A 56,907-nucleotide genomic window follows, 5' to 3' on the forward strand; every position below is an offset into this window, starting at 1 on the left:
GCGAAACGCACCTCAACCGCGTCGCCATTCACGCTGGCATCGGTGATATGCGTATCCGCCGGGATGTCGCGCAGGGCGACCAGGCGCTGTCCGTTGCCCGGCGCGCGTGTGTCTTCGTCCCACGCATTGTCGCGCAGCCACATGGCGTGGAAGCGGAGGGGGTCATCGGGGGTGGTCAGGGTCAGAATCTGCCCCGTGGGATCAATTTTTGCAGCAAGCATGGTGTGTCCGCTTATTGGGTGAATATCCGTGACATGGTGGCGCGTTTGATGGATAAGCACAATTTAGATGAAACGCACCTGAGACCCCGAAACCGTTATGCCACATACCCCAGTTTCAAACCTGCCGCTGGATTGGGTCCGCGCGTTCGAAGCCGCGGGGCGCACCGGAAGTTTCACTGCCGCCGCGGCGGAAACAGGACTGACTCAAGCGGCGATCAGTCAGAGGATCGGCAATCTTGAGGCACGTTTGGGTGCGACCCTGTTCATCCGTCAGCCGCGCGGCGTCATTCTGTCGGTCGAGGGGGAGGCGTGGCTTCCTTACGTCACGCACGCTCTGGCGACGTTGCGGCAAAGTTCCGAGGAGCTGTTCGGCATTCAGCGGCGGCGGGTGACGGTCTGGGCCAGCGCGTCGGTGCTGGCGCTGTGGATCGCACCGCGTCTTGCCGGGCTGTCGCTGGGTGACGAAGTCGAACTGAGCTTCAAGACGCTGGTTCTGGCGTCCGAGGATGGGCCGGGGGCGGCGGGCATCCGGATCCGCTATGGCAATGGGGATTGGGACATGACGCGGCGCGCGCGGCTGTATGACGAGGTGTTGGCCCCCGTCGCCGCGCCCTCCTTGCTGGACACAGAAGGGCAGGGGGGGTGGCAGGGCCTGCCACGTCTGGGTCTGTCGGGGCCGCGGGCGGGGTGGCACGATTGGGCGCGGGCCACGGGTGACGCGCCGACGCCGGTGCCCTTGCTGCGGTTCGATACGTTCACCGCCGCACTGTCGGCGGCGGAGGCCGGGGCGGGGGTGCTTCTGGCTTCGCTGCCTTTGGTGCGGGGCGCGTTGGGGGCGGGGCGGCTTGTGCGGGTGTCGCAAGACGCGCTGCCATCGGAAAATTCCTATTGGATGGTGGCCGATGATCGCGACGTGACGCGCCGCCAGTGGGAGGCGCTGACCCGCCAGTTCTGCGCTTGACCTTACGTAAGGTAAAACCACGAGATGCGCATTTTCTTGCGGCATTCCCCGTTATGCCCCGGTAAAAGGCGCGTGGATGCGTGACGAAAGGGATGATGTTCGGGTGAAAGACACGGGCGCTGTAACACAGATTCGCTTTGATGCTGTCGATCATGTGATTGACGGGCGCGCGATTCTGTCCGGCGTCTCGGTGGACCTGAGCGCGCGGCGGATCGGGGTGATCGGGCGCAACGGGTCGGGCAAGACGACCTTTGCACGGCTGCTGGCGGGGCTGGTTGCGCCGACCTCGGGCACGGTCACGATTGACGGGATCGACCCGGCAAAGGATCGGCGTGCGGCGCTGTCGCTGGTGGGTATTCTGTTTCAGAACCCCGATCATCAGATCATTTTCCCGACGGTGATCGAGGAAGTCGCTTTTGGTTTGCGTCAACAGGGCGTGGATGATCCGGACGCCCGTGCGCAAGCTGTGCTGGATCGGTTCGGCAAGGCCCATTGGCGTGACGCGCATGTGCACAGCCTGTCACAAGGGCAGAAGCAGTTGGTCTGTCTGATGTCCATTCTGGCGATGACCCCGCGCATCCTGATACTGGACGAGCCTTTCGCGGGGCTGGATATTCCCACGCGGATGCAGCTGGCCCGGTATCTGAGCCATTATGACGGCACGCTGGTGCATGTCTCGCACGACCCGCGCGATCTGGCAGGCTATGACCATGTGCTGTGGCTGGAACGTGGCGCGGTGAAAGGGCAGGGGGCGGACGTGCTGGACGCCTTCACGGACGAGATGATGCGGCAAGGGGGGGGCGATGATATCTCTGACCTCTCCCGTTAGGACGCGCGCCCATGACTGGCCTGCCGGGGCAAAGTTGGCGGCGCTGTGTGTGGTGACGGTTCTGTTGTTCAAGGCGCAGAGCCTGTGGATTCATGCGGGGGTGTTTGCCGGGATGCTGGTACTGTATCGCCTGCCCGGCCCGGTGTTTTTCCGTGCCGGTCTGCGGGCGTTGCGGGTGCTGTGGCCCTTTGTCGTGATGCTGGCGCTGTATCATCTTGTGACCTGGACGCCCTATGCGGGTGGGGTCATCTTGCTGCGGATGGTCACGGCGGTTGGTCTGGCGACACTGGTGACGATGACCACGCAACTGTCGGACCTGATCGCGGTGGTGCGTTGGCTGGCGACGCCCTTGCGCGCCTTGGGTCTGAAAACCGCGTATTTAGAGACTGCTATTGCGCTGGTCATTCGCTTTACACCGGTGCTGTTAACCAAGGGCACCAAGCTGATCGACGCCTGGCGCGCACGATCACCGCGCCGCCCCGGTTGGCGGATTATCTTACCGTTTACGGTCCTTGCGCTGGACGATGCGGACCACATCGCCGAGGCGCTGCGCGCGCGCGGTGGTTTTGATGCCATGAAGGAGTGAGACATGGAAAAACACGTGACCCTGATTGCCCTGTTTGCCGCGCTGATCGCGGCCCTGGGTCTGATCCCGCAAATCGCGCTGCCGTTCGGTGTGCCAATCACCGCGCAAAGCCTTGGCATCATGCTGTGCGGCACGGTCTTGGGCGCGAAGCGCGGGGCGCTGGCGGTGCTGCTGTTCCTGCTGCTTGTGGCGCTGGGTCTGCCGCTTCTGGCGGGTGGCCGTGGGGGTCTGGGCGTGTTCACCAGCCCGACCGCCGGGTTCCTTGTGGGTTTCCCGATCGCGGCCTTTGTTACGGGTCTGATCACCGAGAAATGGCGCAAGGGACCGCTGGCCGTCAGCGCGGGCGTCGCGTCGGTCATCGGCGGGATTGTGGTGCTGTATTTGTTCGGGATTGGCGGCCTGTCGCTGGTGCTGGGCAAATCGGTGCCTGAGGCGACGATGCTGGTCGCGGCCTTCATCCCCGGTGACATCCTGAAAGCTGCCATTGCCGGGATGCTGACCGCCGCGCTTGCCAAGGCGCGCCCGGCGAGTGTGCTTTCGCGCGCCTGAGCGGTTACGCAAACAGACGGCCCAGCCCCATGCGTGGGTCGTCCACTCCTGCCAGCCTGAGCATGTGCCATGCCAGTGCCGCATTGCTGGCGAGGACGGGTTTGCCGGTCTGCGCCTCAATCTCGGGGATGATCTCCAGACATCTGAGCGCCGTGCAGGACATCACGATGGCGTCGCAGGGGGCGGCATTGGCCACCTGACGGCCGGCGGCAAGGATCGAGCTTGGCGTGATCCGCGACACGATCTGGTCATTGCTTTCCTCGAACGACCCGAAACCGGCGATCTGAAACCCGGCGTCGCTCAGCCGGTCGCGCATGGTTTGCGAGACCTCGGCGACATAGGGTGACAGGAAGGCCAGCCGCGTCACCCCAAGGTGCCGACCGCCTGCAATGATCGCGGTCAGCGGGTCGGTGACGGCGGCAGTGGGGCACACAGTCTGAATTGCCTTCGCGACTTTCTCGGGCCCGTTCACGGAACTGGCCGAGGTGCAGGCATAGCCGATGGCGTCAAAGGACAGAGCCGGCGGCAGAAGCCGCGTGGCGGCTGGCAGGTCCGCCAGCATTTGCGGCAGCGTGTCGGTGCGGATCTCCGGCCCCATCGGGATGCGGGTGTGATAGAGCGCGACGCCGGGGATATCCATGATCCGCCGAAACTCCTGCTCCAGCGTTTCGTCGTTTTCCAGCACGATCACGCCCAGATTGGCGCGGGTGCCGATGCCTTGGTCCGTGTCGAAGGAAAGTCTCATTCAGATCACCGGAAGCTCTGGCGCGGCGCGGGTGGTCAGAAGCTGGGCGCCTTCGGCCCGCACAACGATGTTTTCTTCATGCACCATGATCCGCCCGTCGCCGTAACCAAGCGATGGCTCAAGCGTCAGGACCATGTTTTCGGTGAGAACAGTCCTATCAAATGCAGCGTGCGAGGGCCATTCGGTCAGTTGCATCCCCAGCCCGTGGCCCAAGCGGCCCACGTCACCGGACTGGCTGTCCATCTCGGCAATCACCGATTGCATCGCGTGGAACAGATCGCGGCAGGTGGTGCTGGGGCGGGCGGCGTCGATCCCTGCCTCGGTCGCGCGCCACAGCACGTCATAGGCGCGGCGGGCGGTGTCGTCGGCCCGCCCCACCGCCCAGTTCCGGTCGAAATCGCAGAAATACCCGTCCCATGTGGCGCCGGTGTCGAGCATCAGGATATCGCCTTTCGCCAGCGGGCGCGGAGAAGGTGGCGAGATCACATCGTGATAGCCGCCCGGACCCGCGCCGCCGACCAGATAGGGCACGTCGTCTGCGCCTTGCGCCAACGCCTCGCGGCGGACGGCGCGAAACAGGGCGTCCAAGGGCAGACCCTCATGGGCGATGCCGGGAACCTTGGCGAATGTGGCCGAGCCGATGGCGCAGATATGTGCGATCTTTGCGATCTCGCGGTCGGATTTCACCATGCGCAGGCTGCGGATGAGGTCGGTCGCGTCGGTGATGCGCAGGCCGGGCAGGCCTGACAAAAGCCGCTCATAGTCGCCAAGAGGCATTCTGAGCGTGGTTTCGTGCCCCTTCATCACGCCAATCGCGGACCCTTCGCAGGCATAGGGTGTCAGAAGGTCGGTCAAAAGGCTGATCCCGTCATCCGCCGGGGCGGGGGCGGACCATGTGCGGATGTCATCGACCCATGTCGTGCGCATCAGCGCCGCGCCGATTTCCGGAATGATCGCGATGGGCTTGCCCGCGGCAGGCACGAACAGGAACCACGGGCGGGTGGGGCTTTGCCAGAACAGCGTTTGGAAGCCGGTGAAATAGCGCAGCTCCGGCTCGGTCGTCAGGAAAAGCCCCGCCAGCCCGTCGCGCGCCATCAGGGTCTGCGCACGGGCGGTGCGGGCGGCAAATTCGTCCTCGGGGAAGCCGCGGGGGGGCTCAGACATGATCCGCCCCGGCCATGATCGCGGCGAAGATCGCGGGGTCGGTCACACCCTCGGACCCGATCAGAAGCACGCGCGATTGTGCGTCCAGCCCCAGCGCCGCCGCCATGTCGGGCTGGCGCATCACTGCGATCAGGGTGGCCAGTCCTGCCACCGCGCTTTCGCCCGCTTCGATCTGCGCATCGCCACTGTCCCCGTTGGCCAGCAGGCGCATGGTGGGGGCGACGATGCTGTCGGGCATGGTGACGAAATCCTGCGCTTCTTCGCGCAGGATGGCCCAGGCCATTTCGGATGGTTCGCCACAGGACAGGCCCGCCATGATGGTTTCTTCGTGGATCGGCACGGTCGTCGGCACCCCCTTTTGGGCGCTTTCGTAAAGGCAGGCGGCGCGGTCAGGTTCGGTGATGATGACGCGCGGGGCGTCATCGCCCCAATGCTGGCGCAGATAGGCCGCGACCGACGCGGCCAGCCCGCCAACCCCGCCTTGCAGGATGACATGGGAGGGGGCGTCCTCCATCGCCTCGCAGGCTTCGCGCGTCATCACGCCATAGCCTGCCATCACGTCGCGGGGTGGGTCGGCATAGCCGTCCCACGAGGTGTCAGAGACCACGAACCAGCCGTTTTCATCAGCCTCGGTTCTGGCCAGATCGACCGAGGCGTCATAGTCGCCGTCGATCCGCACCACATCGGCCCCCAGGTCGCGCATTGCTTGTGCGCGGGTTTCGCTTACCTCGGCATGGATATAGATGCGGCAGGGTGCACCGACACGCTGGCACCCCCAAGCCAGCGACCGCCCGTGGTTGCCATCGGTGGCCGAACTGAGGGTGATCCCGGCGCAGGCCTCGGCGTAAGCGCCGCCCCGGATATCGGCAAGCGTCACCGGATGCCCCAACCGGGTGCCCAGCTCGCGTTGCAGCACGCGCAGCGCCGCGTAAGCCCCGCCAAGCGCCTTGAAACTGCCCAGACCAAAACGCGGCCCTTCGTGTTTGTAAGCGATATGCCCCACGCCGATCTGCCCGGCCAACCCGGGCAGGGACACAAGCGGCGTGGGCGCATAGCCGTCCCAGGCGGTGATTTCATCCCAGGCACGGGCAAAATCATCCGGCGTCAGCACCCGCATTGCGGCGTCGCCCCGTTTCGGAGTCACCGCGACATGGTGCAGGGCGGCTTGGGCAAACGGGTCGGTCATGGTCTGTCCTTTCGGCAACGTCCTTGCCAGACTATACGCAGTTGCCCGCATACAAAGCCCCCATTTCCGCCGTTCCGGCCGGAAAAACCGGCGTTGCAAGGGGGCGCGGCTTGATCCGTAAATTTTGCGTCAAAACTGCCCGCCAGACCGGCTTGCCCCTTGGCGCAAAAGCATATTCTCGCTAGCGTGGTTGGGCCGGATTGACCGGCAGAGGACCAACCCGGACAGGCGCGATGGATCGGAAGACAGAGTCCTCTCAGACGCAGGAAGACAGTCTGACAGGAAAAACACGCGAAGAAGCGATCGAGCGGCTGTATGACGTGGCGCTTGACCCGACGCGGTACGAGACATTGCTGGATGTCTGGGAAACCGCGATTGCGCCCCTGCGCGAAGGGGCGGATTTCAGCGCGCCGCGCCTGTTGGACGACCCCACCATCGCCAGCCATTTCGACCGCGCGGGTGCCTTTCTGGACCGGCTGGACCAAAGCAGCACGCAGACCCAGTTGAACGCGGTGCTGGCCCCTTTCGACAAGGTCGCGGCGTTTCTGTTTGACGCGCGTCACAAGGTGGCAGCGGTGAACCCGGCGGCGCGCGCGCTGTTGGGGCTGGAGGTCGGGGCCGAGCTTGGGTCGATGCTGGTCAATGTGGACGACATCGGCAGCATCCTGACCACCGCCCATTCGCTGCTGAACGGGCAGGGGGAAAACGCCGCCGTCTTGCGGCTGAGGTCACGCGGCAAGGGGCATTTCATCGTGGTGCGCCTGCAGGTGCGGCAGGTGGGATCGGGCGAGCGTTACGTGCTGGCGGCCTCGTCCGAGGTCAGTTGCCCGGCGGGCTTTTCCGACATTCTGAAACGGGCCTTCGATCTGACCACCGCCGAGGCGGATGTGGTTCAAAGCCTTGTGGAATGCTGCTCGGTCAAAGAGATCGCCGAGCAACGGGGGCGGTCGATTGACACCGTGCGGGCGCAGATCAAGTCGATCCTGTCCAAGACGGAAACCCGGTCGCAGGTCGAACTGGTGCGGCTGGCGCTGTCCTTGATGGACATGTCCAACCTGACGATCAAGGCGGACCCCGGCCCGCGGATGCTGAGCCGTGGCTACGCCAGCCTTGAGGCGCGGCCTTTCAAGACGCTGGTCACGCCGGACGGGCGGCGGCTGGATTATCTTGTGCTGGGCGCGCCCAAGGGTGTGCCGCTTTTGTATCTGCCGCTGGATTACGGGCTGGTGCGCTGGCCGGCCTCGGCCGAGGCGGAAGCGACCCGGCGCGGCATTCGCGTCATCGTGCCTGTGCGGGCGGGGTATGGGATGTCGGACATGGTGTCGAAACGGCAGGATTACGATGCGCTGGCCACGCAGGACACATTGCAGGTTCTGGACGCCGAACAGGTCACGCGCTGCCCGGTGATCAGTCTGGGATCGGACAGTTTCTATGCGATGAAGCTGGCCACCCATGACCCCGACCGGATCAGCGCGATCATCGCGGCGGCGGGTATCTTGCCGATGACCCGGCGCGAGCAATACGAACGGATGGAGAAGTGGCACCGCTTCATCCTGGCGGGCGCGAAATACACGCCGCACCTGCTGCCGTTCATGGTGAAGGCCGGGTTTTATCTGGCGCGCAGGATCGGCAAGCGGGGGTTCATCCACGCGGTCTATGGGAATTGCCCGGCCGATGTCGAAACCTTTGAAAACCCCGAGGTTTACGAGGCCATCGTCACCGGGTCGGACACCGCGCTGACCGATGATTTCGCCGCGCATGAAGCGTTTTCGCGCATGGTGCTGGGCGAACAGAAAAGCGACTGGTCGCCGATGGTCGATGCGCTGCGTGGCAAGCTGCCGGTGGTGTTCTTCAACGGCACCCAGGATCCGCAGGTGCCGGTCGCCTCGCTTGACGAGTTTCGACAGGATCACGACTGGATCGACTATCGCATCTATGACGACAGCGGGCAGCTGATTTTCTTCCGCCACTGGCAGGCGGTGTTGGACGAGGCCGAAAAGCACCTGGCGCGTTAACTTTTACCCAATGTTGGGTATGACCCCCGCCGGCGATGCCCCTAGCGTCGAAGATATTGAAACTAAGATATTTCAAGTTGCCAGACGTATTCCCAATTACAGGGAAAGTCCCGAATTGCTGCTTTGCAGGAGTTCACGGATCATTGGCCCGGTTCCATGGGCTTCGCGTTGATCTGAGAAGGGGGTGGGCGTATGGTGGCGGCACGGGGAATTTGCTGTCGGGAAACCCGTCTGCAACCCCCGTGTTTTCAACTCTTTCGGTGATGCCATCGGACCGTGGACTTCCTGCCGTGGTTCGGTGGCATTTCCTTTGACTGGATCCGGGTCGGACCTGCGGGATGGAGCGGCACCATGGGCAATTCGTTGCGACGCGGCGGATTGCCCGTTCCGCGTTGCATTTCCGCGCCTGTCCGCGCGACTTTGCGATGGGCAACAAGTTTGTGATTGAGGTTCTCGTTCAACCATGACACGCAGGGCTTGCCCGTCTTTCCCGCCAAAAACCGTCAGGAAAAACGGGCTTTCTTAACAATAGTCAAGCTGCTTGCGCGCGGCTTGGACTAGTCCGAGACTCGGATAACTGAACTGGAGGCCAATATGCGAGAAGTCATGACCAAGACCATGGCGCGTAACGTGTTCTATGGCGGCTCGTTGTTTTTCATCGTGGTCTTTTTGATCCTGTCGGCGCACTCGGTGCGATACGTGGTGACCAAATCGACCGCAAATGCGGAACTGACGGAAAGCGTAGCACGCGGCAAACATGTGTGGGAAAAGAACGCCTGCATCAACTGCCATACTTTGATGGGCGAGGGGGCGTATTTTGCACCCGAGCTGCAAAACGTGATGTCCCGGTGGGGTGTCGCCGACGACCCGGAAGCGGCCTTCGAGGTGCTGAAGGGCTGGATGGAAGCACAACCGACCGGCATCGAGGGACGGCGTCAAATGCCGCAATTCAACCTGAGCGACGAACAGATTCGCGAACTTGCAGACTTCTTCCTGTGGGTGAACCAGATCGACGCGCAGGGCTGGCCCCCGAACGAGGCGGGCTAAGGCCGGAAGAGGAGACGTGAAATGAAATATCAAACACAAAAAATTGCCTACTGGTACTTCCTGGCAGCGATGGCGGTCTTTGCCGTTCAGGTGCTGGGCGGGCTGTGGGCCGGCTGGATCTATGTCAGCCCGAACTTCCTGTCCGAGCTGATGCCGTTCAACATCGTACGCATGTTGCACACCAACGCGCTGATCGTCTGGCTGTTGCTGGGCTTCTTCGGGGCCGCATATTTCCTTGTACCGGAAGAGGCCGAGCGCGAGATGCATTCGCCGATGCTGGCCTATATCCAGCTTGGCATTCTGCTTCTGGGCACCGCGGGCGCGGTCGTGACCTATACGTTCGACCTGTTCCACGGCAACTGGCTGCTGGGCATGGAAGGGCGCGAGTTCATTGAACAGCCCGTCTGGGTCAAGGTCGGCATCGTCGTTGCCGCCCTGATCTTCCTGTACAACGTATCGCTGACGGTTCTGAAGGGTCGCAAGACCGCGATCACGAACGTGCTGCTTCTGGGCCTTTGGGGTCTGGCGCTTCTGTTCCTGTTTGCCTTCTACAACCCGGCCAACCTGTCTTTGGACAAAATGTTCTGGTGGTACATCGTGCACCTGTGGGTGGAAGGCACCTGGGAACTGGTGATGGCCTCGATCCTGGCCTTCCTGCTTCTGAAGCTGACCGGCGTGGACCGCGAGATCATCGAAAAGTGGCTTTACATCATTGTGGCCACCGCGCTGTTCTCGGGCATTCTGGGCACCGGGCACCACTACTACTGGATCGGTCTGCCGAGCTATTGGCAGTGGATCGGGTCCATCTTCTCGACGCTTGAGGTGATCCCCTTCTTCGCAATGATGAGCTTCAGCTTCGTCATGGTGTGGAAAGGCAAACGCGACCACCCGAACAAGGCGGCCCTTCTGTGGGCGCTGGGTGCCGCAACCGTCGCCTTCTTCGGCGCGGGTGTGTGGGGCTTCCTGCATACGCTGCACGGTGTGAACTATTACACCCACGGCACGCAGATCACCGCGGCCCACGGTCACCTGGCCTTCTTCGGCGCCTATGTGTCGGTGAACCTGGCGATCATCACCTATGCCATGCCGATCCTGCGCGGACGTGATCCGTACAACCAGGTTCTGAACATGGCGAGCTTCTGGCTGATGACCGGCGGTATGTCCTTCATGACCTTCGTGCTGACCTTTGCCGGCACGGTTCAGACCCACATGCAACGTGTGCTGGGCGAGAACTTCATGGAGATCCAGGAAGGCGTGCACCTGTTCTTCATCATGCGGTGGGTCTCGGGCCTGGCGGTGGTGATCGGTGCGATCCTGTTCATCTATGCACAACTGGTGCCGCGTCGCGAGATCATCGAGCCGACGGACCAGTATGAAAGCGAAGGGGCCTGATATGGCTGCCGTTGATACCAAAACGGAGGGGGCTTCGGCCCCCTTCTACTCACCCGTTTCTGACGAATGCGATGTTTTCGAAGCCGCCGAACGCCACGGGCTGCCGCTGCTTCTGAAAGGTCCGACCGGTTGCGGCAAGACCCGCTTCGTCGCCCATATGGCCGCCCGCCTGGGTCGCCCCCTCTATACCGTTGCCTGTCACGATGACCTGTCCGCGTCCGACCTTGTGGGTCGCTACCTGCTGAAAGGCGGGGAAACGGTCTGGGTCGATGGCCCGCTGACCCGCGCCGTGCGGGAAGGGGCGATCTGTTATCTGGACGAGGTGGTCGAGGCGCGCAAGGATGTGACCGTCGTTCTGCACCCGCTGACCGATGACCGTCGCATCCTGCCACTGGACAAGACCGGCGAAGAGATCGAGGCCGCCCCCGGCTTCATGCTCGTAGCCAGTTACAACCCGGGCTATCAGAACATCCTGAAAACCCTGAAACCCTCGACCCGGCAGCGTTTTCTGTCGATCGACTTCGACTTCCCGTCGCAAGATCGCGAGGTTGACATCGTGACGCGCGAAAGCGGGTTGGATGCCGAACGGGTGACATCGCTTGTCCGGCTGGCCAACAAGCTGCGCGGCCTGAAAGGGCAGGATCTGGAAGAGGGCGTTTCGACCCGTCTGGTGATCTATTGCGCCACGCTGATCGAAGATGGGATGCCCGTGGACCGTGCCATCCGCACGGCGATGATCGAACCTCTGTCCGATGACGATGACGTCAAGCAAGGGCTGATGGATCTGGTCACCGCGATCTATGGCTGATGCCACCCCCGCGACCGGCCAACGGGTCGGTCGCAGGTTTCCCAATCTGGACGACAACCTGACACCCGAGGTTCCCCATGTCCGAACGCATTTTCGACCCTTTCGAGCCGGAAGAAACCGTTGGCAAGATCTGGCACAAATATGCCAGCCGCCTGGACGCCCCCGGCCTGCATGACGACACCGCCGTGTCGCTGGCCGAGGTCGAGGGCCGCCTTGGCGTCTTTTTCCGCGGCCTTGGCGGGTCACACGCGACCGAGATCAAGCAGGCCAGCGCCGCCGCCTCGCATCACCGGCTGTCGTTCCGCCGCTCGCTGGGCACCTGGCGCGAGATGCAGGCCCGCCCCAGTTTCGATGGCGAGGCGCTGCGCCTGCCCGAAACCATCGCCGAATTTCCCGCCCGCGAGGCCAACGCGGCGCTTTACTTCTGGCTGGTCGCGTCCGTGGCCCATGCGCCCGAGCCGGTGGGCGACGGTGATCCGCTGCGTGCCGATCTGCGCGCGCTGCGTGCCTCGATCGCCATGACGCAGGCCACGCTGGCCGATTGCCCCGGCCTGCGCGGGTTTTATGAAACCCTTGTCGGCGCGTGTCGCGCGATGCGACCTGACGCCAAGCTGCCCGGTGTCGAAGCTGCGTTGGAAGCGGCGATTGATCACCTTCTGGGCGGGCCGGAGCCTGCGCGCAAACTGGCGAAAGAATTTGTGACGCTGATCCGTCAACCCGATGCGGACCTGTCGCATGTCATCGCCCCGCGCGGCTATCGCCCGTTCCGCCCGGTGCCGATGTGGCCTGACCTGCGCCCGATGGCGGCACGGATGCCGGTGGACCGTTTGGGCGAAGGGGACGAGGAACAAGGCAGCGGACCGGGGGACGAGGCCGAAGGCACCAAGGCTGCCCGCCGATCAGAAAGCGATCAGGCCGAACGGCGTGACAGCCTGATCCTGCACAAGTTCGAGGCGATCTTCTCGTGGGTCGAAAGCCTGAACATGAACCGGCGCATCGAAGATGACGACGAGGACAACGCCCGCCGCGCCGCTGAGGATCAGGACGAGCTGGCGCTGGGGCAGGTGTCGAAAAAGACCGCGACGCGGCTGAAGTTCCACCTTGATCTGTCGCCCGAAGATGCCGAGCGCGAGCGCCTGTCGGGCAAGCATCTGTATCCCGAATGGGATCACCGCACATCAAGTTATATCCCCGATCACGCCCGCGTGCTGTCTAGCATCGCGGACGAGGTCGAGGCGATCGAACATGACCCCGCCACCCACCGCCGTATCCGCGCCGTGAAACGCCAGTTCGAGGCGTTGCGCCCGAAACGGGTGATCCTGCCGCGCCAGTTGGATGGCGACGAATTGGACCTTGAGGCCGCGATTGCGGCACAGGTCGAGCTGCGCGCGACGGGTCGGTCCAGCGACAGGGTGTATCGCGCGGCGCGGGTGATGGAACGGGATCTGGCGATCTCGGTCCTGATGGATGTGTCCCGCTCGACCGAAAGCGCGATTGGCGACCGGCAGGTGATCGACGTGGAAAAAGAGGCGCTGACCGCGATGGCCTGGGGGCTGGACGCCTGCGGCGACGATTTCGCGATTCACACATTCTCGTCCCTGAAACGGGGCCGCGTCTTTGTGCAGGAATGCAAGGGGTTCGACGAAAAGATGGGCCCGCGCGTCGAGGCGCGGATCGGCGGGCTAACGCCGGCTTTCTATACGCGGTTGGGCGCGGCGATCCGTCATGCCTCGGCCGAGTTGGACGAGCGCCCCAACACCCGCCGCCTGCTTCTGGTCATCACCGATGGCAAGCCCAATGATCTGGATCATTACGAAGGCCGCCACGGGATCGAGGACAGCCGCATGGCGGTGCGCGAGGCGCGGATGAAGGGTCATGCCGTGTATGGCGTCGTCGTCGATCAGAAAGGGCAGGGCTGGGTGAACCGCATTTTCGGGGCGGATGGATTTTCCATCGTGCCGGACCCCACGCGGCTGACTGCCGCATTGCCCGAGATCTATCGCCAGATTACCGGTGGGGCATGACGGATCAAACATCGGTTTTGGATGAACTGCCCGGCGATCTGATGATCTGGGTGTTGATCGTGTCGGAGCTTCTGGTCTTCGGCGCGGGGCTTTTGGCGTTTCTGGGGATGCGCGCGATGGACCCGGCAGGCTTTGCCGCCGATCAGGCCGCGCTGAACCGCGTCGCGGGGGCGGCCAACACCATCGTGCTTGTCACCAGCGGCTATTGTGCGGCGCGGGCGGTCAATGCCTTTGACCACTCGCTGCGGGCCATGCGCCTGTGGCTGGCGGCAGCGATGGGGTTCGGCATCGTGTTTCTGGTGGTCAAATGGTATGAATACGCCGAAAAGGCCCGCCACGGGATCGGGATCGAGACCAGCGATTTCTTCACCTTCTATTACCTGCTCACCGGGTTTCACGCGCTGCATGTGGTGGCGGGGCTGATCATCTTCGCGCTTCTGATGCGCTGGGGCACGCATCGCAACCTCGAAGCGGGCGCCGCCTTCTGGCACATGGTCGATCTGGTCTGGGTCTTGCTGTTTCCCATCATCTATCTGGTGCACTGATGTCGAACACGATCCTGACCCGCGCCCTTGTGCTTCTAATCGCCCTGAGCATGGCGACCACCGCTTTCGCCGGTGTCCTGCCAGACGCCGGGGAGGTTTTCGTGCTGACTGTGCTGGTCCTGTCGGGGCTGAAATCCTTCGTGATCCTGTCCGATTATCTGGGCCTGCGCCAGGCCCCCACATTTCGCGGCGGGTTCACCGCGTTTCTGGTCGGCTTTCTTGGCCTTGCCGCTTTGCTTTATGCCTTGCCCTTCGCGATGTAGGGGCGATTGACCATGATCAAGAATGACACATCGCCATCTGATATAGTCTCCGAAGAACATGACTGGAGTTTCGATATGAAAACGCTCTATCTGGCCGTTCTGGCCGGGATCGTGGCCTCACCCGCCCTTGCCCACCACGACAAAACCCCCCTGCGCGAAGCGGTGGTGGATGGACATTCCCACGCCGTTGGCGGGGCGACCCTGTGGCTTTTGGGTGCGGTGATTGCAATGATCATCGCGCTGATCGCGGTGCAGAAATCCGTGTTCCGCAAGTGATGGCAGAGCAGCCGGAAACATCCGGGCGGTGGCCGGTCTGGGCCGTCGCGCTGGTGCTGTATCCGCTGGCGGCGGGTGCGGCGGCGGTCAACCTGTTTTTCCTGTTTCTGGTGCTGCAGGCTGTCGGTCTGCGCGCCCTGACCCCGATCGAATCGATCGTTGGTGGCATCATCCTTGGCATCCCCTTCGCCTGGATTTCCGGCAAATGGATGCACGGGCTGATCAAGCAGGCGGAAGAGGACGCCTGACGCCCGACGGCTATTTCTTGTTTCACACGCTCAGCACTTGACTTTGGTCATTCGGCAGGGCGACCCAATCCCTAAGCTGCCAGCCAAAACGCCAACACGGGGCCGGACATGGCAGAGCTTTTCAGACGAGTTTTCAGCGAAGGGTTTCGCGCCTTCTTTCTGGGCGCGGCGGTCTGGGCCATCCTGTCCGGTGTGATGTGGGAGCTGTGGCTGGGCGCGCAGGTGTCTGGCGCCACCGCAGGCCTGTCGGATCTGTCGATGGCCCCGCATCTGTGGCACGCGCATGAGATGGTGTTCGGATATGCGGGCGCGGCGGTTGCCGGGTTTTTCCTGACTGCTGTGGCCAGTGGGCGGGGCGTCATCATCGGGGCGTTGGTCGCGATGTGGCTGGCGGGGCGGGCGGTGCTTTGGCATTCCGCATCGTTGCCGCCCGTGTTGGTCGCGGTCGTCGACCTTTCGTTTCTGGCCGCTCTGGTCCTGCGCATCGCGAACCAGTTGCGCAAACGTCTGAACCCGCAACACGCGATTTTCCTTGTCTTTCTGGTCACGCTGTTGGCCGCCAATGGGCTGGTGCATCTGGAATGGGCGGGTGTCACGCATGACACAGCCAACGCAGGTTTGCGCGTCGGGCTGATGGCGCTGTGCGGGTTGATCGTCGTGCTGGGCGGGCGGGTGACACCCGGCTTTATCCGCAATGCGATGAATCGCGCGGGCCAACCGCCCGAGGCCTTGCCGCCGCACACCCCGCGTCTTGACCGGCTGGCCATCCTGACTGCGATTGCCCTGCCATGGAGCGTCATGATCCCGATGCTCGCCCCCATCATGGCGCTGGCGCTGGCCGCGATCCACGGGGCGCGACTCAGCCGTTGGCGGCCACACTGGGCGCTGCGCGATCCGCTGCTGTGGTCGCTGTTTGCGGCGCAGGGTTTGATGGTGATCGGCTTCGGTCTGTGGGCGCTGGCAGGCTGGGGCATCGGGGACGAGGTCGGCGCGCTGCATGTGCTGGGGCTGGGCGGCATTGGCGGCATGACCCTTGCGGTGATGAGTCGCGCGACGCTGGGTCATACGGGTCGCGCGCCTGTTGTGCCGCGCATCGTTGCGGTGGGTTATGGATTGATGATCCTGTCGGCCCTGACACGCTGGCTGGCCGCGGACCTTCTGTATGACTGGTATGACGCGCTGGTTCTGGTTGCCGGGGCCGCGTGGATCGGGGCGTTCGTGCTGTTTCTGGCGGGCATGATCCCGGCCTTGACCGGGCCACGTGTGGCACGCCCGGCACCACCCCCGCCGCCGCCGATGCCGCCGCATATGAAATCTTCGCCGGCTTGACGTTGGTTAAGTCGGGGGGGTTCGGGCTGTGTCACAACCACCCCATGGCCCACCCAGCGAGGTTGATCCCACATCCTCGTCCTGTTCTGCGAATACGGCCTCTGTGATCCTGTCGCCTCTGTTCTTGGGTGAGGCCGGCGGCGCAACCGATCACGTTCGGGTTTTCGAACCCATAGGCCAACCGCCCGGGCGCATCTGATGCGTTTCGAGGCCGGAGCCATCCGCAAGGGTGGCGGGCGGTTGGTCTATTTCCACACCTATCCACCGGAACGCATTTCTGCTGCCGACTTGACAAACATCATGTTGACCCGCGCCTGAGTGCGGTTCAATGGCGCAAAGGATAACTCACCCAGGGGGTTCCCCATGCATTATCAGGACTATTTCAAATCCCGCCTTGATGCGCTGCGCGACGACGGAAACTATCGTGTCTTTGCCGACCTGCAACGCAAGCGTGGTGCGTTCCCGAAGGCGCGGCATATGGCCAAGGACGGGGCGGGTGATGTGACGATCTGGTGCTCGAACGACTATCTGGGCATGGGGCAGCATCCCGATGTGCTGGCCGCGATGCACAACGCGATTGATACGGTGGGCGCAGGCGCGGGTGGCACGCGCAACATTTCCGGCACCACCCATGACCATGTGTTGCTGGAGGGGGAGCTGGCCGACCTGCACGGCAAAGAAGCCGCGCTTCTGTTCACCTCCGGCTATGTGTCGAACTGGGCGGCGCTTGGCACGCTGGCGTCACAGATCCCCGGCTGCATCGTGTTTTCCGACGCGTTGAACCATGCCTCGATGATCGAGGGCATTCGTCATTCCAAGGCGGCGCGGGTGATCTGGAAGCACAATGATCTGGCGGATCTTGAGGCCAAATTGGCCGCCGCCGACCCCGACGCGCCGAAGCTGATCGCGTTTGAAAGCGTCTATTCGATGGATGGCGACATCGCGCCGATCAAGGAGATCTGCGATCTGGCCGACAAATACAACGCCATGACCTATCTGGACGAGGTGCACGCGGTTGGCCTGTATGGCCCGCGCGGCGCGGGCGTCGCCGAGCGTGAAGGGCTGATGGATCGCCTGACGGTGATCGAAGGCACGTTGGGCAAAGCCTTTGGCGTAATGGGCGGCTATATCGCGGCATCCGCCGAGCTGTGCGATTTCGTGCGCAGCTTTGCCAGCGGGTTCATCTTTACCACCGCTTTGCCTCCTGCCGTGGCTGCGGGCGCGCGCGCCTCGGTCCAGCATTTGAAACGCTCGAATGCCGAGCGCGAGTGCCAGAAGGAGCGTGTCGCGAAGGTGCGCGCGGGGCTGGACAAGATGGGCATCCCGCATATCGACAACCCCAGCCACATCATTCCGGTGATGGTGGGCGACCCGGTGAAGTGCAAATTCATCTCGGACACGCTGATGCGCGATTACGGGATCTATATCCAGCCGATCAACTATCCCACCGTGCCGAAGGGCACCGAGCGGCTGCGCATCACCCCGTCACCCGTGCATTCGGATGCGGATATTGCGCATCTGCTGGGCGCGTTGGAAGAGCTGTGGCACCAGTGCGAGGTTGCGCGGGTTCCGCAGGCGGCGCAGTAAGTTAATCCCGAGCAATTGACTCAGATCAAGGATAGCATAGCCCCGGCCCGGCATATACCTGTGTAATTCTGTCGGGTATACCGACTCGTTAAGGGATTGCAGAGAATGCTGAAGCTCAAGGATTTGAAGATCGGTGATCGCGCGACGGTCACGGGGTTTTTCGGCGGCTCGCCCAGCTATCGCCGCAAGCTTCTGTCGATGGGGTTGACGCTGGGGGCCGAATTTTCGGTCAGCCGTCTGGCCCCGTTGGGTGACCCGGTGGAAATCCGCGTCCGGGGCTATGCCCTGAGCCTGCGCAAGCATGAAGCCGAGGCGATCAACGTCGCTCGCATCACCCCCCCGTTCGTGTCATGACACGCGTCGTTGCGATTGCCGGCAACCCGAATTGCGGCAAAACCACCCTGTTCAACGCCCTGACCGGGCGCCATCAGGAGGTCGGAAACTGGCCGGGCGTCACGGTTGAAAAGAAGCTGGGCGACCTGCACCACCATGGCACCGCGATCACGCTGGTTGACCTGCCGGGGGTCTATTCGCTGTCGGTGGCGGGTGGGGCGGCGTCGCTGGACGAACGGATCGCACGCGATTTCATCCTGTCCGAACGGCCCAACCTTGTGGTCAATGTCGTCGATGCCTCGAACCTTGAACGGAACCTGTATCTGACCGTTCAACTGGTCGAAATGGGCGTACCGGTGGTGGTTGCCCTGAACATGATGGACGTGGCCCGCGCCCGACGGCTGGTGATCGACGCAGACGCCCTATCGCGGGAACTGGGCTGCCCGGTGGTCGAGATCGTCGCGTCTGAGGCGCGCGGGCTGACCGAGTTGAAGGACCTGATGCGGACAGCCAACGGCGTGCCCTCGTTCGCCCCGAAGTTCGACGAGATGACCGAGGCCGCGCTGACCCGCCTTGAGGCAGCGCTGGCGGGCAAGATCACCCAGGGCGATCCGCGCTGGCTGGCGATCAAGCATCTTGAGGGGGACGAGCTGTGCCCGGCGATGACCGATCCCGGCGTCGCCGCATTGGCGGCGGAAGAACGCGCGCGGCTTGAAGCCGCGACCGGGCTGGACGCCGACACCGCCATTGCCTGTGCGCGTTACGATGCAGTGGCCAACCTTGTGGGCCTGTCGCTCAGCCGCGCCACGGAAGTCGCGCGCACCTTGTCAGACCGCCTTGACCGCGTGATCCTGAACCGTGCGCTTGGCATCCCGGTCTTTCTGGCCACGATGTATCTGATGTTCATGTTCACCATCAATTTCGGCGGCGCGTTCATCGACTTTTTCGACATTCTGGCGGGGGCCATCTTTGTGGATGGCACCGCAGCACTTCTGGGGGCGATCAGCGCGCCCGTATGGCTGACCACGATTATGGCGGATGGCGTCGGCGGCGGCATTCAGACCGTGGCGACGTTCATTCCCATCGTCGCTTGCCTGTTCTTCGCGCTCTCGGTGCTGGAAGACAGCGGCTATATGGCCCGCGCGGCGTTTGTCATGGACCGGTTCATGCGGATGATCGGCCTGCCGGGCAAAAGTTTTGTGCCGCTGATCGTGGCCTTTGGCTGCAATGTGCCCGCGATCATGGCGACGCGGACGCTGGACAGCGCGCGCGACCGCACGTTGACCGTGATGATGGCGCCGTTCATGTCCTGCGGGGCGCGGCTGCCGGTCTATGCGCTGTTTGCCGCCGCGTTCTTTCCGGTGGGCGGGCAGAACCTTGTCTTTGCGCTCTATCTGTTGGGGCTGCTTGCGGCGGTCGGCACCGGTTTGATGCTGAAGCTGACGATCCTGAAGGGCGAGCCGACACCTTTTGTGATGGAGCTGCCGCCCTATCACTTGCCGACGATAAACGGGTTGGCCCGGCGCACTTGGCATCGGATGCGCGATTTTCTGACCGAGGCCGGGCAGGTCATCGTCCTGATGGTCGCTGTGCTGGCCTTCCTGAATTCGTGGGGCACCGATGGCAGTTTCGGGAACGAGGACAGCGAGGCCTCGGTCCTGTCCGAGATCGGGCGCAGCCTGACCCCCGCCTTCGCCCCTTTGGGGATCGAGGAAGACAACTGGCCCGCCACCGTCGGCATCTTCACCGGCATTCTGGCGAAAGAGGCCGTGGTCGGCACGCTGAACACGCTTTACGCCACGCCGGAACCTGATGACGGCGCGCCCTATTCGCTGGTCGTGGGTGTGAAAGAGGCCAGTGCGACGATCCTGCCCAACCTGCGCGATGCGATTGGCATGGCGCCGGACCCGCTGGGGCTGGACATCGGCGACGTGTCAAACCCCGATGTGGCGGCGCAGGAGCAAGAGGTCGCGCGCTCGACCTTCGGGACGATGGCGGCGCTCTATGACGGGCAGGCGGGGGCGTTTGCCTATCTGCTGCTGATCTTGCTGTATATGCCCTGCGTGGCCGCGTTGGGGGCGATCTGGCGCGAAACCGGCTGGCAATGGGCGCTGTTCGCCAGCACGTGGACGATGGGTCTGGCCTATGGTGCGGCGGTGATGTTTTACCAGATCGCGCGGTTTGACCGGCACCCGGACAGTTCGACCATCTGGATCGTGTCGATCCTTGCCGCGCTGGCGGCGGTGTTCCTGTTCCTCAGGTGGCTGGGCAACCGCCCGACGCCCTTTGCCGTGGGGGCCGAGTGACATGGCGGTGCTTCTGGACATCCGAAACTATGTGCGCCTCCACGGACAGGCGAGCCTTCTGGACCTGTCGCACAGGTTCCACATGCAGCCTGATGCCCTGCGGGGGATGCTGGACCACTGGCAGCGCAAGGGTGTGATCCGACGGCTGGATGTGGCGGACACTTGCGGAGGCTGCGCGATCAAGACCGGGTGTGGCAGTTGCGCCTCGAACGCCGCGTTTGAGACCTATGAATGGGCGGGTGTCTAGCCCTTCCAGTCCAGCGCAATGGGTGGCGCGATGCGCAGAAGGTCGACCGCGCGGGCGGCGATCTGGTCGACCACCTGATCCAGTGTTTCCGGCAGCATATAGAAAGCGGGCACCGGCGGCAGGATGATTGCGCCCATCTCGGTGGCCTGCGTCATGTTGCGCAAGTGCGCCAGCGTCAGGGGCGCCTCGCGCGTAAGCAGGACCAGCTTGCGGCGTTCTTTCAGTTGCACGCCGGCGGCGCGGGTCAGCAGGTTGTCGTCCAGCCCGTTCGCAATCGCCGCCAAGCTGCGCATCGAACAGGGCGCGACAATCATGCCATCGACGGGCGCGGAGCCTGACGCGATGGACGCGCCAATATTGCCGCGCTCGTGATAGTTGGTTGCCATGGCGGTGATCTGGTCCAGCGCGTCTGCGCCGCATTCTTCAAGCAAAGTGCGTTCGGCGGCGGCGCTGATCACAAGGTCGATCTCGGCCCCGATGGCGACGAGATGCCGCGCGGTGGCAAGGCCAAGGGCTGCACCCGATGCGCCGGCGATGCCAAGGACGACGCGGCTCATCCGCCCAGCCCCGGTAAATGGCGCGCAAGAAGGTCGGCGGCGAAGGCGGCGTCTTCGGGGTTGGTCTGCATGACCTCGCCCCATTCGCGGTTGGTTTCCGCGCCGATCTTGTTGGTGGCGTCGATGCCGATCTTTCCAGCCAGCCCCGGTTCGGGCGAGGCGAAATCAAGGTAATCCATCGGTGTCCTTTCCAATATCGTCACGTCGCGCGACGGGTCCATCCGTGTGGCCATGGCCCATGCGATGTCATCCCAATTGCGCGGGTCGATGTCCTCATCCACGACGACGATCATCTTGGTATAGCTGAACTGCGCCAGCATCCCCCACAACGCCATCATCACCCGACGCGCCTGCCCGGGATAGCGTTTGTCGATCGCGATCACCGCCATGCGGTAAGACGCGGCGGCAGGTGGTAGCCACAAGTCGCGGATTTCCGGGATCTGCGCGCGGATCAGGGGCAGGGCGAGGCGGTTGAACACCTCGCCAATGATCGCCGGTTCATCGGGTGGGCGTCCGGTATAGGTGGACAGATAGATCGGGTCTTTGCGGTGGGTCAGCGCGCTGACCTGCATGACGGGGAAGGGATCGACCTGGTTGTAATACCCGGTGTGATCGCCGAGGGGGCCTTCGGGCGCGGTCCGGGTCGGGTGGACCCAGCCTTCGATCACCATCTCGGCATCGGCGGGCACCATCAGGGGGACGGTCTTGGCGGGCACCAGACGGGGTCGCGCACCGGAAAAGACGCCCGCGAAGCCCAGTTCCGACACGGTTTCGGGCAAGGGGAGTGCGGCGGACAAGAGCGTCGCGGGGTCCGCGCCCAAGGCGATCGCCACGGGCATCGGTTCGCCCTGCGCGGCCCAGCTTCGATGATGTGCCGCGCCGCCGCGATGGGCGAGCCAGCGCATGATGATGCGGTCGCGGTCAATGACCTGCGCGCGGTAGACGCCTGCGTTATAGCGGTTCACCTCGCCCGCATCGCTGTCAAAGGGCCGGGTCAGCACCACGGGCCATGTGATCAGCGGGCCTGCGTCACCCGGCCAATGGGTCTGGATTGGGAGGGACGAGAGGTCAATGTCCGTATGAACCTCGGCCTGCACCGGGGCGCGGCGCATGATCTTGGGGCGCGTGGCAAGCGCGGCTTTCAGCATCGGCCAGCGTGACAGCGCATCGCGCATCCCGTCGGGCGGCGTCGGCGCGCGCAAAGCGGCCAGAAACGCGCCCAGATCGTCCAGCTTGTCAGGCGTGATGCCAAGGCCCGCGGCCACACGTTCCGGCGTGCCAAACAGGTTCACCACGACCGGAATGTCAGACGCACTGCCGCCATCCAGCACAGGTGTATCAAAGCGCAAAACCGGACCGCCGCGTTCCAACACCGCGCGGTGTACGGCGGTCATCTGGTGGCGCACCGACACGGGTTCGGGCACGGCGGTCAGATCGCCGCGCGAAGCTGCCCAGTCCAGATAGGCGCGCAAGGTGGGGAAGGGGGGCAGGGTGCGGATGGTCGGCTCCTTTTCGCGTAATCTTCCGGCTATCACCCAATCCCGCGCCGGCAATTGACCTTCGTCAAGTTCTTGTCTTCTCGGACTGTTATCAAGGGGGGGCGTAAACACCCGTTTGCACGCATTCAAGAGGTGCGCCATGCATGACCACGCGGCCCAACTGCCCGTCTTTCCCCGCCTTCCGGCCTTTGCCCTGCGCGGGCTGCCGTTGACACCTATTGCGTTGGCGCTGGGGGCCTTTGCCCGGCGCATGGCGACGCGGCATCCGTCGATGTTCAAACGTTTGGGCGACTATGGCACGTTGCGATTCGTGCTGGACCCGACCGACCTGCCGGTCACGCTGCTGTTGGAGCCGCGCGCGGGCAACCCGCGCCTGCGTCTGTCGCGCAAACCGCTTGAGGGTGACGCGCGCATCGCTGGGCCTCTGTCGGGTCTCTTGGGCATGGTGCACGGGGCTTACGATGGCGACGCGCTGTTTTTCTCGCGCGATCTGGTGATTGAAGGCGACACCGCCGCCGTGCTGGCGCTGCGCAACGCCATTGATGATGCCGAACTTGATCTGGCCGCCGAGGCCGAGGCGATGTCCGGCCCCTTTGCCCCTCAGGTCAAGCGCCTGATCGACCTTGCTGAAACCAAAACCGGCGTGGCCCTGTCGCGCCACGAGGAGGACCCCCTGTGGTAATGGAAATCGTTTGCCCCGCCGGCACGCCCGCATCCCTGCGCGCGGCTGTGAAAGCGGGGGCGCACACCGTCTATTGCGGGTTTGCCGATGAAACCAACGCGCGCAATTTTCCCGGCCTGAATTTTGACCGGGACGAAATGCGCGAGGGCGTGAAGTTTGCCCATGACCACGGCGCGAAAGTGCTGGTGGCGATCAACACATATCCCCGCGCGGGGGCCGAGGCGATCTGGCACCGCGCGGTGGCGGATGCGGAGAAATCCGGTGCGGATGCTGTGATTTTGGCTGATCTGGGCCTGCTGGCCTATGCCGCAAAACACCATCCCGGCCTGCGGCGGCATTTGTCGGTGCAAGCCGCCGCTGCCAATGCGGATATGCTGAACTTCTATGCCAGCGAGTTCGGCGTGAAGCGCGTCGTGCTGCCGCGCGTTCTGTCCGTGCCCGAGATTGCCGCGATCAACGCGGAAACCGAGGTCGAGACCGAGGTGTTCGTGTTCGGCGGTCTGTGCGTGATGGCCGAGGGGCGCTGTTCGCTGTCGTCCTATGCCACCGGGTTGTCGCCCAACATGAACGGCGTCTGTTCGCCCGCGAGCCATGTAGACTATCACGATGACCACGGCGCGTTGTCGGCCAAGCTGGGCGGGTTCACCATCCACAAGGTTGGCGCGGATGAGCCTGCGCCTTACCCGACGCTGTGCAAAGGCTGTTTCAGTGCGGGCGATGCCACGGGGCATCTGTTCGAAGATCCGGTCAGTCTGAACGCCGAGAAGCTGATCCCGCAGCTGGTCAAGGCTGGCGTGACCGCGCTGAAAATCGAAGGGCGGCAGCGGTCGCGGTCTTATGTCGCGCAGGTGGTGCGCAATTTCCGTGCCGCGGTCGAGGCGCAAGCCGCCGGGCGTCCGATGCCCGAAGGGATGCTGGCGCAACTGACCGAAGGGCAGGCCGCGACGGCCGGTGCCTATAAAAAGACCTGGAGATAACCCATGCAGCTGACCGTCGGACCCAACCAGTTTTTCTGGAAAGCAGATGCGTGGAGCGATTTTTACGACCAGATGGCGAAAGCGCCCGTTGAACGTGTGGTGCTGGGCGAACTTGTGTGTTCAAAACGGTTGCCGTTTTACCAAGACCGTATTCCGGGCGCGATTGAAACGCTGCTCGCGGCGGGGAAAGAGGTCGCCGTGACCTCGCTTGCGCTGGTGACGTTGAAACGCGAACGCAAGCTGACCGCCGGCTTGATCGATGCGGGGGTTGAGGTTGAGGTGAACGACCCGACCACTTTGGCCTATCTGCCCAAGGACGTGCCGTTTTCGGTTGGGCCGCTCGTGAACGTCTATAACGAAGGCACGCTGGGCTGGCTGGCGGATCGGGGGGCCACGCGCATTTGCCTGCCGCCGGAATTGCCGTTGGAGTCCGTTACGGCGTTGGCGGCTGAGGGGGCTGCGCGCGGTGTCACGATCGAGGTTTGGGGGCACGGGCGTTTGCCGCTGGCGATCTCGGGCCGCTGCTATCACGCGCGGCTGCACAAGCGCACCAAGGACAATTGCCAGTTTGCCTGCGAAGACGATCCCGATGGGCTGACCGTGCGCACGTTGGAAGATCAGCCGTTTCTGGCCATGAACGGGGTGCAAACCCTATCCGACAGTTGCGCCAGCATGGCCAATCAGTTCGAGGTGCTGCGCGATGCCGGCGTAAAGGCGCTGCGTCTGTCGCCGCACACCGGCGATTTTTCGGGCGTTTGCCGGGCCTGGCGCGACCGGATTGACGGGCGGCTGGACGCCGCCGCATTGTCCGAAACATTGGAAACTCTGTCCGGCGGCATGCGCTTGTCGGATGGGTTTCTGACCGGCGCGCGTGGCGCGGACTGGTCGCGCGCAAAAGAAGGAGAACCCGCATGAGGATCGCCTGTATCGCTGCCAAGGGACGGGGTGAAACCGACCGCCTGATTTCCGAAGCTGCCGCAACGCTTGAGGCCGAGGGCTTCGTGTTGAACGGCATTGTCAAGGTCTTGCAGGATATGCCGAAGGGCGCGCATCACTGTGACATGGACGTGCGCGTTCTGGCGGACAATCGCACCATTCGCATCACCCAATCGCTGGGCGAAGGGTCCGAAGGCTGTCGCCTGAACCCGGCCGCGATTGCCGAGGCCGTCGCCGCCGTCGATCAGGCCAGCAGTCTGGACGCGGACGTGTTCATACTGAACAAGTTTGGACCCGAGGAGGCCGAGGGGCGTGGGTTTCGCGCCGCGATTGCCGCCGCGCTGGAACAGGATATTCCGGTTCTGGTCGGTCTTGGCGGGGGCGAGGCCAGCCGCAAGGGCTTTGCAGATTTCGTGGGCGACATGGCCGAAACCCTGCCTGCCGATCCCGATGCCATCCTGACATGGGTGCGCGGCTGAGCCGTCAGGCCGATGCGGCTTTGCGCGTATCGGTCCGTTCAGCGGCAAGGGCGGTGGCCACCATCGCATCGACGCCTTCAAGCTGGCTGATCACCGGCAGCACGCGGCCTGTGAAGCCGATCCCGCCCAGTTCCTCGTGCACGTCTTCGCGCACGTGATCGCCTTCCATCGCGAAGAAGGGCAGGCACAGGATATTGTCCGGCAGGTCTTTGGCGACCTCGGGGATGGTGGGGGATTGTTCCAGAAACCCGACGGTGATGTCAGCCCCGCCAAGGGCCTGGGCCAGCAGATCGGCGAAATCATGGGTGGCGCGGGCGGGCGCGTGGCGACCGCTGCCGGACCCGTGGGCGACAAGCAACAGCGGATCACCATCGGTCCAGCCTTCGGCGCGCAAGCCGGCGGCGGCCAGACCGGGCAGGGCCGGGTCCATGCCGAACGGGGTCATCACCGGAAAGGGCGCATCGCCCAGACGCCCGGCCAGGCAGGTGCGCACGAACCAGCCATCCGACATGAACAACGGATAGACCACCGCGCCGGCGGCCATGTTGTCCAACTGCGCCTCAAGCGCGCCGGGTTTGGCCAGCGTGGCCGACCCCAGCCGCAGATCGGGCGTGTGGGCCTGCACCTTGGTGACATAGGCGGTCAGCGCGGCCTCGGCCGGATCGGGCGACGAGGGTTGCCCGTGCGAGACGATCAGGGCGTCGATGTGATCCAAGGGCTGGCTCCTTTCAGGGTGCTGGCGCGCGGTCAGTGGCTGGTGCCTTCTTCGAAGGTGATCTTGTTCCAGACGTTATACTTGCCCGACGGTTTGCGCATCGGCAACCGCTTCACGATTTCGAGGGTTTTGGCATCGTAAACCAACACCTCGCCCTCGTCCTCCCAAACCGATACAAGCGCATGGCTGCCGTCCTTGGTGAATTCCACATGCGCGACAGTGGCACCGGGCACGGGTTGCAGGGTCTTCACGATCTCAAGCGTTTCCTTGTCGATGATGTGCATCTTGTCGCGGTTCGGCCCAAAGAACACATCGGCCCACACGTAAGGCGAGGTCTTGTGGCTGCGCATGAAGAAGCCCGGCCCTTCGGTGGTGATCCGCTTGACGGTTTCCCAGGTGTTCATGTCGATCACCGACACGGTGCCGTCTTTCAGATGCGGGGTGGCCATGACCTTGGTGTCTTTCCAGTCCCATGTGATGCCCGACCCCAAATGCGGCATCCCCGGCAAGTCCAGATCAGCCACTTTCTGGCCGATCACAAGGTCGATAACCAACCCGTCCTCGCCTTTGCGGGATGCGCCCATTATGTGTTCGTATTTCTGATCAAAGAAGAAATCGTCCAGAAAATCGGGGGTGGTGATCTTGCGGATCGGGAAATCCGTGTCCTGCTTGGTCGGCCCTTCGATGCGCCAGTCATGGGTGAAGCCTGCCGCATAAATCCCCATGTCGGGGTTCTTGCTGTAGGACACTTCCCAGATTTCCGGCACGTCTTTCAGCGCCAGAACGAAGCTGTCGCGCGGGGGCGCTTGGTACACGGCGGAGACCCGGCTGGGCGTGCCGTCTTTGCCCACGACCTCGTGCACTTCGGCCACCGACAGGTCGTCGGTGGAGAGGATGGTCAGCGTGTTGGGCAGATAGTTCGCGACCGCCAGCCATTTGCCATCGCCAGACATGGCGATGTTGCGGCTGTTCAGACCGGCGCGCACACGGCCCACCTGTTTCAGCGCATAAATGTCATATTTCTGCACCCAACCGTCACGCGACATGATGAAGACGAACTTGCCATCGGGGGTGAATTTCGGCCCGCCATGCACGGCGAAGGGGGTTTCGAACCGGTCCAGAACCTCGAACGTGTCGCCATCAAGGACCGAGATGTGATGATCGCCCGTTTCCACCGCCAGCGTGATGTTCATGGGATCGGACGGCCAGACGGGGGCATCAACAGGCGCGTAGTCCTCGTCCATCACGCGGCTTGCCATGATCTCGGCCTCGTTCCAGGGCGGGATCACGTCCAAGGGTGTTTTCAGGTATTCGGCCAGCGCGGCAATCTGCTCGTCCGTCAGGTCTTCGGAATAGCCGGGCATCTGGGTGGTGACGCGGCCATCGCGGATGACCTCGGCAATCTTGGGGCCGCGCATCCGCGCCAGCGTTTCCGGGATCAGGGCCGGGCCTTGCGCGCCAAGACGGTTCTCGGCGTGGCATTCGGCGCAATAGTCCTGATAATCCTGCGCTGCATCGGCGGCGGCCAGAAGGGGCAGGGCGGTCAGGGTGGCGGCCAGCAGGGCGGCTTTAGAAAAACTGGTGTTTCGGGTCATTGCTTTTGCCTCGGAAGGGGGTGACTTGCAGCCGGTCGGCTTCGGTCACGCCAATTTCGTCATTTGTCAGATAGCAGGCCGGGTCTTCGGCCCACGGATCGCCCGTCACCTGCAACGCGCGGATGCGGGTGTTGCCGCCGCAGACATCTTGAATTGCGCAGGCCCCGCAGCGGCCTTTCAAAGGGCGCGGGCGGGTGCGCAGGGTGGCGAGCATTGGGTCGTCGCCGGTCCACAGCTCGGAAAACGGCGTGTCTTTCACATTGCCGACGGTGTAATCGGACCAATAGGTGTCGGGGTGAACCTTGCCCAAGAAGTCGATATTGGCAACACCCATGCCGGACGAGTTGCCGCCCCATGCGACCAGATGGTCGCGCAGATGGGCGACTTTTTCGGCGTCGAAATTCTCGGCCGCCCATTGCAGGAAATAGCCCGCATCGGCGTCATTGTTGCCGGTGACAATATCCAACTGCCGCCCGCCCGAGGCGCTTTCCCAGGCCCGGTCGATCAGCAGGTCCATGCCCTTGCGGGTCATTTTGTGATGCGCGTCCTCGCCCCGGTTTTTGTCGCCGCGCCCGGCATAGACAAGGTGGGACAGGTAGAATTTATCGACCCCTTCGTCGTCACACAGCTTCAGAAGATCGGGCAGATGGTGCTGCGTGCCTTCGGTCAGGCAAAAGCGCAGGCCCACGCGCACGTCGCGCTTTTTCAACTCGCGCACACCGCGCACTGCGTCGTCGAACGCGCCATCGACACCGCGGAACCAGTCGTTGGTTTCGCCAATCCCGTCGATCGAGATGCCGACATAGTTAAACCCGATCTCGGCCACCTGATCGGCGACCTCACCGTGAATTTTGGTGCCGTTGGTGGACAGGGCCAGCACGCGGGTCAGCTTGCGGGCGCGTTTGGCCAGCGGGAACAGATACGGGCTGTCCAGCGGTTCGCCCCCTGACAGGATGATCGCGGGCACCTTGAACTGGCCCAGGTCCTCCAGCGTCTCCATCGCTTGTGCTTCCGACAATTCGCCCGGGAAATTCACGTCTGCGGACACGGTGTAACAGTGGCGGCATTTCAGGTTGCAGCGGCGCGTCAGGTTCCAGATCACCACGGGTTTCACCATCCCGTCACCCCGGCGCGGACGCACCGGCGTCGGGTTGGCGAGTTGGTGCATGTATTCGGTCAGGCGGAACATATCAGCCCCCTTTCTTGCGAAGCCGAAGCCCCGTCTTTTTCAAAATTCGGGTGGAATAGAGCGTGTCACTGCCGCGCAGTGCATCGCCCAGAAGGTCGACGATCTGTTGGCGCTTTTCCTCGACCTCTTCACGCGATGATCCGTGGACCATGGCAAACAGGTTGTAAGGCCAGTCGGGCAGGGCACGCGGGCGTTCATAGCTGTGGGTGACGAAGGGCAGCGCGCCGATTTTCGGGCCAACCTCGTTCAGCACTGCGTCGTCCACATCCCAAACCGTCATGCCATTGGCGGTCATACCCAGTTTGTAGTGGTTGGGCGCGGCGGCGATGCGGCGAATGACGCCGCTTTCCTTCATTGCGGCGAGGCGCGCGGTCAGGTCGGACTCACTCAGCCCCAGTTTTTCGGCCACTTCGGCGTAAGGGGCAGGGACCAGCGGCAGGCCGGATTGCAGCGCCTCGATGATGGCGCGGTCTGTTGCGTCGATCGTCATGCTGCCACCCTGAACCCGATGTAAAATTCCTGAAGTTTTGGAAAGCGGAACACGGGCAGGCCGGTTTCGTCCTCGATAAGGTCGGCGGTGTCTGCAATGCCTTCGGGGGTTTCGCAGGCCAGCACGAACCACATATTCAGCTTGTGCGAGCGTTCATAATTGTGCGCGACTTCGGGGTGGGCGTTGACCTTGTCGTTCACCTCTTCAAACCGATCCGCGGGCACGTTCATGGCGCAAAGGCAGAAGGCACCCCCCATGGCGGCGGCGTCAAAGAACGGGCCGAAGCGGGTCAGAACGCCGGATGCGCGCAAGGCGCGGACACGGTCCAGCAGTGCCTCTTCCGTCAGGCCAAGTTTCTCGGCCAGGGGTGCGAAGGGGCGGTGGTCCAGCGGCAGGTCGTCTTGCAGGGCGTTCACCAGCGCGCGGTCGATATCGTCAAGGGCGGTCATTCTGCGGCCTCCTTTTCTTTCGCGATCATGGCGCCGGTTTGGCGAAAGCAGCGGGTGGAGAACAGGACTTTATGCTCGATTCCTTCCAGCGCGGGCAGGGCGCGGGCGTTCTCCAGCACCGACATTGCAGCCTCGCGCGATTGGGCGTGGATCATGCAATACAGGCGATAGGGCCAGACATCCGCGACCGGGCGGCGTTCGTAACAGAGCGTCACGCCGGGCAGCGCGGCCAGTTGGGTGCCAGCCTCGTAAACGTCGTCTTTGGCGACGTTCCAGACGACCATCGCGTTTGATTTCCAGCCCAGCTTGCGGTGGCGCACGATGACGCCAAGACGCGACAAGACCCCTGCTTTGGTCAGGGCGGTGACGCGGGTCAGCACCTCGGCTTCGGTGCGACCAAGTTGGTCGGCAATCACCGCATAGGGGGCGGCAACCAATGGCATGCCTTTGGTCAGCGCGTTCATCAGGTCTTTGTCGCCGTCGCGGATCGCGGACATATCCAGTGCGCGGGGGGCGGCGTGCATCACGGGGGTATCGCCGCTGCCCATCTTGAATCCAAGGTCAATATTGAAGGGCTGCATCAAGCGCAGGTCAAGCACACGCAGGCCCGTGCGATCCGATATCCGTTCAAGCGAGGCATTCACCGCGTCGCGATCCGGGCCGGTGGCGACGAACCAGATGTTCCATTCGTCCTCGCGTTCATAGGAATGGTTCACGCCGGGGTCTTCGTTGATGATCGCGGCGACCTTCTCGATCTGGCCTATGGGCGCGGCGACGGCGGCCAGGGTGGAGGCGGACAGAGTGTTCGGCGCACAGGTCGCGCCAACCCGAGTGATCGTGCCGTTTTCCTGCATGTCGGCCAGGCGGGTCAGCACGTCATCCTCGGTCGTGCCTGCCGCGCGCGCCAGCTCGGCAAAGGGGCGGGGCACGACAGGGAAGTCGCGCTGCCAGTCGTCCAGCAGGGCACGGTCGATAGGGTGGGCGATATCCTTCATCGCCTAGAGCCCCAACCGGTGCGCGCGGGCGGTGAAGAAAATGCCCGAGGGGCTGTCGGCGTCGATTTCGCGCAGCAATTCGAAGCTGTGCGTGTCATAGATTTTCACCTTGTTCTCATCCCGCACGCTGACCCAGATTTCGTGGCCGCGCGGGGTGAACTCCATATGCAGCACGGCGGGGCCGGGTTTGAACTCGTGGATCACCTCTTTCGTCACGGTGTCGATCACCTGAATGGTGTCGTTCATCGGGTGGGCGAAGTTGACCCAGACCTGACGACCATCAGGCCGCGCCATGGCGAAAACGGGCTGGGAATAGGTTTTGGTGCGGCCGGTTTCCTCAAGCGTTTGGGCATCGACCCACAGCACTTCGTGGTGGCCGACGGCGGGCAGAACGAACTCGGACCCGGTCAGCGCCCAGCCTTCAAGGTGGGGCATTTTATAGACCGGCATTTCTTCTTGCCCGCGCCCGTAATCGGGCATGACGCGGATCGGTTTGGGATCATCTTCCCACAGATCCAGCGCGGTCAGACCGTCTTCGCCAAAAAGACCGGTGATATAGGTGCGCCCGTTGCCCGTCACCAGCGCGTCATAGGGGTTCTTGCCCATGTCGGTGATTTTGGTGATCGCGGGCTCGGTGCCTTTGGACATATCGGCGATCCATGTCTCGCCCGTGTCCCATGTGGTGAACACAAAGCGGCGGCCGGGGATGTCCACCAGCCCGATGGTTTTTGACTGGGTGGGAATGTCGGCGACCATGTCCAAGGTGCCCGCGTCAAAGATACGCACGCCGCCGGGTTCATAGTTCGCCACCGCGACCAGTTCGCCATCGTCGGAAATCGCCCCACCGATGGAATTGCCGCCTTGCACGACGCGATTGGCGATCTTGCGTTCGACAATATCCACCTTGGTCAGCCCGCCATCGCGGCCAAACACATAGGCATAACGTTCATCCGGTGAATATACGATTGACGCATGGGACAGATCGCCCAGGCCTTCGATCCGCGCCAGCGCCGCCCGGTCGGATTGATCGACCAAGAGGACCGAGCCTTTGGCCCGTTCAATCACCAGACCCAGATCGCCGGTTGCAATCGTGTCGGCAAGGGCGGCGGTGCCAAGGGTGGCGGCAAGCGCGATGGCGGAAATCAGGGTTTTCATTCGGTGTCGCCTTTCAGCAGATAATCGGCAATCCAGGCCGCTTCGGCCTCGGACAGCAGGGGGCGCCAGGGGGGCATGGCGGTGCCGGGCACGCCGTCAAGGATGACGGTTTGCAGCACGTCGGCGTCGTAATGTTCGATGGTCTCGGCCCGGATGTCGGGGCCAAGCCCGCCCTTCAGGGTCAGCCCGTGGCACGACCCGCAATCCTGATGCACAAACCGCTGGAGCGCATCGGGGTCGATTGGCTCGTCGGCATGGGCGGTGCCTGCCAACAACAGAAGGACCATGAGACTACGCATGGGCGGCGATCTCTTGTGCGGGGTCGAACTGGTCGGCGTTGTAGAGCGACACGACCTTTCCGATGATGAACAGGGTGGGGGGCTTCAACCCGGCGCGGCGGGCGTCCTGCGCCACGTGATCAAGGGTCGAGATCATGCGTGTTTCGTCAGGGGTAGAGGCGCGAGAGATTGCCATGACCGGCGTATTCCCCGGCAGGCCTTCGGTCATCAGACCCACGGCGATCTGGCCGATATTGGCCACGCCCATATAGACGACAAGCGTGGTGTCGGGATTGGCCAGGCATTTCCAGTCCAGATCCAGAACGCCATCCGCCTGCCGGTGGCCGGTGACATATTGCACGCCGGTGGCCAGACCGCGATGGGTCAGCGGCACGCCGGTGACACTTGCGGCGCCCTGCGCGGCGGTGATGCCGGGGGCGTATTCGACCTCGACTCCTTGCGCGGCGGCATAGCCTGCTTCTTCCGAGCCGCGCCCGAAAATCAGCGGGTCGCCCCCTTTCAGGCGGGCGACGACGTGCCCCGCGCGGGCCTTTTCCACCAGGATTTCGTTGATCCGGTTTTGCGGCACCGTATGGCATTTCGACGCCTTGCCGACAAAGATCATCTGCGCATCGGGCGGGGCCATGGCGACGATGTCATCGGACACCAGCCGGTCATAAACCACCACGTCCGCTTCTTTCAGCATACGGATGGCTTTCAGGGTCATCAGCTCCGGATCTCCGGGGCCTGCGCCGATCAGGTAAACTTTGCCGGTCATGTCGTGTCTCGCTCGTCCTTAGGATGGCTGGAAGCCAGATACCCGAGAAGCGTGACAGCATCGAACATGCGCCAGAAGACAGACATCGCCAGCGGGTGAGGCTTGGGCCGGTTTGTGAGGCTAAAATGGCCCGCCCGCCGGTCCGGTTCCTTGATCTAGGTTAAGGCGCCGCCAATTAGCCGCGCCTTTTCCGTGCATTGAAAAAATGTAATGGAAACAGATATTTGTACCGGCTATTCTTCGGTGACAGTGACCATTCCGATCATTTTCTGCGTTTCCCAATGTGGACCGCACAGATATTCCTGATCGCCAGCGGTCAGAAAGGTAAATTCAATGCTTTCTTCGGGGAAGGCGCGGTCGCTTTCAGGCTCGCTTGGCAGAATCACACTGTGACTGGTGCGTTTGTCGACATTGACCCAGCGCACGGTGGTGCCCACGGGCACGGTCAGTTCGCCGGGGCAGAAATTGTATTTGTACATCTTGACGACCGTGACCCCTTCTTCTTCCGACGAAGGGTGACCGAACAGTTCCACATAGCGGTCTTCGGCCTCGGCGCAGATGGCGGCTTTCTTGTCGTCATCGGCCAAAACTGGAAAAGCCGTGCAAAACACGGCGGTTGAGGACAGGGCGAGTGCAGCGAGTGAGCGTTTCATCAGCGTTCCTTTCTGAACCTCGGACAAAGGGCGCTGCGGCTGGTTGAGGCAGCCGCAGCGCAGTTCTTTATTGCTTGACCACGTTAATCGCGGCTTCTGGATTGTCCAGTGCAAGGGTGGTGTCCAGCGTCACGTGGTGGAAACGTGCCGCCGTGAAGTCGTCGTGGATCGCAAAGCCGACCGTGTAGGTCTGGCCCGGCTCCAGCGCGACATCGCCTTCACCCCCGGCCAGCGGCCGCGAGAAGGTGACGGTCCACATACCATCGGCGCCAAGGTTGGCTTCGGCCGCAATGTCACCGCCATTCACCGTGCGGTTTTGCAGCAGATAGCCGTTTTCGGCAGAGCCATCGGCATAGACGCGCAAGAGGTCCATGAAGGTGCCATCGGCCAGCATCTGGTCGATCTCGGCCTGGTCCTTCACTTTGTCCCAACCACCCAGCGGCTTGTCGCCACGGCCTTTTAGCTCGATATCCGTGCGGCTTTCGGCCAGATACTTGGTGATCGTCTTGTCAGCCTGAAGCTGCGTGGCAACGTCACCGCTGGCGGCAATCGCATCCGCACCCGGATCAAAGGGCATATAGGTGTTGTCGGCGTGGCAGGTTGCCCAGCAACCCACTTGTTCACCCATCTCGATCCCCGTGCCGGTGATCATCATGCCAACCTTGATCTGGTTGTCAGGGTCCATCTTGCCACCGTCCACGAAGGGCGCGGGTGTGTGACCGGCATCCATCCATTGCAGGCGGAAATAGACGTTCTCGTCGTCATAAGCCGCCTTCAGCGTGGCGTTGATGGTACCGCGCTTGCCGGGGATCGGGGTCGGTTCAAGCTCGTCGTTCTTGCCGCCGCCGCCAGCGACGATCTTGTCGCCAATGGCATCCAGCTCTTTCGCGTGGCAGGTCGAGCATTGATCGCCACCCTTGGTCAGCGGACGTGCGCCGCCGTGGGTTTTGCCGTTTTGCACCCATTCGAACGAGGCCTGGCCCGGATAGAACAGGGTCATATCGGTCGAGGCGACAGCGTCCCAATCGACATTGGTTGCAACGGCCCCACCGGCACTTGCGGCAGCAGGTGTCGCACCTGCGTCCCCACCGGCAGATCCGTCCGATGCGGAGCCAGCCATTTCGGCCTCGACCTTGGCGCGTTCGTCAGCGCGGGCGGCCTCAACAGCGGCGGTGACGCGGGCGCGGGCAGCCTCGTCTTCGGCTTTGCGCGCGGCATCCGCTTCGGCTTCCTTGGCTTCGACACGGGCTAGGCTGTCCAGATAGGCCTGCGGCACTTCGCGAATAAACTCGGGTCGCGGGGCTTCCAGGGCTTCCAGATATTCTTCGTCCGCGCGGTCACGCAGGTCCGAGTGCGCAATGCCCTTGTGGCAGTCGATGCAGGTTTGCCCGGTTTCCATCGCGTTCAAGTGCTGCTGACGGGCGCGCGGGGCCTGGAATTCGGGCATCATGGATTGGAAATCGTGACAGTTGCGGCATTCGCGGCTGTCGGAATTTTTCAACCGTTCCCATTCGTTCATTGCCAGATGCAGGCGCTTGGCTTCGAATTTCTCTTCGGTGTTGATGGTCCCGACCAGCTTGCCCCACAGCTCGCGCGAGGCTTTGATCTTGCGGATCATCTTGTGCGTCCAGTCCTTCGGCACGTGGCAGTCGGAACAGACCGCCCCCACACCCGAACGGTTCACATCGTGAATCGTGCCCTTGTATTCCTGATAAACGAAATCTTCCATTTCGTGGCAGGAAATACAGAATTCCTTGGTGTTCGTGGCTTCCATGGCGGTGTTGAAACCACCCCAGAAAATGATACCGGCGACAAAGACGCCTGCGATTCCGGCAAGCGGCATCCCCCAAAGGAAATACCGTCGCCAAATCGGCTTTTTCGGTTCGCTACCGTTGGTCTGGGACATGTCCAGGCTCCGTTCTGGCTTCGTGTTTGGTCCGTGCTCAGACCAGTTTGATCAGAAAAGGGGCGGGCGCTGTGCCCGCCCCCTTGGGTTTCGTATCAGATCACCCTTAGGTGACGTGGTTCGACCGGTTATAGACGTTGAACTTGCCGGTCGGGGCGAACAATCCCTTCACACGGGCTTTCTCTTCCAGCGTTTCGGCATCGTAGATCACGATTTCGCCGTTCGGCTCAAGCGAGTCGGCCAGGTTCCAGTTCGAGACCCAGACTTCGGTGCCGTCTGCGTTGAACTCGAAGTGCACGGCGGCGTGGCCTTCTTGTTCTGTCAGCTGGATCGTTTTCACGATCTCACCCGTCTCTTTCGAGATCACCTGAACCGATTGCTGGATTTCAGGCTCGGGGTGCTTGGTCTGGTCTGCCCACACGTACTTGGAGTTCGGGTGGGTCCGGACAAACAGGCCTGCGCCGTCAGTCTCGACTTCATAGCAAACCTTCCATGCGTCGTCCGGGCGGTTTTCAGGGTCGTTCCCCCAAACCGTCACAGTCCCGACACCCAGGTGTGTCGTGCCTGCAACCGGGCCACAGTTCGGATCGTCCCAGTTGGCGCCGGGGCCGGGGTGCGGCAGGGCGGCAACGTCGATCATGGCTTCCAGCTTGCGTTCCTTGGTGTCGACAACAACCATCTTGTTCGAGGCGTTCGCCGCGATCTGGAAGTAGCGACCGGTCGGATCAAAGAACCCGTCATGCAGGAACTTGGCCGAGTCGATCTTGTCGATCCGCAGGTTGTCCAGGTCGGAATAGTCGACCTGCCACATCTGACCCAGCTCTTTCACGGCAACCAGCCAGCTGGTTTCGTTGGGCGTGGTATAGATGGCGGCGACGCGGGCTTCTTCCACGTAATCACCATCGGTGTTCACGCCGCGGGTCGACACGACTTTCAAGGGTTCCATGGTCACGGCATCCGCGATCACGAAGTGCGGGGGCCAGTAGCCGCCACCGATCACGTATTTGCCGTCGCCAGACACTGCCACGTCGCGGGCGTCATAGGCGATTTTAACCTCGGAAACCAACATCTTGTCGGGCGTCTGCCACAGGTCGATCTTGGTCATCTTGCCGTCGCGGCCCATCGTGTACCAGAAGCGGCCGGGCTGTTCGGGTTCTGTCACCTTGTGGTGTTCCGACGCTTTGATCACGTGCACGGCATAGCCGGTCGGGATGTGGGTCAGCACCTCTTTGGTGTCGCCGTCGACGATGGCAACCTTGCCGGCGTCACGCTCGATGACGACGAAGAAGTTTTCCCAGTTGCGGCCGTGCAGCGGCTCGGTCGGGTAGTCGGCTTCTTCGACATAGACCTTGCGGGTCTCTTTCATCTGCGCAAGTGACATTTCTGGCGGCTTCGGCGGATCCATCATGATATAGGTCGCCATGTCCTTGATCTGCTCCTCGGTCATGATGTCCGAGAAGTTGTTCATACCGCCTTCGGTACCCCACATGATGATCTTTTCAAGGCGTTCCTGGCCAAGTTTCAGCGTGCCGCTTTCGGTCACGGTGCCATCTTCGGCGGTGGTTTTCACGACCGGCTCAAGGCTCTTACCGGTGGCGCCTTTGCGAAGCACGCCGTGACAACCGGCGCATTGTTCAAAATAAAGCTGCTTGGATGCTTCGAATGCTTCTTCGCTCAGTGTCGGTTCCTGAGCAAAAGCCGGCATGGCGACGCTGCTGAGCATCATGGCGAAGCCAATCCCTAGCGAGCTGCGAATTTTCTTTTGGGTGGTTCCAAGTGACATGATCACTCTCCGTTTGCTTGGTGAGGCAAGGGGAAGATGCGGCTTTCGGGCCGCCGGCGTCTTGATATATGTCAACGAAGCTCACGAAAATGAGAGGAGTTGGGGTAAGCTGTTGAGAATGGTAGATAAATACTGGACTAGAGCAGATCGATTAGAATGTCGCACCCCAGGATTCGCGAACCATATGACGGCGCGTTCTGGATGTGATTGGCAAGGTTCTTGGAACGACAAGATCCAAGATAACGGCGCTTGATCCCAGATTCGCAACCAACCCTAATGGGAGGAGTCTATCTGACATATCAGGGTCTCAAGTGCATCTTCATAGGCTTGCAGCTTTTGGCTGCCCAGCTTGAACGCTTTTGCCATCTCTTCTGCGACTTGCTGTCTGTTCTCAAAGGCATCGAATATGTTCTCGATGATCGTCTCGCCAGGGTCGGTGGTGCAATCCACCGTATAAGGATAGCCCAAGCTGCCGAATAGACCGGCAAACTTGCGGCTGTATGCCATCGGTACAACCGGCACTCCGGACGAAAAAGCGGCGATGCAACTGTGCATCCGTGCACCCATGAAAAAATCCAAGCCAGAGATATAGCTTTTCGCCTCGGACGGGTTCTGGAACGCGGGTGCAGCGATTGCCAGGGGATAGGCCCGCGCAAGTTCTTCGCAGGCATGAAGATCGTCTTCGACGCTGCCTTTCTGCGCCGAGATCACATGCGGAACCAGATGCATCTCGCATTGAACGTCGTGATTCAGGAAGCGTTCAATAATGTCGTGCACCAGTTGACGATAATCGATCCGAAGGCCGAACATGTTTTTGCCGGTATAACCTCCACTCATCAAAAGACCCGAAACGTTCAATCCGACCTTGACGGGTCCACCCTCGGATTTGACCACTCGGTCATAGGGAAGGCGCAACGCTACGTCCGAGGCTTCGACAATTGAACCGCCTACGCCAAGTTCGCGCGCACATTCAGTGGACAAGTCGTCACGTGTAGCTACGATGGCGGACTTGTGCAGCGAGCGTTTGGCCAGGAGCCTGGACAGCGGCTTGGTAAATGGCCCGATGGTCTGCGGTGCGGTGACCAGTGGGCAACCTGTAAGATGCGCCAAGTACTTCAACATAAACAGCACCTTCAGGCGCTTGCGGCCATATATATCGGTGAAACTGTCACCTGCACCGATGTCGATCACCAGATCGGCGTCACGCATCAGCCGCGCAACTTTGTGGGGTTGGCGCAGGACACGGATGTTCTCAACCCTGATGTCTGGACCGGTTATGTACACCTCGCGCGGCCCAACAGCGTCAATGATAATGATGTTGACCTTGATCCCCGTGCGATTGGAAATTGAGCGTAGAATTTCAACCTCTGATGCGGTCAGAGCACCGACGCCCAGGTTATCATTTCGTGCGCCGTGAAAAGTTAAAACAACATCAATCATGAAAGCCTGCCTGAAATTATATGCTCGGTTCATATCCGACGACATGCGCCGGGAACCATCATGTGCCTATATCACGGTTTTCTGACTTAACGATATCACGAAGTTCCCTGTACTGATTGGTTTTTTGGGAAGCGAGCCCTGCATATGGCGAGAGGAGTGCCATATCATGTCGGCTATGCGCTTGACTGACCGGCAAGATGATTGAACAAATGCTCGTGGTATGGCGCTGACAATGTCGCGCGATCCCGATTTGAGCACCAGGATTTTTTGTATGTTTAAGTCCGCTATTCTGATTCTATCCGGAAATGCGTCGACCTCGATCCTATTGTTTGCGCGGAACCTTCTGGTGGCGCGTTTGGTCAGCGTCGAAGATTACGGTATTGCTGCCACCTTTGCGATCAGCATGGCAATCGTCGAGATGATGTCGACGTTGGGTTTGCAATCATTGATCGTGCAAGACCGCGAAGGTGATGACCCTGCCCTGCAAGCCGGCCTGCAAGGATTTCATCTTCTGCGCAGTGTATTCTCGGGTGCTGTGTTGTTTGGGATATCACAGCCGTTGGCCAATCTTCTGGGCATTCCCAACGTCGCCTGGGCATACCAAGTGCTGGCAGTGGTGCCCGTGCTGCGCGGGTTCATCCATTTCGATATTTACCGGATGCATCGCAGTATGGTTTTCCTGCCTTCTGTCCTCAGCACGTCAGGGCCGGCACTTGTGGCAGTTCTGACGATCTGGCCTTTGTACAGATTGTTCGGTGACTACCGCGTGATGCTCTATTCGGTTTTGGTTCAGGGTTTCACACTAATGATTGTGTCGCATCTGTTGGCGCGACGCAGTTATCGGCTTGCGCTGGATGGAACAGTGGTTCGGCGCGCGCTGTTGTTTGGTTGGCCCCTGTTGATCAACAACATTCTGCTCCTGGCAATCTTTCAAGGTGAAAAGCTGATCGTAGGAAGCGAATTGGGGCTTGAGCCGCTGGCAATCTTTGCGATGGGCATGACCCTCACGTTGACGCCTACCCTGCTGTTCTCGAAAAGCCTGCAGTCCTTTATGTTGCCGCAGCTGTCAGCTGTGAAAGATGATGAGAAGCAATTTCGCTATCTCGCGAATGTAGCATTGGAAGCAAGTTTGTTTTTTAGCGTTATTCTTGTGCTTGGGTTTGTTTTCCTTGGCGCGCCGGTGGTCAACTTTCTTTTGGGCTCAAAATACGATGCACTGGTTCCGTTCTTGACATGGTTGGCAATTTTGCAGGCATTGCGGGGATTCAAGACCGGTTCTTCGGTCGTGGCCGTTTCGCAGGCAAAGACGGAAAATGCGATGGTGTCAAACGCGATCCGCGTGGTGATGTTGTTCCCGGCTTGGTATATGGCGACGCTGGGCTACAGCCTGATGGCCATCGTGTGGCTGGCGATTATCGGCGAATTTCTGGGCTATGTCGCGTCGCTCGTACTGCTGAAGTATCGTATCGGTCTGAGGATGCGTAAATCAGTTCTGCCTATTCTCTGTGCGTTCGCGATTCTTGTGCTTGCCGCCACAACTACCTTTCAACCCTTTGGGTCCGGGCTGATGGCAGAGCTGCTTACCGCAGGTGCGCTGATCACCCTCCTGTTGGTCTGCTTTCTAACAATGAAGGATCTTCACCGCTATGGACGCGAGCAATTTCTTCAGAAAGTGACGGGCTAAACAGAGCTGCTGAAGCGATTCCCAGAAGGCACATGAAAATAAGATTCGTGTACCGGTTCGTCTTGGTTCTGTTTGAACGACTTCTGCCTGATTTTCGGTCGTGGGCTGTAGCTGAACCGCTGAAAGCGGCTATTCTGGTCGCTTTTTTGAGCAAAAAACCACTTATCCGCCACAATCTCGGCGCTAATCTGCCGCATCGCAACGGAATGTTTTACGGCGGGGTGCTTTTATCAATCCAGCTGCGTAGGGACACGCGGGAAACGAGAGACCAAGCAGGAGAAAACATATGGCAGTGTTCAATGTCAGCACAGCATCAGAGTTGATGGACGCGCTCAGCAAAGCCGAAGGCGGCGATGAAATCCGTCTGGAAAGCGGTGACTATGGACGACTGGAGCTTACGTCCAAGACGAAATTCAATACGGACTATGCGTCAGAGGTGACAATTACCTCGGCTGATCCCAACAATCCGGCTTCGTTCTCGGAGATGAAGATTGGTAACGCTTCCAATCTGACATTTGACAACGTCCTCTTCGACTATGATTTCAGCAGCGGCGACCAGAAGTACACCAAGCCGTTTATTATCACCAAAAGCGAGAACATCACCATTCGCAACTCGGAGTTCCTGGGTGATACCGATGGGTCCGGTCTGGGCACGGCGCAGGGTTTGAATGTCAAGGACAGCAAATCAATTGTCATCGAGGACACGGAATTCTCTCTGTGGCATCGGGCGCTGATCGTCACAGATAGCTCGGATATCACCGTAACCGGCAACGATGTGCACAGCATCCGCTCGGATGGTCTGGATTTTGCCGCTGTGCAGAACGTGCTGATCGAAAACAACTATATCCATGACTTTACTGGATCGACCGATCCCGGCGATCACCGTGATTTCATCCAGTTCTGGACAAACGGTACTGATACGCCCAGCACGAATGTGACAATTCGAAACAATACCCTGGATATTGGCGATGGCAGTTGGGCGCAGTCGATCTTCATTCGGAATGAAGAAGTCGACAATGGTCGCGCAGGATCAGAGATGTTCTATCAGGACTTCGTGATCGAAGGTAACTACATTCGCAATGTCCATCTTCACGGTATCACGACCGGCGAGACCGACGGCCTTGTGATCCGCGACAATATCTTGATTGCGGCCGACCCCAACCTGGATGATGTCGCGAACCAGCTTCACTTCGACCGTTATGGTGCGCGCTCAGAGGCGCGTGTTCCGACCATTCGTTTGAACCCGGAAAGCGAGAACGTCACTGTAACCGGCAACGATTTCTATGGTGCCGAAGAGTACCACAGCCGTAGTCAGGATCGGATTTTTGACACTGAAACGGACAAGGGTGTCGTCAACGAGCCGAGCGACTGGAGTATTTCTGGCAATACAATTGATGCAGGCTCGGATGGCCCTGCGCCGGATCTGGATGGAGGGTTGCAACAAAAACCGCAGCCGGAGCCTGAACCGGAACCTGAACCGGAACCGCAACCCGAGCCCGAGCCGCAACCGGAGCCGGAACCGCAACCCGAGCCTGAGCCGCAACCGGAGCCGGAGCCTGAGCCGGAACCGCAACCCGAGCCTGAGCCGGAGCCGGAGCCGGAACCGCAACCCAAACCGGAGCCCGAGCCGGAACCGGAGCCCGAGCCGCAACCTGAACCCAAGCCCGAGCCGCAACCAGGATCGGACTCAGACGCGTCGATTGACGGTTTTGTCCTCGACTTCTCCGATATTGCTGGAACTGACGCGCTTGAAGACGACAGCTTTGTCTCGACCGCCGGTGGCTCAAGCAGCGTCCACTTGGATGGAGACGGCGACTATGTCGATCTTGGCCGTTTGACCGAGTTCGAAGAGTCAAACAAAGTTGCCTTCTCGATTGATTACAATCGCGACGAAGCGGACGGGGGCACCTCGCGACTCGTCTGGAACCATATGAAGACCGGCCTGACTCTGAAAGATGATGGGCTTGCGGTTCACGTCGCAACGGCTGATGGTTCGTTCAAAGGGTTCAAGATCAAGGATCTTGGGCTGAACGACACGGACGATCATAATATCGTCGTCATGGTCGATGGTGATGCCGATCGGTTGCAAATCATCGTGGATGACACCGTAGTTCTGGACGAAACGGACACGGATTTCGAGCTTGTCGGAGCCGGTGGCCATGAATGGGGCTGGAACATCGGAAGCGCCACTGGGCGCTGGTTCGATGGTGAAGTAACAGCGTTCAGCGTCGATGATGATTTCGAGTTTGTGGATGAAAGCTCCCATCACTTGGATGATACGCCGCTACTGGGCTAAGTGATCCATCCAATCGAGAAGAGACAACCGGCGACCCTGAGGTCGCCGGTTTTTTGTCTGGGCGTCAAGCGCCTCATGCTCCATATGCCACTGATCCGAGACCGGAGCGCGGCATCAATCCACGTGCTTGTTTGGTATCCGCTTTCAATTCACAGTCCAGCGACGCGTACTATCAGCATACCGATCTATGGCCGGAGATTATATGCGACCGGTAAATCCCCGTCGCAGCATCCCCAAAAAGTTTCGAGAGTTTCGGGCGAAGGTGTTTTGCCGAGCCATCTTCAGAAGATGCAGACCGCGATAATGAGGGATCGGCTTGCGTAAAATCCAAAGACCCGCCAGTCGTGCCAAAAGCGCGCGACGACGATTTGTTTGGCCCGGCTGCATTGTCGCAAGCTGATCGTTGTTAAAGTGATCAATGGCCAGAACTCCAGCGTCGACCGCACCTTGCAGTACGCTTTCACCGACCTTCGTCCGAGTGACAATCAAACTGATACCATCCTGTTCTTCAAACAAGGGATAGCCATCGGCATCACATGTCCATGCATCTGCGCAAACGAGGTCGGCAGCTGTCCCGCTGCCATCGGCGCAGATTTTGCATCTGTGCTGGACATGTGAAGAAAGGATACCACCCCACGATTCGTGATAGCTCATGGAGTGGGTTTCACCATCATGCAAGATTGCGGTGGCTTTGCCCGGCCAGCCGTTGCCGCGATACCTGAATGCCCGCACCTCTTCGACCCGAGCGCCGAGTGCATCCAATACCTTCCCGCTTCCAGTCAGGGATGGCACACCGGCACAGAAGAATGACAGCATGAATGGAATTTGCGCATCAATCCGCGGATCAAATTTCGCCAATGCACGCAATGCTGCGATGTCGCACGGTTTCCCAACCAGTGCGAATTTTTTACCAGTCGCCAGGTGGAGGTCCAGTTCGGCCAGTGGTGCGGAAGGGGCGTAGCGTGATCCGGCCGCGGACAAGATCTCTTCCCGCGTATCGCTCAGGAACGTTTTGTTTGCTGTTGGAAGTGTTTCGCTTGGTCCAGTTTGAAGGACGTGATCAATCTGACCGCTGTCAAGAAGGTGCAGGATAACGGCCGATAACGCACCTCCCGATGATCCAGCGAAGCGCAATTGTGGGTCAATCGCGTGACCTGTGTGCATATGCAGGTAAGGCCCCCAGATCACATCATCGGCCCGGCCATTAGCCTCAACGCTCTGCCCCATACCAGGGCAAATTCGGGCAATAGTTTCATCTTCTTCGTCAGAAAGACCGTCGCTGAGCTGTGGACGCAGAAACCCAGGATCCTGCAACACCATCTTAATTTTGTCTGGCGCTACCGCAGCGCACGCGCCACATCCGGAACACAGACTTCCCTGCGCCACACGAGCAATGGTTTTTGAACGCTTCTCGAGTTCGTCACGCGCTTGCGAATTCATATTGGGTTCTTTCAAAAATCCAGTCGTGTTCATCACAGGCGCAAAAAACATGCGTTCGATACCCGAAAAGGGCAATGCTGATCGCAACGCGTCAATTCAACGGTTCCATATAAGACCAATATGTCACAAAATGCTTCGAATTTCGCATTCGATGCGATTGGAATGTATGACAAATAGTCTCAAATTGTTTTGACATCAAACAAAGTCAGAAATCGGTCTGTTTTCGAGGGGCGCGCGCAAGACTTGAAAACGGGCATCAAAAAGGCCCAAAACTTGAACTATCGCCGTAATCAGAAGCTAAGCTACCGACGCGAGTTTCCGAAGGAAACTGATCAGGCGCCTACAAAGCCCTTCCAGGATGCGCCTGGGGATGATGAGGCTAATTGGGATTCGCGAAAAGTTATTGCGGTGGCAAAACAAGGATTTCCGGTGTTTCTGGGCACTGTGTTTCTGATCAGCCTGCTGCTGCCGATGCGGATACGGTTGGGTCCGTTGCTTCTGTTTCCCTATCGGTTGTGGCTTTTGTTGCTGTTTATTCCCCTGCTGATTGCGCTTCTGCGAGGTAAGGCCGGACCGGTCGCGTTCGTAGACTGGTGCTTCTTCGGGGCGGCGATCTGGGCTGTCGTGTCTTTGCTGGCCAACCATCCTCTGGGTGTTATCATCGAGCCCGCAGGTGCACACACGATCGAGTTTCTAGGCGCCTATCTGCTGGGGCGGATCACAATCAGGTCGGCGGAAGACTTTCATCGAATGGTCCGAATCTTTTTTATGATTGTTCTGGTCTTACTTCCATTCGCTCTTTTGGAAGGCCTGCTGCATCGTCCGGTTCTTCTGCAACTGATTGGGCAAAACGGGGTAGCGGTTGATATCGGTACACGAATGGGCTTGAGGCGGGCGCAGACTGCTTTCGAGCATCCTATTTTGTTTGGTTCGTTTGTTTCAGCGGGATTGGGACTCGTCTGGTATTCCTATGCTTACAACCGATCGGCCATGCGGCGCCTCTTCGGAACCTTTGTCATCGGGCTTTCGACTATGTTGTCGCTATCTTCTGGTGCGCTTATGGCGTTCGCCATGCAAACCGTGTTTATCGCCTGGGAGTGGGTGCTGAAATCATACAAACGTAGATGGGCAATCTTCGGTTGGGGTGCGGCCGCAGTTTATGTGTTGATTGACCTGTTCACGACCGCGTCTCCGTTTCACGTTTTGGTTCGGTATGCGACCTTCAGTATGCAAAGCTCATACAACCGCATTCTGATCTGGCATTACGGGACGCAGAACATCTGGGACAATCCGTTGTTCGGGTTGGGGCTGAACGACTGGGTTCGACCCCGTTGGATGAGCGCAAGTGTTGATAATTTCTGGCTTTTGATAGCCCTGCGCTATGGAATACCCTTCTTCATTCTTGTGACCGGAGCATTGGTTCTGCTGATCTGGCGCATGAGCAGGGCACAGATGCCTGATCCGGCAGACCGTGCGGCTCGGGCTGCCTTTTTGACGACATTCGGTGGTGTTGCCCTTGCGGCAGGGACGGTGCACTATTGGAATGGAGTATTTTCTTTTATCATGTTTTTGATCGGATCGAGCATCTGGATGATCAGCGGCGGTCTGTCCCAATCCAGCAACTCGGACCAAAGTATTGAAACCGACCACAGAAAATCGCGTCGGGCAGCAGGTTTGAAATTCGGAGATGTCACGAATGCACGTTCTAATAACCGCCCCAAGACTTAATGGTGAGGGGCTGGGAGAGGTTCGCAAGTCATTCCAACTGGTCGAAGCACTATCCCGGAAAATTCCTCTGACTGTGCTGGCATTCGAGAACGGTCAGGGGACACCTCTGGCGAAACAGCTTCCCGATTGTGAGGTCATCACTTTCGACCCACCCGCTTGGGTCAAGCGGCGCAACAGGCTGGCAGCGATGCTGAAGCCCGAGGTTTTCGTTTTCAACCGTATGGTGTTGAAATGGCTTCGCAGCACAGGTCGAAGGTTCGATTTGGCGCACCAAATGTTGCCTGCCGGCGCCAGGTATCCGACCGTTTTGCGGAAGACGGACATGCCATATATCATCGGGTCCGTTGGCGGAAGCCTCAGCACGCCGGAGGCGTTTCGCAGCGAAGTGAATTCAGAAAGCTGGTTCGCCCGGCTTCGGTTTCTGGATCAGTTTCGGTTCAGGCATGATCCTTGGTTGCGCGCAAGCTATGCGAAGGCTCGCGTTGTTCTGGGTGTGGCACCCTATATGAAAGATATTCTGGCTGATCTGGAGATCGCGCGGTTTGAAACGTTCATGCGGCAGGGGATCAGAAAATTGGCACCCGAAACCGAACGGACAGGTATCCCGGGCCAATTGAAGCTTCTTCACGTCGGACGCGCGGTGCGAACAAAGGGCTTGCGCGATGCAATTCGCGCAATGGCCCTGTTGCCCAAGGACAAGGATATCACCTTGACGAGCATCGGAGACGGCGAAGATCTCGAAGCTTGCAAGGCCGAAGCTGCGAAGCTGGGCGTTGCCGATCGAATCCGCTTCGAAGGTTTTCAACCACGCGAACGGGTCGAGGAATACTATCGCAACAGCGATGTCTTGCTGTTTCCCAGTTTCCGGGAATCTATGGGCGGTGTGATCTTCGAGGCGATGAACTGGGGTCTACCAGTGATTACCGTAGCGCGGGGCGGACCGGATTGGATTGTAAGCGATGATTTCGGCATAAAGGTGCCGGTGGACACACCCGAACAACTGGCGCATGACCTTGCCGGTGCGATCATGACACTTGTAGATGATCCTGCAACAAGGAAGCAGATGGGCAAGAAGGCGCGTGAATATCTGGCGCAAGAAGCTACTTGGCCCGCGAAAGCTGATATCTTGGTCAACCTGTATTCAGAAGTTCTCGCGGTGAAAGGTTGACGAACGCCCACCTGCCACAGAACAACGCGCGAGGCCAAGAATGACCGTTACCGACTACTCTGATCTTCTTTTGCATGTCGGATATCCGAAAGCCGGGTCAACATCGCTGCAAAGGCGGCTGTTTACAAGCGCCGAGTCGGGTTTTTGCAGCCCATGGGGCCAACAGGCCCCAATCCTGATCGAACATGTCCGGGTGACGGATACCTTCATATTTGACGAAACCGTGGATGAACTTCGTGCTTCCTATGACCAGAAGTTAATAGAAGCGCGCCAACGGAATCTGGCCCCTGTCTTGTCATTTGAACACTTGTTGGTTGACCCGATGGGGGGGCAGGTCGACCGGCGCGAGGGTGTCCGGCGTATGTCGACACTTTTCCCGGGTGCAAAGGTGCTGTTGATCATCAGAGAGCAGAAATCCATAATCCTTTCAGCTTATCTGGAGCATTTGCGCCGCGGGTTCACCACCAAACTTGATCGGTTTCTGGGTATCGACGAACGTCGAACACCCGGTTTTGGCTGTACATGCCCGTTGGATCTGTTTCTGTATGACCGATTGATTTCACATATGTTCGATCATTTCGGTAAGGAAAATGTGCTGGTTCTGCCGCTGGAGCAACTTGGCAGCAGCGCCTTTCTGGAGCGTATCTATGATCTTGTCGGCCAACCGTTTCAAGAAGGCGCGGTGAAGCGTATGCAAAGCAAGCAGCGGCAGGCCAGAAAAAGCGATTACGTGTTTTTGCGGTTCACCAACCGATTTGGCATTAGTCGCTATATGACCCGAGACCGCGACAGTTTATTGCGCAAGGCGGGTTATGGAGTGAACCTCGCGCTGAACCCGCTGACGCCCGCGTCGTTGTATGAACGGAACCGACGCCAGATGAAACAAACGATTGAGAATCATGTCGGTGACTATTTCAAAGATAGCAATCGTCGAACATCTGATCTTATCGGGACTGACCTTGGAGCATTGGGGTATCCAGTTGACCACCAATCTGGGGGGTGAGGACGTCACACTACTTGGGACGTTTTCGATAAACCTGCAGTGGGTCGATTTTTCGAGCACCCCCGCTCTGCCGCGCTAGTCAGAGATTTGAAACCCGTTCACCCATTCCGCACGGCGCTGCCAGACCTCGTGCCAGACCTCATGCGTTTCTCCCTGCCCGCGCCGTGCGCGAACCTTGCCGGCAAGGGACCGCGACAGCGGATAGGCTGCGAACAGAAACCGTGCCATGGGTTGCTGCCATTTGGGAAAATAGCGCTTCATCAACTCGCCCTTGGCACGCAGCACCTTCACCTGACGATCTGCCCGCACGGTTTCAGACACACCGCCGTAATGAATGATCGTGGCCTCGGGCGTCACCATTGGGGCGGCTCCCAGTTTGCTGCGCGCGCGGCGGCACAGGTCGGCCTCTTCCCCATACATGAAAAAGGTCAGATCAAACCCGCCAAGTGCTTGCCAATCTGCGGTCTTGATCAGAAAAAAACAGCCGCTGACAATGTCGACCTGTCGTACCGTGTCTCGGTTCCACCCACCATAGGCCTCGGCGTTGAACAGCGCGCTGCGGGGAAAGATTCCGGTCAGTCCCGTGGTCCGGCACACCACGCTCCAGAGCGTGAATTCCCGCCAACAGGATGATGGGTTCAACGTCTTGTCCGCATAAAGTGTCCGCCCGCCCCAGATGCGCGCATTCGGCTGACTGTCGGCAAACGCCACCAACGTGTCGATCGCCCCGTCCAGAACCACCGTGTCGGGATTGAGCAGCAAAAGATATTCGCCCGTTGCCCGCCTGGCTGCGAGGTTGTTGGCCTTTGCAAACCCATGGTTTTCGCTTTCGGCCATCAGCAAACAGTCGGGGCAAGCGGCGGCAATTGCCTCGGCGGACCCGTCCGAAGACGCATTGTCGACAACGATCAGTTGATAAGGAACGGTCGTCTGTTCCTTGATCGACTTGAGGCAGGCCAATGTCTCGGCCCGCGTATTATAACTGACGACGATAATTGAAAGCTTCGGCATAGGCTCGCAGGATCCTAAACAATTGCAACGGATTACAGCGGCACGAATCGAGGCAGTCTTGGCAGGCTTTGGGACATGAAATCAATCAGGCGCGCGTCGGCGTCCGCCTCGCTTTCGTCCGGACGGATCGGAGTGACATAGCGTACCAGCGCGCCATCGGTGCGACCCATGGTCAGGCTGTCATAGACGACGCCCATCTTGGCCGTGAAATCGTTGGTCTGTCGTTTGCCGCGTTGTTCAAACCAATAATACACAAGTTGCTTGTTCAGCCCCTTCTGTATGACCGAGCGGTTCACGTTGAAGCTGCCATAGGTGGGCACGTTGGGGTTGACCTGAACGGGTTCGAGGCTGAACACTTCCCACCCGCCGACGGGCAGGCAAACTTCCGGTGAATGGATGCCGCTGCCTTCGGTCTGCTTTTCGTAAAAAGCGACGAAAATGTTGATGTGGTCGGGTGTGCCGGCGGCAGAATAGGTCGCGTTCAGATAGTCGGTGGCGCCCAGAACCCGCTCAATGTCGGAGTCCAGTCTTTCGGTTGTGCCGGACCATTCGCCGATCTGCCGGGGGAACAGCGTGAAAGGTTCCCGATCAACCTTTGCGGCATCGGCGCGTTGCAAACCGATGATCCATCCCACTGAAACCGCAAGCGTCAGCGCCGTGGCCACCACCATCGCCTTGGACGGGCGTATGCCGACAATACGTCCGGCCACGGTGGCAAGACCCTGAGTATCAAGGTCGATTGCCTCGCTCAGCGGTTTGGGGTCGCGGGTCAGGCGTTGCAGGATGATCGCCATTGCAAACAGGATCAGAATACAAATCACGAAGATCACCCAGCCTTCGAAGAAATGCATGAAACCTTCGGCCTGTTCGATGCCGTAACGATCAACCAGAACACCGATCACGCCGATCCTGACAGAGTTCATCAGGACAGTGAGTGGCGCGGCTGACAGCAGCAAAACGATTTTGTGCCAGAACGGGCCGCGATACAGGATCGCGAACAGATAGGAAAAGCTGAGGATCGGGAACAGGTAACGCAAACCCGAGCAGGCTTCTGCGACCTGAAGTTTATAGACGCCTAGGTCGATGATGTTGCCTTCCAGAAAGACTGAAACCCCGGCCATGCTGACAAACCACACGCCCAGTTCGGATGACCAGGATTGAAGCAGGATTGTCAGCTTCCAATAGATGAACTGCGGCAAAGGCAGCATGAACACAAGGTGCACCACCGGCAACTGGTGCTTACGCCCGCGCGCCCATCCAAACACCACAAGCACCACGCCACCGACCCAGATGATCATCGCGTAAGTAACGATATCCGGGATGCGCGTCAGGTTGCCAAGCATGGCGATAACCAGCGCCACGATGATCACCACAATACCCGGCCATCGGTCGTGTATGGTCAGCTTGGGCAGCGGTGCTTGCCGCAACTCGCGTAGAAAAAGATAGAGTGAGATGATCGGAATCAGCGGACCGTGGCTGTATTCGGGTGTCGACCACGCCGCAGCCAGTGATTTCAGACCGATCCAGAAAACCGGCACGGCACTCACCATCAACGCCACGAACCAGAAAACGCCCATGACGTTCAGGTCCGGCAAGGACAGCTGCGGCTTATGCGGTTTGTCACTGGCTATGGACATCAGTTCAGGCTCATTGCGTGCTGTTTTCCGTGTCCCCAGCAGGGGTTGGATTTTTCAAACGGGCGACTTCGGCGTCGATCTTAGATAACAGGTCGGATTGGGTGCCAGGGTCCAGCATCCCGCGGGTTTTGGCGAATTGCGCCAGTGCATCATCCGTGCGTCCCACGGCCGCGTAGGCCATCGCAAGATGAAACTGAACCGTCGCATTATCGCTCATCCCCGCGGCTGCAGGTTCCAGATGGGCCAACGCCTCGTCATAGTTTTGCAGGCGAAAAGCGATCCAGCCATAAGTATCCTGGAACGGAGCGACATCCGTTCCGCGCAGCCGTCGCGCGACAACGAATGCACGCTCAAGACTTTCGGTATCGGCGCGGTGATCGGCCAGCAGGCTGGCAAGGTTGTTGGCGATGATCGGATTGCCACTGTTTGCATCATACAGCGTTTCATAAACGGCGATGGCACCGTCAATATCACCCGCTCGCTCCAGTTCACTCGCCTCCAGCCACATCAGATCGGCGTTGTCAGGCAACTTGGCGCGGGCAGACGCCAGTGTCGAAAGAGCCTCGCTCTGCTCGCCAGTGGCGCGGAGCAAACGATAAAGTGCGACCCAGGCCTCTGGCCGTTGATCGTTTTCGTCCAAGAGCCCTCGGAATATGGATTTTGCCTCTTCGACCTGTCCGTCTTCCGCCAGAATCGAAGCGCGGATGAACCGTAGGATCGGGGCGTTCGGCGTGACTTCAAGCAACTGATCGACCTTTGCCAAGGCTTCGCTCTTTTTGCCACGCTCCAATAGCCGCCGGATGATCACGATGTCGGCGCTGTTGGCGGCGTCTGAAGCAGACGCTAACGATTCCAGAAATGCCGTCAATTCGGCTTCACGGTCTTGTGCGGCCAGAATACGGGCGCTCAGGGTATTTGCGATCTGGGTGGCTTCATCTCGTTCAATTCCACGCAAGGTGCGCGCGATGTGGTCGGCCCGACCCCAATCCTGCATGTCGATGTAAAGCTGACCCAGCGCGGCCAGGATTTGAACATTGCCGGGTTGGACACGCAAGGATCCCAGCAGCGCATCCTCGGCCGGGCGCAGCTTGTCGATGCTGGCAAGATGCCGGGCATAGCGCAGGCTTTCCGCCGCGCCATTGCCCGATTTTTCAACCGCGAGGGCCAGCATTTCCGACATCAGTTCCGTGTTTCCGTCGCGTTCATGCGCGCGGGCCATGAGCGTCATGATCTCAGGGTCATCGGGGCTGCCCGCCATGGCTGATCGGAGCGTTACGATGGCATCGCCGGTCTGGTCGTCTTCGATCAGCCATTGGGCGCGATGTTTCAGTGCCTCGGTATGCGACGAGTCGCGGGCCAGAACCTCTTCGATCAAGGCACGAGCACCAACCGGATTGCCCGTTATCTCGAGCATTCGTGCCAGTCCAACTTTCAGGTTGTCGGTGTCCGCCGATGGTTCAGCCTTGTCCAGAATGGCCTGCATTTCAGCGATGGCCTGATCCTGCGCGCCGGTGTCAAACATGATCGAGGCCCGCAGCGAACGGTAAAGCGCCTGATGTTGTCCACCCGCATTGATCAGTTTGTCCAATTCCTCCCGCGCGGCGTCGTTGCCGCGGAATTCGACCAGAAAGCGCACCAGTGTTGCCCCCGCTTCGGGGTCATCATCCGATGGGTCAATGCGGCTGCGCAACAGCGCCTCGGCCTCATCGGTGTTGCCATGCCCGATATGCCATTGCACAAGGGCCGAGAGAATCTGATTGTCTTCTGGGAATGCGTCAAGCATGTCCGTCAGCTGCTCTTTCACGGCAAGCGTATCGTTGGACGCATATAGAATGCCAAGTCGCTTTCTCAGAAGATCCATGGCCGCGGGCTCATGCTGCAATGCCGCATCAACAGCCGCCAGTGCATTGGACCAATCCTTGATGCGAATATAGTCATCAATGACCAGACGGTGCAGACCCGGTTGTGCAGGGTCGGCGGCCAAAAGTTCCAGGGCGTTCTTCTGCGCATCCAGCCGTGCCGCCTCGTTCCCTGCAATGACCGCATCGCGGTAGGCCAGCGCAGCCAGACCGGCGCGTACGGTTGGATCGTCCGGTGCAAGTTTGGCAGCATATTCACCGTGGCGGCGCAGCTCGTCCCAGTTGCCCATGTTCAGCGCGAGTTCGGTCAGCGCCTTGCGCCCTTCAAGATCATCCGGATACTGTTCGACAAGCCGCAAATACTGACCATAGGCTTCCGAAACTTCCCCTTCGTCACGCCGCATGTTGGCATATGTCATACGCGCATCGCGGTGCTTTCCGTTCAGCTTGAAGACATTCCGAAATTCGACTGTGGCCCGCGCGGTATCGCCGTTTTCGATATGCTCGACTGCGGCTTTGTAATGCTCTTCCGCGCGTTCCTCGGCGGATTGACAGCCCCCCAGAACAAGAAGTGTGCAAGTCACAAAGACAACAACAAGGCTGCGATGGGTCATGGGTCTAATACTCTGATAATTCTATCGGGCCGGCCGGAGCCAGCATTTCTAAACTTGTATATCACGAATCTTTTTTCCGTGGTGACGGTAACAAGACTGAACAACAAAAATGGCGTGACTTGGGCGAGAGCGATGCCCGACAAATAAAAAGGGCCGCGCGAACGGCCCTTTTCGTAACTTCAGATCGCGACAATCAAGCGGCTTTTTTGCGCTTGCGCGACAGGGCACCCAGACCGGCCAGACCGCCGAGAAGCAGGAAGCCTGCAGCAGGCAGCGGCACCGGTGCGACGGTGAAGCTCTTGATCCGGAAGCTGTCGAAATGACCATCGGCACCGATGGTGAAGGAAGTAGCAACAACATTACCGAAGTAATAAGGGTTGTTCGGCGACTCGTTTGCGACCATCGAACCATTTACATAGACATCAGCGTCGTCGTTCCAATCCCAGTGCGAGAATGAGACTGATACCAGACGAACCGCGCGGTCGAAGGTAAAGGTGATCGACTCATCGACAAAACCATCAAGTTGCCAACTCGTATCGCCCCACCCCTTGACGCCCATACCGTAGGAGTTCTGAGTCAGGTAGTCGTTGCCCCACCCTGCGCGCCAAGGATCAATTGTTCCCGACACTGTTCCGGATGAGAAACTGCCAAGTTGCAGGCCATGGCCCACGGCATCGCCACCTGTCGTCAGGTCGACAACAGTTGCGGCGTTTGCAGCTGTCGCCGTTAGACCGACGAAGGCTACGGAAGCAAGAAGCTTTTTCATATTCTTCCCAAATTGCTAATAACTTTGAATAAACCACGATTACTCGTTAGGCATTTATCACCTGCAGTTTAATACCATGAGCAAGGGATCGCTGTCATTAAGAATTAAGGCAAGTTTGGCTTGAAAGTGGCGTAAATAAGACATTTCAGTATGTTGGCAGGAAAACAATCCTCGAACTTCCGGTTATTGTAGGTCGCAAGGAAACAATCTCGGCGGATTATCGCGTTTGTTGGAATACGGTAGGTAAACCGCGATGGTCCGAAATCACGGGATATAGCGGTTTGTGCCCGTCAACCCGCCCAGTCGCATCGAAATACTGCTCTCCGATAGACGACGACCGTAACCAACCGACAAGGTTGTCACCGTCATAGGTGAAATCGTCCGCCCAGTCGATCCTGGGATACAGGACAGGATCATAACGAAAGTCGTCCGTAGGCGTACGCACGAGTCGCATGATGCGCATCCGACCGCTCGGCCCCAACGCATAGAAACGTCTTTCGTGGACGGGCAGAAGCACCGACAGAAACGCGGGGGCGCTGTCATGGACGCCGTTATTGGCAATCACGGCGATATCCACGCGGGTGGAAACGGCATCTGACACTTCGGGTATGACCTGCGCCTCCTGCCATCCCAGCGTGATCTTGGCCGCGGTGCCCGTGTCGTCCAGCGGCTCGATCTTTACTTGGCGACGATCGCCACGCAGAAGCACCCAGTCAAAGGTCAAAGCGCGACCGTTGGGATCGGTGGTTTCGGCGGTACTCAGTACCATTTCACGGCTGAACCGATGGCTTCTCCAGACCCGCGCGATGGCCGACGGGGTGTCGTACAGTCGTTCGTTCAGCCCATCGCCGAACATCTCGATCCCCGGTTCGGGTTCAGGCTCTTCAAGCACTGACAGGCGGACCATCGGCGGGATGTCATCGGGCCGGATCGCGTTGGCCTGCGCCACCATCCGCGCCAGGTTCAGGCCGCGTTTCGGAAACGCCGTGGGGTGCGCGGCGGCTGTACGATAGTCGGCAGGGCCTTCCACCTGATCGCGGCTGCGGCGATAGACCATCTGCACCGTGGGTGCCAGAAGCCCGGTTTCCATCAGCCTTGCCTTGGTGGCAGGGCGGAACGCGGCAAGGATCATCGCCAGTGCCTCAAGATGCGGCCGGTCCGAGCCTGACCGACCCTGCGACATGATATAATAAGGCGTGTTGGCGGGCATCATATCCTGCCCGCCTGCCTCGTAATCGCGGTTCGACGGATAGACGTGGATCTGCCCGGTGACATAGTTCTGATAGAGCGCGTCCGCCCCGCCCCCTACGCCGCCGCCCGCCATCCCGGTCAGCACCAGACGGGGCAGCGACCGCGCAAAGGGCCCCTTGGTCAAAGCAGTCGAGGAGTTGCCGATCACTGGGACGTCGAACAACAGCCCGACCGCTGGGCCAAGATCCATGTTCTGGTCGCGCAGGACCGGGTGATACAGCAGCTCGGTCAATTGCGGGTGCGCCTTCAGGTTCAGCCGCGAATGGCCCCGATCGCGATTGTCATAAAGGTCGCCGTAATTGCCTGCGGCCTTGCCCTGCGCGACCAGTTGCGACAGCAGCAAATGTCCGCGCTTGTCCTTCTTCGGCCCCAGGACAGGTGTGTTTTTCAGGGTCGGAAACCTGATCCGAACGGTGGGGCGCATCGTCAGCGGCGGTGGCGGCAGATGAACCGCTGACAGGTAAGCAACTCCGCCATTGACGTTGACCGGTGACGGGGCTGTTTCGCCCAGGCTCCATGGTTCATTCTGTGACAATGCTGCCGTGGGGATGATTTGAAACAGCCCTGCAAGCAGAACCGACGCCAATAAAGTTGCACGTGCCTTAAGCATAGTCTCACCTTGAAGGTCGGGCGCGCCAGCCGACGCCCGTCTTCAGAGAACCGATTACCGCCCTGTCAATGTTCATCTTGCGCCATTGTGCCTTCGACACAGGTCGCGGCGGATGTCGGGTTCGCTGGTATGAAATGCGATTCCTCAAATAAAGTGAACAGAATCACAAGGTAATGTGGAAACATTACACCAAACCCGGGTCGTTGGCATGTGTCGTCATGGAATTGACCCTTCACCACTGCCAGGGAGAAGACTGCAACCATGACCCCCCCGAGTATTTTTGACGTTGATTGCGTGGTGGCGGGGGCTGGCGTCATCGGCATCGCCATCGCCCGTGCGCTGGCGGTGCAGGGCCGCGAGGTCTGGCTGCTGGAGAAAAACGGCCATATCGGCGAAGAAACCAGCGCCCGTAATTCCGAGGTCATCCACGCGGGCATCTACTATGATCACGGGTCGCTGAAGGCGCGTCATTGCGTGCGCGGCAAGGCACTGTTGTATCAGTATTGCGCGGACCGGGGCGTGCCGCATCGGCGCTGTGGCAAGCTGATCGTGGCGGCATCGGATGACGAGGTGCCGCGCCTTGCGGGCATCGCAGACCGCGCCGCACTAAACGGCGTCGGCGA

At 60.4% G+C, this 56,907-nt stretch carries 53 protein-coding genes (2 of these 53 running past the window's edge); 28 read left to right on the forward strand and 25 right to left on the reverse strand.

The features are described 5' to 3' along the window. A protein-coding gene (tmpA, locus tag IE188_RS14730) for a 2-trimethylaminoethylphosphonate dioxygenase (RefSeq protein ID WP_191287279.1) crosses the window boundary here: on the reverse strand, positions 1-221 show its 5' portion. The gene continues 925 nt to the left of window position 1, outside the view; 221 of the gene's 1,146 nt are visible here — the first part of the coding sequence; it begins with the start codon at positions 219-221; its stop codon lies off the left edge, out of view. A 97-nt stretch (positions 222-318) separates the two neighbouring features. Between tmpA and IE188_RS14735 the strand changes: the two genes are divergently transcribed. The 4 genes from IE188_RS14735 to IE188_RS14750 all read left to right on the forward strand — a co-directional run bounded on the left by IE188_RS14735 (position 319) and on the right by IE188_RS14750 (position 3,146). Next, complete coding sequence (locus IE188_RS14735; RefSeq protein ID WP_191287280.1) at positions 319-1,182, forward strand: LysR family transcriptional regulator; 864 nt, start codon at positions 319-321, stop codon at positions 1,180-1,182. A gap of 76 nt (positions 1,183-1,258) precedes the next feature. Continuing rightward, positions 1,259-2,011: an energy-coupling factor ABC transporter ATP-binding protein gene (locus tag IE188_RS14740; protein ID WP_191287281.1), complete on the forward strand. Its 753-nt coding sequence runs from the start codon at positions 1,259-1,261 to the stop codon at positions 2,009-2,011. Further along, a complete protein-coding gene (locus tag IE188_RS14745; RefSeq protein WP_191287282.1) occupies positions 1,986-2,597 on the forward strand; it encodes an energy-coupling factor transporter transmembrane component T family protein in 612 nt (203 codons plus the stop codon). The genes IE188_RS14740 and IE188_RS14745 overlap by 26 nt, the downstream gene beginning before the upstream one ends. Positions 2,598-2,600: 3 nt before the next feature. Further along, the gene (locus IE188_RS14750) at positions 2,601-3,146 is read left to right on the forward strand and encodes a biotin transporter BioY (protein WP_191287283.1); all 546 of its coding nucleotides are present in this window, start codon (positions 2,601-2,603) and stop codon (positions 3,144-3,146) included. Between the two features lie 4 nt (positions 3,147-3,150). Here IE188_RS14750 and IE188_RS14755 read toward each other — a convergent pair whose 3' ends face one another. Genes IE188_RS14755 through IE188_RS14765 form a run of 3 tightly spaced genes read right to left on the reverse strand, consistent with a single transcriptional unit; the run spans position 3,151 to position 6,241 of the window. Next, positions 3,151-3,891, reverse strand: a complete 741-nt coding sequence (locus IE188_RS14755) for a maleate cis-trans isomerase family protein (RefSeq protein ID WP_191287284.1) — start codon at positions 3,889-3,891, stop codon at positions 3,151-3,153. Then, complete coding sequence (locus IE188_RS14760) at positions 3,892-5,055, reverse strand: M24 family metallopeptidase (protein ID WP_191287285.1); 1,164 nt, start codon at positions 5,053-5,055, stop codon at positions 3,892-3,894. It lies immediately after the preceding gene. Beyond that, positions 5,048-6,241 (reverse strand): diaminopropionate ammonia-lyase, encoded by a 1,194-nt coding sequence (locus tag IE188_RS14765; protein WP_191287286.1) that lies wholly within the window; start codon positions 6,239-6,241, stop codon positions 5,048-5,050. The genes IE188_RS14760 and IE188_RS14765 overlap by 8 nt, the downstream gene beginning before the upstream one ends. A 233-nt stretch (positions 6,242-6,474) precedes the next feature. Here IE188_RS14765 and IE188_RS14770 point away from each other — a divergent pair, with 233 nt between their 5' ends. The 14 genes from IE188_RS14770 (at position 6,475) to IE188_RS14835 (ending at position 20,661) form a co-directional block, all read left to right on the forward strand. Continuing rightward, positions 6,475-8,256, forward strand: a complete 1,782-nt coding sequence (locus tag IE188_RS14770; protein ID WP_191287287.1) for a LuxR C-terminal-related transcriptional regulator — start codon at positions 6,475-6,477, stop codon at positions 8,254-8,256. 594 nt (positions 8,257-8,850) lie between these two features. Beyond that, a complete protein-coding gene (locus tag IE188_RS14775; protein ID WP_191287288.1) occupies positions 8,851-9,303 on the forward strand; it encodes a c-type cytochrome in 453 nt (150 codons plus the stop codon). Positions 9,304-9,324: 21 nt separating this feature from the next. After that, complete coding sequence (locus IE188_RS14780) at positions 9,325-10,695, forward strand: cbb3-type cytochrome c oxidase subunit I (RefSeq protein ID WP_191287289.1); 1,371 nt, start codon at positions 9,325-9,327, stop codon at positions 10,693-10,695. A 1-nt stretch (position 10,696) separates the two neighbouring features. After that, the gene (locus tag IE188_RS14785) at positions 10,697-11,503 is read left to right on the forward strand and encodes a CbbQ/NirQ/NorQ/GpvN family protein (RefSeq protein ID WP_191287290.1); all 807 of its coding nucleotides are present in this window, start codon (positions 10,697-10,699) and stop codon (positions 11,501-11,503) included. Positions 11,504-11,580: 77 nt separating this feature from the next. Further along, a complete protein-coding gene (locus IE188_RS14790; protein WP_191287291.1) occupies positions 11,581-13,527 on the forward strand; it encodes a nitric oxide reductase activation protein NorD in 1,947 nt (648 codons plus the stop codon). Beyond that, positions 13,524-14,072 carry a cytochrome c oxidase subunit 3 gene (locus tag IE188_RS14795; protein WP_191287292.1) on the forward strand — a complete coding sequence of 183 codons (549 nt, stop codon included), beginning with the start codon at positions 13,524-13,526 and terminating at the stop codon, positions 14,070-14,072. Before IE188_RS14790 ends, IE188_RS14795 begins: the two co-directional genes overlap by 4 nt. Then, a complete protein-coding gene (locus IE188_RS14800; RefSeq protein WP_191287293.1) occupies positions 14,072-14,335 on the forward strand; it encodes a hypothetical protein in 264 nt (87 codons plus the stop codon). Before IE188_RS14795 ends, IE188_RS14800 begins: the two co-directional genes overlap by 1 nt. Positions 14,336-14,347: 12 nt before the next feature. Further along, positions 14,348-14,611: a hypothetical protein gene (locus tag IE188_RS14805; protein WP_191287294.1), complete on the forward strand. Its 264-nt coding sequence runs from the start codon at positions 14,348-14,350 to the stop codon at positions 14,609-14,611. After that, a complete protein-coding gene (locus IE188_RS14810) occupies positions 14,611-14,859 on the forward strand; it encodes a hypothetical protein (RefSeq protein WP_191287295.1) in 249 nt (82 codons plus the stop codon). Before IE188_RS14805 ends, IE188_RS14810 begins: the two co-directional genes overlap by 1 nt. A gap of 108 nt (positions 14,860-14,967) precedes the next feature. After that, the gene (locus tag IE188_RS14815; protein WP_191287296.1) at positions 14,968-16,188 is read left to right on the forward strand and encodes an NnrS family protein; all 1,221 of its coding nucleotides are present in this window, start codon (positions 14,968-14,970) and stop codon (positions 16,186-16,188) included. 363 nt (positions 16,189-16,551) lie between these two features. Beyond that, complete coding sequence (gene hemA, locus IE188_RS14820; protein ID WP_191287297.1) at positions 16,552-17,775, forward strand: 5-aminolevulinate synthase; 1,224 nt, start codon at positions 16,552-16,554, stop codon at positions 17,773-17,775. Between the two features lie 105 nt (positions 17,776-17,880). Next, the gene (locus tag IE188_RS14825; RefSeq protein ID WP_194611914.1) at positions 17,881-18,129 is read left to right on the forward strand and encodes a FeoA family protein; all 249 of its coding nucleotides are present in this window, start codon (positions 17,881-17,883) and stop codon (positions 18,127-18,129) included. Continuing rightward, complete coding sequence (gene feoB / locus IE188_RS14830; RefSeq protein ID WP_191287298.1) at positions 18,126-20,414, forward strand: Fe(2+) transporter permease subunit FeoB; 2,289 nt, start codon at positions 18,126-18,128, stop codon at positions 20,412-20,414. Before IE188_RS14825 ends, feoB begins: the two co-directional genes overlap by 4 nt. 1 nt (position 20,415) lies before the next feature. Next, positions 20,416-20,661 carry a FeoC-like transcriptional regulator gene (locus IE188_RS14835; protein ID WP_229836889.1) on the forward strand — a complete coding sequence of 82 codons (246 nt, stop codon included), beginning with the start codon at positions 20,416-20,418 and terminating at the stop codon, positions 20,659-20,661. Here IE188_RS14835 and IE188_RS14840 read toward each other — a convergent pair. Together IE188_RS14840 and IE188_RS14845 are read right to left on the reverse strand one after the other, a co-directional pair. Then, a complete protein-coding gene (locus IE188_RS14840) occupies positions 20,658-21,218 on the reverse strand; it encodes a UbiX family flavin prenyltransferase (protein ID WP_191287299.1) in 561 nt (186 codons plus the stop codon). The genes IE188_RS14835 and IE188_RS14840 overlap by 4 nt on opposite strands. Next, a complete protein-coding gene (locus IE188_RS14845) occupies positions 21,215-22,717 on the reverse strand; it encodes a UbiD family decarboxylase (RefSeq protein WP_191287343.1) in 1,503 nt (500 codons plus the stop codon). The genes IE188_RS14840 and IE188_RS14845 overlap by 4 nt, the downstream gene beginning before the upstream one ends. Before the next feature lie 139 nt (positions 22,718-22,856). Here IE188_RS14845 and ubiT point away from each other — a divergent pair, with 139 nt between their 5' ends. Genes ubiT through IE188_RS14865 form a run of 4 tightly spaced genes read left to right on the forward strand, consistent with a single transcriptional unit; the run spans position 22,857 to position 25,791 of the window. Further along, entirely contained in the window at positions 22,857-23,399 is a 543-nt protein-coding gene (ubiT, locus tag IE188_RS14850) for a ubiquinone anaerobic biosynthesis accessory factor UbiT (RefSeq protein ID WP_191287300.1), read from the forward strand. Continuing rightward, positions 23,399-24,376, forward strand: coding sequence for a ubiquinone anaerobic biosynthesis protein UbiU (ubiU, locus tag IE188_RS14855; RefSeq protein ID WP_191287301.1), 978 nt, complete (start codon positions 23,399-23,401; stop codon positions 24,374-24,376). The genes ubiT and ubiU overlap by 1 nt, the downstream gene beginning before the upstream one ends. Positions 24,377-24,379: 3 nt before the next feature. Beyond that, the gene (ubiV, locus tag IE188_RS14860; protein WP_191287302.1) at positions 24,380-25,291 is read left to right on the forward strand and encodes a ubiquinone anaerobic biosynthesis protein UbiV; all 912 of its coding nucleotides are present in this window, start codon (positions 24,380-24,382) and stop codon (positions 25,289-25,291) included. After that, positions 25,288-25,791: a DUF2478 domain-containing protein gene (locus tag IE188_RS14865; RefSeq protein ID WP_191287303.1), complete on the forward strand. Its 504-nt coding sequence runs from the start codon at positions 25,288-25,290 to the stop codon at positions 25,789-25,791. The genes ubiV and IE188_RS14865 overlap by 4 nt, the downstream gene beginning before the upstream one ends. 4 nt (positions 25,792-25,795) lie before the next feature. Here the strand turns inward: IE188_RS14865 and IE188_RS14870 are convergent, their stop codons facing one another. The 13 genes from IE188_RS14870 to IE188_RS14930 form a co-directional block, all read right to left on the reverse strand. Next, entirely contained in the window at positions 25,796-26,506 is a 711-nt protein-coding gene (locus tag IE188_RS14870) for a CbiX/SirB N-terminal domain-containing protein (RefSeq protein ID WP_191287304.1), read from the reverse strand. A 32-nt stretch (positions 26,507-26,538) separates the two neighbouring features. After that, a complete protein-coding gene (locus IE188_RS14875; protein ID WP_191287305.1) occupies positions 26,539-28,101 on the reverse strand; it encodes a nitrite reductase in 1,563 nt (520 codons plus the stop codon). Then, a complete protein-coding gene (gene nirJ, locus IE188_RS14880; protein ID WP_191287306.1) occupies positions 28,076-29,290 on the reverse strand; it encodes a heme d1 biosynthesis radical SAM protein NirJ in 1,215 nt (404 codons plus the stop codon). The genes IE188_RS14875 and nirJ overlap by 26 nt, the downstream gene beginning before the upstream one ends. A gap of 1 nt (position 29,291) precedes the next feature. Continuing rightward, positions 29,292-29,780 (reverse strand): siroheme decarboxylase subunit beta, encoded by a 489-nt coding sequence (gene ahbB / locus IE188_RS14885; protein ID WP_191287307.1) that lies wholly within the window; start codon positions 29,778-29,780, stop codon positions 29,292-29,294. Then, entirely contained in the window at positions 29,777-30,229 is a 453-nt protein-coding gene (locus IE188_RS14890) for an Lrp/AsnC family transcriptional regulator (protein WP_191287308.1), read from the reverse strand. Before IE188_RS14890 ends, ahbB (IE188_RS14885) begins: the two co-directional genes overlap by 4 nt. Continuing rightward, positions 30,226-31,224 (reverse strand): siroheme decarboxylase subunit beta, encoded by a 999-nt coding sequence (gene ahbB / locus IE188_RS14895; protein WP_191287309.1) that lies wholly within the window; start codon positions 31,222-31,224, stop codon positions 30,226-30,228. The genes IE188_RS14890 and ahbB (IE188_RS14895) overlap by 4 nt, the downstream gene beginning before the upstream one ends. A 3-nt stretch (positions 31,225-31,227) precedes the next feature. After that, on the reverse strand, positions 31,228-32,379 hold the full coding sequence (locus IE188_RS14900; RefSeq protein ID WP_191287310.1) for a cytochrome D1 domain-containing protein: 1,152 nt from the start codon (positions 32,377-32,379) through the stop codon (positions 31,228-31,230). Further along, positions 32,376-32,678, reverse strand: a complete 303-nt coding sequence (locus tag IE188_RS14905) for a c-type cytochrome (protein WP_191287311.1) — start codon at positions 32,676-32,678, stop codon at positions 32,376-32,378. The genes IE188_RS14900 and IE188_RS14905 overlap by 4 nt, the downstream gene beginning before the upstream one ends. Continuing rightward, positions 32,671-33,435: a uroporphyrinogen-III C-methyltransferase gene (cobA, locus tag IE188_RS14910; protein ID WP_191287312.1), complete on the reverse strand. Its 765-nt coding sequence runs from the start codon at positions 33,433-33,435 to the stop codon at positions 32,671-32,673. Before cobA ends, IE188_RS14905 begins: the two co-directional genes overlap by 8 nt. A gap of 233 nt (positions 33,436-33,668) precedes the next feature. Next, positions 33,669-34,088: a cupredoxin domain-containing protein gene (locus IE188_RS14915; RefSeq protein ID WP_191287313.1), complete on the reverse strand. Its 420-nt coding sequence runs from the start codon at positions 34,086-34,088 to the stop codon at positions 33,669-33,671. A gap of 67 nt (positions 34,089-34,155) precedes the next feature. After that, a complete protein-coding gene (locus IE188_RS14920; RefSeq protein ID WP_191287314.1) occupies positions 34,156-35,994 on the reverse strand; it encodes a NapC/NirT family cytochrome c in 1,839 nt (612 codons plus the stop codon). A gap of 106 nt (positions 35,995-36,100) precedes the next feature. Next, the gene (locus tag IE188_RS14925) at positions 36,101-37,777 is read right to left on the reverse strand and encodes a cytochrome D1 domain-containing protein (RefSeq protein WP_229836892.1); all 1,677 of its coding nucleotides are present in this window, start codon (positions 37,775-37,777) and stop codon (positions 36,101-36,103) included. Between the two features lie 273 nt (positions 37,778-38,050). Further along, the gene (locus tag IE188_RS14930; RefSeq protein ID WP_191287315.1) at positions 38,051-39,217 is read right to left on the reverse strand and encodes a polysaccharide pyruvyl transferase family protein; all 1,167 of its coding nucleotides are present in this window, start codon (positions 39,215-39,217) and stop codon (positions 38,051-38,053) included. 271 nt (positions 39,218-39,488) lie between these two features. Here IE188_RS14930 and IE188_RS14935 point away from each other — a divergent pair, with 271 nt between their 5' ends. Together IE188_RS14935 and IE188_RS14940 are read left to right on the forward strand one after the other, a co-directional pair. Further along, entirely contained in the window at positions 39,489-40,901 is a 1,413-nt protein-coding gene (locus IE188_RS14935) for an oligosaccharide flippase family protein (protein WP_191287316.1), read from the forward strand. Positions 40,902-41,187: 286 nt separating this feature from the next. Then, positions 41,188-43,197 (forward strand): right-handed parallel beta-helix repeat-containing protein, encoded by a 2,010-nt coding sequence (locus IE188_RS14940; RefSeq protein ID WP_191287317.1) that lies wholly within the window; start codon positions 41,188-41,190, stop codon positions 43,195-43,197. A 198-nt stretch (positions 43,198-43,395) separates the two neighbouring features. Here IE188_RS14940 and IE188_RS14945 read toward each other — a convergent pair whose 3' ends face one another. Next, positions 43,396-44,688, reverse strand: coding sequence for a Coenzyme F420 hydrogenase/dehydrogenase, beta subunit C-terminal domain (locus IE188_RS14945; protein WP_229836894.1), 1,293 nt, complete (start codon positions 44,686-44,688; stop codon positions 43,396-43,398). A 192-nt stretch (positions 44,689-44,880) separates the two neighbouring features. Here IE188_RS14945 and IE188_RS14950 point away from each other — a divergent pair, with 192 nt between their 5' ends. Genes IE188_RS14950 through IE188_RS14960 form a run of 3 tightly spaced genes read left to right on the forward strand, consistent with a single transcriptional unit; the run spans position 44,881 to position 48,536 of the window. Beyond that, on the forward strand, positions 44,881-46,365 hold the full coding sequence (locus IE188_RS14950) for an O-antigen ligase family protein (RefSeq protein ID WP_191287318.1): 1,485 nt from the start codon (positions 44,881-44,883) through the stop codon (positions 46,363-46,365). Next, positions 46,334-47,533, forward strand: a complete 1,200-nt coding sequence (locus IE188_RS14955; protein WP_191287319.1) for a glycosyltransferase family 4 protein — start codon at positions 46,334-46,336, stop codon at positions 47,531-47,533. Before IE188_RS14950 ends, IE188_RS14955 begins: the two co-directional genes overlap by 32 nt. A 40-nt stretch (positions 47,534-47,573) precedes the next feature. After that, positions 47,574-48,536 (forward strand): sulfotransferase family protein, encoded by a 963-nt coding sequence (locus tag IE188_RS14960; RefSeq protein WP_191287320.1) that lies wholly within the window; start codon positions 47,574-47,576, stop codon positions 48,534-48,536. 75 nt (positions 48,537-48,611) lie between these two features. On the opposite strand, the gene IE188_RS14965 is transcribed toward IE188_RS14960, so the two are convergent. The 5 genes from IE188_RS14965 to IE188_RS14985 all read right to left on the reverse strand — a co-directional run bounded on the left by IE188_RS14965 (position 48,612) and on the right by IE188_RS14985 (position 56,284). Then, the gene (locus tag IE188_RS14965; RefSeq protein ID WP_191287321.1) at positions 48,612-49,547 is read right to left on the reverse strand and encodes a glycosyltransferase family 2 protein; all 936 of its coding nucleotides are present in this window, start codon (positions 49,545-49,547) and stop codon (positions 48,612-48,614) included. Between the two features lie 32 nt (positions 49,548-49,579). Continuing rightward, positions 49,580-51,184 carry a VPLPA-CTERM-specific exosortase XrtD gene (xrtD, locus tag IE188_RS14970; RefSeq protein ID WP_191287322.1) on the reverse strand — a complete coding sequence of 535 codons (1,605 nt, stop codon included), beginning with the start codon at positions 51,182-51,184 and terminating at the stop codon, positions 49,580-49,582. 10 nt (positions 51,185-51,194) lie between these two features. Further along, positions 51,195-53,657 carry a tetratricopeptide repeat protein gene (locus tag IE188_RS14975; protein ID WP_191287323.1) on the reverse strand — a complete coding sequence of 821 codons (2,463 nt, stop codon included), beginning with the start codon at positions 53,655-53,657 and terminating at the stop codon, positions 51,195-51,197. A gap of 193 nt (positions 53,658-53,850) precedes the next feature. Continuing rightward, a complete protein-coding gene (locus tag IE188_RS14980) occupies positions 53,851-54,423 on the reverse strand; it encodes a VPLPA-CTERM sorting domain-containing protein (protein ID WP_191287324.1) in 573 nt (190 codons plus the stop codon). 217 nt (positions 54,424-54,640) lie between these two features. Further along, a complete protein-coding gene (locus tag IE188_RS14985) occupies positions 54,641-56,284 on the reverse strand; it encodes a hypothetical protein (protein WP_191287325.1) in 1,644 nt (547 codons plus the stop codon). A gap of 261 nt (positions 56,285-56,545) precedes the next feature. On the opposite strand from IE188_RS14985, the gene IE188_RS14990 reads away from it, so the two are divergent. Then, positions 56,546-56,907, forward strand: the start of a protein-coding gene (locus tag IE188_RS14990) for an NAD(P)/FAD-dependent oxidoreductase (protein ID WP_191287326.1). It continues 769 nt past the right edge of the window; 362 of the gene's 1,131 nt are visible here — the first part of the coding sequence; the start codon lies at positions 56,546-56,548; the stop codon falls past the right edge of the window.

This window comes from Aliiroseovarius zhejiangensis (genome assembly GCF_014656375.1).
Classification (GTDB): Bacteria; Pseudomonadota; Alphaproteobacteria; order Rhodobacterales; family Rhodobacteraceae; genus Aliiroseovarius; species Aliiroseovarius zhejiangensis.

Excerpts from the sequence above, each read along its gene's own strand:
- IE188_RS14735 (WP_191287280.1), top strand. The coding sequence starts at position 319 with ATGCCACATACCCCAGTTTCAAACCTGCCGCTGGATTGGGTCCGCGCG.
- IE188_RS14740 (WP_191287281.1), top strand. The coding sequence starts at position 1,259 with ATGCGTGACGAAAGGGATGATGTTCGGGTGAAAGACACGGGCGCTGTA.
- IE188_RS14745 (WP_191287282.1), top strand. The coding sequence starts at position 1,986 with ATGATATCTCTGACCTCTCCCGTTAGGACGCGCGCCCATGACTGGCCT.
- IE188_RS14750 (WP_191287283.1), top strand. The coding sequence starts at position 2,601 with ATGGAAAAACACGTGACCCTGATTGCCCTGTTTGCCGCGCTGATCGCG.
- IE188_RS14755 (WP_191287284.1), bottom strand. The coding sequence starts at position 3,891 with ATGAGACTTTCCTTCGACACGGACCAAGGCATCGGCACCCGCGCCAAT.
- IE188_RS14760 (WP_191287285.1), bottom strand. The coding sequence starts at position 5,055 with ATGTCTGAGCCCCCCCGCGGCTTCCCCGAGGACGAATTTGCCGCCCGC.
- IE188_RS14765 (WP_191287286.1), bottom strand. The coding sequence starts at position 6,241 with ATGACCGACCCGTTTGCCCAAGCCGCCCTGCACCATGTCGCGGTGACT.
- IE188_RS14770 (WP_191287287.1), top strand. The coding sequence starts at position 6,475 with ATGGATCGGAAGACAGAGTCCTCTCAGACGCAGGAAGACAGTCTGACA.
- IE188_RS14775 (WP_191287288.1), top strand. The coding sequence starts at position 8,851 with ATGCGAGAAGTCATGACCAAGACCATGGCGCGTAACGTGTTCTATGGC.
- IE188_RS14780 (WP_191287289.1), top strand. The coding sequence starts at position 9,325 with ATGAAATATCAAACACAAAAAATTGCCTACTGGTACTTCCTGGCAGCG.
- IE188_RS14785 (WP_191287290.1), top strand. The coding sequence starts at position 10,697 with ATGGCTGCCGTTGATACCAAAACGGAGGGGGCTTCGGCCCCCTTCTAC.
- IE188_RS14790 (WP_191287291.1), top strand. The coding sequence starts at position 11,581 with ATGTCCGAACGCATTTTCGACCCTTTCGAGCCGGAAGAAACCGTTGGC.
- IE188_RS14795 (WP_191287292.1), top strand. The coding sequence starts at position 13,524 with ATGACGGATCAAACATCGGTTTTGGATGAACTGCCCGGCGATCTGATG.
- IE188_RS14800 (WP_191287293.1), top strand. The coding sequence starts at position 14,072 with ATGTCGAACACGATCCTGACCCGCGCCCTTGTGCTTCTAATCGCCCTG.
- IE188_RS14805 (WP_191287294.1), top strand. The coding sequence starts at position 14,348 with ATGATCAAGAATGACACATCGCCATCTGATATAGTCTCCGAAGAACAT.
- IE188_RS14810 (WP_191287295.1), top strand. The coding sequence starts at position 14,611 with ATGGCAGAGCAGCCGGAAACATCCGGGCGGTGGCCGGTCTGGGCCGTC.
- IE188_RS14815 (WP_191287296.1), top strand. The coding sequence starts at position 14,968 with ATGGCAGAGCTTTTCAGACGAGTTTTCAGCGAAGGGTTTCGCGCCTTC.
- hemA (WP_191287297.1), top strand. The coding sequence starts at position 16,552 with ATGCATTATCAGGACTATTTCAAATCCCGCCTTGATGCGCTGCGCGAC.
- IE188_RS14825 (WP_194611914.1), top strand. The coding sequence starts at position 17,881 with ATGCTGAAGCTCAAGGATTTGAAGATCGGTGATCGCGCGACGGTCACG.
- feoB (WP_191287298.1), top strand. The coding sequence starts at position 18,126 with ATGACACGCGTCGTTGCGATTGCCGGCAACCCGAATTGCGGCAAAACC.
- IE188_RS14835 (WP_229836889.1), top strand. The coding sequence starts at position 20,416 with ATGGCGGTGCTTCTGGACATCCGAAACTATGTGCGCCTCCACGGACAG.
- IE188_RS14840 (WP_191287299.1), bottom strand. The coding sequence starts at position 21,218 with ATGAGCCGCGTCGTCCTTGGCATCGCCGGCGCATCGGGTGCAGCCCTT.
- ubiT (WP_191287300.1), top strand. The coding sequence starts at position 22,857 with ATGCATGACCACGCGGCCCAACTGCCCGTCTTTCCCCGCCTTCCGGCC.
- ubiU (WP_191287301.1), top strand. The coding sequence starts at position 23,399 with ATGGAAATCGTTTGCCCCGCCGGCACGCCCGCATCCCTGCGCGCGGCT.
- ubiV (WP_191287302.1), top strand. The coding sequence starts at position 24,380 with ATGCAGCTGACCGTCGGACCCAACCAGTTTTTCTGGAAAGCAGATGCG.
- IE188_RS14865 (WP_191287303.1), top strand. The coding sequence starts at position 25,288 with ATGAGGATCGCCTGTATCGCTGCCAAGGGACGGGGTGAAACCGACCGC.
- IE188_RS14875 (WP_191287305.1), bottom strand. The coding sequence starts at position 28,101 with ATGACCCGAAACACCAGTTTTTCTAAAGCCGCCCTGCTGGCCGCCACC.
- nirJ (WP_191287306.1), bottom strand. The coding sequence starts at position 29,290 with ATGTTCCGCCTGACCGAATACATGCACCAACTCGCCAACCCGACGCCG.
- ahbB (WP_191287307.1), bottom strand. The coding sequence starts at position 29,780 with ATGACGATCGACGCAACAGACCGCGCCATCATCGAGGCGCTGCAATCC.
- IE188_RS14890 (WP_191287308.1), bottom strand. The coding sequence starts at position 30,229 with ATGACCGCCCTTGACGATATCGACCGCGCGCTGGTGAACGCCCTGCAA.
- ahbB (WP_191287309.1), bottom strand. The coding sequence starts at position 31,224 with ATGAAGGATATCGCCCACCCTATCGACCGTGCCCTGCTGGACGACTGG.
- IE188_RS14900 (WP_191287310.1), bottom strand. The coding sequence starts at position 32,379 with ATGAAAACCCTGATTTCCGCCATCGCGCTTGCCGCCACCCTTGGCACC.
- IE188_RS14905 (WP_191287311.1), bottom strand. The coding sequence starts at position 32,678 with ATGCGTAGTCTCATGGTCCTTCTGTTGTTGGCAGGCACCGCCCATGCC.
- cobA (WP_191287312.1), bottom strand. The coding sequence starts at position 33,435 with ATGACCGGCAAAGTTTACCTGATCGGCGCAGGCCCCGGAGATCCGGAG.
- IE188_RS14915 (WP_191287313.1), bottom strand. The coding sequence starts at position 34,088 with ATGAAACGCTCACTCGCTGCACTCGCCCTGTCCTCAACCGCCGTGTTT.
- IE188_RS14920 (WP_191287314.1), bottom strand. The coding sequence starts at position 35,994 with ATGTCCCAGACCAACGGTAGCGAACCGAAAAAGCCGATTTGGCGACGG.
- IE188_RS14925 (WP_229836892.1), bottom strand. The coding sequence starts at position 37,777 with ATGTCACTTGGAACCACCCAAAAGAAAATTCGCAGCTCGCTAGGGATT.
- IE188_RS14930 (WP_191287315.1), bottom strand. The coding sequence starts at position 39,217 with ATGATTGATGTTGTTTTAACTTTTCACGGCGCACGAAATGATAACCTG.
- IE188_RS14935 (WP_191287316.1), top strand. The coding sequence starts at position 39,489 with ATGTTTAAGTCCGCTATTCTGATTCTATCCGGAAATGCGTCGACCTCG.
- IE188_RS14940 (WP_191287317.1), top strand. The coding sequence starts at position 41,188 with ATGGCAGTGTTCAATGTCAGCACAGCATCAGAGTTGATGGACGCGCTC.
- IE188_RS14945 (WP_229836894.1), bottom strand. The coding sequence starts at position 44,688 with ATGTTTTTTGCGCCTGTGATGAACACGACTGGATTTTTGAAAGAACCC.
- IE188_RS14955 (WP_191287319.1), top strand. The coding sequence starts at position 46,334 with ATGCACGTTCTAATAACCGCCCCAAGACTTAATGGTGAGGGGCTGGGA.
- IE188_RS14960 (WP_191287320.1), top strand. The coding sequence starts at position 47,574 with ATGACCGTTACCGACTACTCTGATCTTCTTTTGCATGTCGGATATCCG.
- IE188_RS14965 (WP_191287321.1), bottom strand. The coding sequence starts at position 49,547 with ATGCCGAAGCTTTCAATTATCGTCGTCAGTTATAATACGCGGGCCGAG.
- xrtD (WP_191287322.1), bottom strand. The coding sequence starts at position 51,184 with ATGTCCATAGCCAGTGACAAACCGCATAAGCCGCAGCTGTCCTTGCCG.
- IE188_RS14975 (WP_191287323.1), bottom strand. The coding sequence starts at position 53,657 with ATGACCCATCGCAGCCTTGTTGTTGTCTTTGTGACTTGCACACTTCTT.
- IE188_RS14980 (WP_191287324.1), bottom strand. The coding sequence starts at position 54,423 with ATGAAAAAGCTTCTTGCTTCCGTAGCCTTCGTCGGTCTAACGGCGACA.
- IE188_RS14985 (WP_191287325.1), bottom strand. The coding sequence starts at position 56,284 with ATGCTTAAGGCACGTGCAACTTTATTGGCGTCGGTTCTGCTTGCAGGG.